The organism is Serratia sp. LTN-2 (genome assembly GCF_059740205.1).
In genome coordinates, this window is the sequence record NZ_JCAXDO010000008.1 from 57672 (window position 1) to 115342 (window position 57671).

Sequence of the window (57671 nt, forward strand, 5' to 3'; positions counted from 1 at the left end):
CGAAGATGGACGGCATTCACGCCAGCGAACTGATCCGCCAGCTGCCGCATCACAACTCCACGCCGATCGTCGCCGTTACCGCCCATGCCGCCAGCGGCGAGCGCGAGCACCTGCTGCAGGCCGGGATGGACGACTACCTGGCCAAACCGATCGACGAGAAAATGCTGACCCGCGTGCTGTCGCGCTACCACAGCGGCGACGTGGAAAACGCCATCGCCGACGACGCGCCGCTGTCGCTCGACTGGCCGCTGGCGCTGCGTCAGGCGGCCAACAAACCGGACCTGGCGCGCGATCTGCTGCAAATGCTGCTCGATTTCCTGCCGCAGGTGCGCGAACGGGTACAGGCGCTGCTCGACGGCCAGCATGACGACGAGATCCTCGATCTGGTCCATAAGCTGCACGGCAGCTGCAGCTACAGCGGCGTGCCGCGCCTCAAGCAGCTGTGTTTCTACCTCGAGCGGCAGCTGCGTCAGGGCATCACCAACGACGAACTGGAGCCGGAGTGGCTGGAGCTGTTGGATGAGATTGAACTGGTGATCCACGCGGCGCGCGCGCATCTGGCGCAACCCGCCTGAATCCTCAGGCCATAACGCAAAAAGGCACGCCGCAGCGTGCCTTTGTTTTTAACGCCTGACGCCTATCACTGCGCCAGCAGGTACAGCTGGCTCTCGCCGCGCTGAATATTCAACGCCAGTACCGACGGCTTGCTGTCGAGGATTTTACGCAGCTCACCCAGGTTCTGGATCGGCTGCTGGTTCACGCCCAGGATCACGTCGCCCTTTTTCAGGCCGATGCGCGCCGCGGCGCTGCCGGCTTTCACGCTATCGACCTTGACGCCCTTCACGTTGCCGACCTGGGTGTTGCTCAGCTCGGCGCCTTCAATACCGGTGTAGATATTGCCCGAGGCCACCTGGGTCTGCGCGCTTTGCTCCAGCGTGACGTCAATCGTTACCGGCTTGCCGTCGCGAATAATACCCAGCGACATCTTGCTGCCGACCGGCAATGTACCGATCTCCGCCCGGAACGAGGCGAAGCTGGAGATGGCCTTGCCGTTCATGGTGACGATCACGTCGCCGGCCTTGATGCCCGCCTTCGCCGCGGAAGACTTCGGCATCACCTGGCTGACGAAGGCCCCGCGCTGCGCATCGACCTTCATCGCCTTGGCCAGCTCAGAGTTCAGCTCGGTACCCATGATGCCCAGCTCGCCGCGTTTCACTTGGCCATATTCGACCATTTGCGCTGTCAGGTTTTTCACCATGTTGCTCGGAATGGCGAAGCCGATACCGATGTTGCCGCCATCCGGCGCCAGGATCGCGGTGTTGATGCCGATCAGTTCACCGTTCAGGTTAACCAGCGCCCCCCCGGAGTTACCGCGGTTGATCGCCGCATCGGTCTGGATAAAGTTTTCGTAGTTTTCGATGTTCAGGCCGCTGCGCCCCAGGGCGGAAACGATGCCCGAGGTGGCGGTCTCACCCAGCCCGTACGGGTTGCCGATCGCCACGGTGTAATCACCGACGCGCAGCTGGTCGGAATCGGCCATCTTGATCGCCGTCAGATTCTTGAAGTCTTTCAGCTGGATCAGTGCGATATCGGAACGCGGATCCTTGCCGATCACCTTGGCGTCGAAACGGCGGCCGTCGCTCAGCTGCACCTGGATCTTGTTGGCGTTGTCCACCACATGGTTATTGGTCACCACATAGCCCTTGGCGGCATCGATGACCACCCCGGCGCCCAGCGCCTGGAATTTCTGCTGCGTGCCCTGTGGCTGGCCATCCGGCCCGGGCTGTTCGCCGCCCTGGCACATCGGCGAACCCTGGAACGGCGAACCGTCCTGGCAGAACGGCGAATCTTCGCCGAAGAACTGTTGGAACTGCTGCGGCATGCGCGGCGTATTGACCGTGGTGCTGCCCTCAACGTTAATGCTCACGACGGAAGGCATCACCTTTTCCAGCATCGGCGCCAGGCTCGGCAGCTGTTGGGTGCTGGAAGAGGCGGTTTCAGCGGCGCTGGCCGTGACCGGGCCGATCGCCATACCGATGCTGAATGCCAGTGCGCTCAGAACTAATGCGGTTTTTTTCATCTGTGTGTCTCTTATAAAGTCGTTCAAAAAAGAATGGCCGTCTTGCGTGCTTATTCAGAGTTAATTAATAGCCTGAAGTTCCGGCACAGATGATTGGCAATAGTAAACAAATATTGTCCGTCTTTACAAAACTCGAGACAGCCAACCGGTTGGAATTGCTGACAATTATTCCTCAGCTTAATTATTCCGCCGCCATCAATCGACGATATTCATCATAGGCATACAGGTCGGTCATTCCGCTGATATAGTCCTGCAGTAAACGCGCGCGGAAATAATATTCCCGAATGGTTTGCTGCTCCGGCGATAAATGCTGCAGCCCTTCTACCGCCTCCACATACGCCAGCCGATGCTTGGTGGACAGCTTGTGGAACAGGCGCGTTTCGATCGGGTAAGCGCGATGACTGTCCTCGCGCACCAGCTGGCTGAAGTCCGCCAGCGACATCGCCAACAGCGGGCTGTAAATGTCCAGCAGGCCGCTGATCACCCGGTAGCCTTGCAGCTCGAGCTGCTCGACCTCGGGGTGGTTGAACACATGCTTGAACGCCACATTTTTAAATATTTTCAGCAGCCGATAGGCCGGGCTGGAATCCTCCAGCAGCGCCTGGTTGAAACTGCCCTGATAAACCGCGTCCAGATTGTCGATAAAGCGCTGCGCCGCGTGCGGCACCAGCCGCGCCACGGTAAACACCCGCAGATACATGAAGAACTGATCTTCTGCGCTGCGCCGCGCGCCGCCGCGATCTATCTTGCGAAACGCGCTGGCGACGGTCTTGTCGAACAGATCGCCCGGCACCACCTCGCCCCACTCCTGAATCAGGTGCTGATACAGCTGCTCGACGGTAAAAATGCTCTTCTCCACCGCGTCTTCCAGATCGGCCACGCAGTAAGAGATATCATCGGCGGCCTCCATAATATAGGTCAGCGGGAAACGATCGAACTCGCCCATGTGCAGCTCGCGCCGCAGCCGATCGACAAAGGCCTCTTCCGCCAGATAGTAACCGGGCTTTTTCATCAGATAGCTGTGGCTGGCGGGAATATCGCCCGCCCAATAAGCCGGGCGGGTGTATTTCAAAATGCAGCCGACCTGAGCGTAGGTCAGGTTGAGCTTCAACAGGCTGTACACCATGCGAATCGCCTGGGCGTTACCCTCGAAGTGGCTGAGATCCTGACGGATCCGGCTGCGCAGCCGGTTCAGATCGCTCTCCCCTTCATGCAGGCGCAGCGCCGCCACCTGGCAGCGATCGTGGCTGCCAGGTTCGCTGCCGCAGCTGGCGGGATCGAGGCGCTGGGCAAACCAGTCGTTGATCGCCGACTCGCCGAAGTGACCGAACGGCGGGTTGCCGATATCGTGCATCAGACAGGCCATTTCCACGATGCTTTCAAACGGATCGAGCAGCCGAGCCAGGCCGAGTTCATCGATCTTCCCTGCCTGTTTGAAGCGGTTGAGGATCTCTTTGGCGATGTGGCGCCCGACCTGCTGCACCTCCATCGAGTGCGTCAGGCGGCTGCGTACCGCCGCGTTGCGCTCGAGCGGAAACACCTGGGTTTTTTGCTGCAGACGGCGAATGGCGGCCGAGTTGACGATGCGACCGCGATCGCTCTCGAACTGCCGCACGATGTCGTACTCTTCCTCAGCCTCGATCGGTTTGCTGAAAGGCCGTTGGAAACTGATTTTTTGCTTGAAGTCGATCCCGGACATCTGTTCCTCCGCCGTTACGCCCTGCCCCGTGATAACAATTCCCGGCGGCGGATGCAACGCATTATCTCTCACACACAGCCATGATAGACTATGCCGCAATTCTCACGGCCAATCAGCGAGTGTTATTTATGAAAGTAGGCATCATCGGCGCAATGGAGCAGGAAGTCACCCTGCTGCGCGATCAAATCGAAAACCGTCAAACCATCCAACGTGCGGGCTGCGAAATCTACACCGGCCAGATCGGCGGCGTTGAAGTGGCCCTGCTGAAATCCGGCATCGGCAAAGTCTCTGCCGCCATGGGCACCACCTTGCTGCTGGAACACTGCAGCCCGGACGTGGTGATCAACACCGGCTCCGCCGGCGGCCTGGCCAGCACGCTGCGCGTGGGGGATATCGTGGTATCGGAAGAAGTGCGCTACCACGACGCCGACGTTACCGCTTTCGGTTACGAGCCGGGCCAGATGGCCGGCTGCCCGGCGGCGTTCGTCGCCGACGACGCGCTGATCGCACTGGCGGAAAGCTGCATCAAACAGCTGGATCTGCACGCGGTGCGCGGCCTGATTTGCAGCGGTGACGCCTTCATCAACGGCGCCGAGCCGCTGGCGCGCATTCGCGCTACCTTCCCGCGCGTCGCCGCGGTGGAAATGGAAGCCGCAGCGATCGCCCACGTCTGCCATCTGTTCGGCACGCCGTTCGTGGTGGTGCGCGCCATTTCCGACGTCGCCGACAGCGAGTCGCACATGAGCTTTGACGAGTTCCTGGTGGTGGCGGCCAAACAGTCTACGCTGATGGTCAACGCCATGCTGCAAACCCTGGCCAAGCGCGGTTGATGTGAGGCTGCGCTTCACCTCGGCGTTCTGGCTGCTGGCGCTCTGGCTGGCCATGCCGGCCGGCGCCGCCCAGCGGGTGATCAGCCTGGCGCCCAACGCCACCGAACTCGCCTATGCCGCCGGCATGGGCGATGTCTTGGTGGCGGCGAGCGCCTATTCCGATTATCCGCCACAGGCCGCCAGGCTGGAGCAGGTGGCCTCCTGGCAGGGCATCAATCTGGAACGGGTGCTGGCGCTGAAGCCGGACCTGATCCTCGCCTGGCGCGGCGGCAATCCGCAGCGCGTGCTGGATCAGCTCGCCGCGTTCGGCATCCCGATCTTCTATGCGGACGCCGACAATCTCGAAGGGCTCGCCGGCCTGTTGGACAAGCTGGCGCGCTACAGCCCGCACCCGGACCAGGCGCATCAGGCGGCGGATGCCCTTCGCCGCCAGTTCGCCGCTCTCAAGCAACAGTACGCCGCCAACCCGCCGCGGCGGGTGCTGCTACAGTTCGGCACCCAGCCGCTGTTCACCAGCTCCGGCGCCACGCTGCAGAGCCAGGTGCTGACGCTGTGCGGCGCGCAGAACGTCTTCGCCGACAGCCGCACCCCTTGGCCGCAGATCAGCCGCGAGCAGGTGCTGGCGCGTCAACCGCAGGCCATCGTCATCACCGGCGGCGCAAAAGAGGCCGCCAATGTGAAGGCCTTCTGGGCGCCGCAGCTGCAGGTGCCGGTGATCGCGCTGAACGAAGACTGGTTCAATCGCGGCGGGCCGCGCATCCTGTTGGCAGCGCAGCAGCTGTGCCGCCAGTTGGCGGAGATCCGCTGATGTTGGTGTTCTGGCTGGATATTCTCGGCACCGCGGTGTTCGCCGTCTCCGGCGTACTGCTGGCCGGCAAGCTGCGCATGGATCCGTTCGGCGTGCTGGTATTGGGCGTGGTCACCGCGGTCGGCGGCGGCACCATCCGCGATATGGCACTGGCCAACGGCCCGGTATTCTGGGTCAAGGATCCCACCGACCTGGTGGTGGCGATGATCACCTGCGTCTTGACGCTGCTGCTGGTACGCCAGCCGCGCCGCCTGCCGAAGTGGGTGCTGCCGGTGCTGGACGCCGTCGGGCTGGCGGTGTTCGTCGGTATCGGCGTCAACAAGGCCTTCGCGGCCGGCACCGGCCCGCTGGTAGCGATCTGCATGGGGGTGATCACCGGCGTCGGCGGCGGCATTATCCGCGACGTGCTGGCGCGCGAGATCCCGATGATTCTGCGCACCGAAATTTACGCCACCGCCTGCATCATCGGCGGCATCGTGCACGCCACGGCGTTTTATACCTTCGGTATGCCGCTGCAGCAGGCCATGATGCTGGGCATGCTCATCACCCTGGCCATTCGGCTGGCGGCCATTCGTTGGCATCTCAAACTGCCCGCCTTTATCCTCGAACGCTGAGCCGTCGTCCTTCGGGACGGCGGCCTGGTGATTTATTAGACTAAAAACGGGTTTGGTGGTATTATTTTCGCCCGAAAAATAGCGTAGTGACGATGTAAAATTCTGTAACCCTCAGGTTAAGGCTTTCCCCGCGCTGTTAAAACTTTTTAACTTTTTGCCGATAAGTCATCACAAGATTGCTTACGGATGGCTATTCCCGCAATGATGAAAAAAATTCTGCTTGCCTGCTGTGGCGCTCTGCTGAGTGGCGCCGTCTATGCCGATGCCGTCAGCGGCCAGATCGGCGTTACCCTGACCATTGAACCGCAATGCGCCGTGCGCCTCGAAGCCGCTGCGCCACAGGCCGAATGCAGCCATGCGGCGGCGCAGCCCAAGGTCATCCGCACCCCACCGACGCAGGAGAACGACGCGGAAGTGATCCTGGTGGAATGGTAGACATAAAAAAACCCGCCGGCCGGCAGGCGAGCGGGTTGATATTCTGACAGGCGAACTCAGATGCTGAACGAAGAACCGCAACCGCAGGTGGTTTTGGCATTCGGGTTGGTCACCACGAAGCGCGACCCTTCCAGCCCTTCGGTGTAGTCCACCGAACCGCCCACCAGATACTGCAGGCTCATCGGATCGACCACCAGCGCTACGCCCTGCTTCTCGATGGTCATATCGCCATCGTTGACCTTGTCGTCAAAAGTGAAGCCGTACTGGAATCCGCTGCAGCCGCCACCGGTAATGTAAACCCGCAACTTCAGGTTCGGGTTTTCTTCGTCAGCAATCAGGAACTTCACCTTGTTTGCTGCTGCCTCGGTAAATTGCAGGGGCAGTGCCGTTTCATCACTCATAGTCTTTACTCCCAACATTGTTCAGCATCAGATCGCTACTATGGCCGCCTGATTAATATTAACGATTATCCGATACCTGAGTGTTGCGTTCAAGTATTCACCGCATTTGTTGTATTTTCCTTACCTGTTTTCTCCGCCGCTTCTCGCGCCAGCTGCGCTTCCTGCTTTTGCAACGTGCGAGCCAGGATCGACGAATACAGCGGCTTGCCGCCGAGCAGTTGCGCCACCACCGTGGCGCCGAGGCAGGTGATGATCATCGGTAAAATCAGCTGGTAGTTGTCGGTCATTTCCAGCACCAGCACGATGCCGGTCAGCGGGGCGCGCACCGTCGCGGCGAACAATGCCCCCATGCCGGCAATGGCGAAGGTGCCCGCCTCGATGCCGTATTGCGGGAACAGGTGCGCCCCCGCCAGCCCGAAGGCGGTGCCGAACAGCGTGCCCAACGCCAGCATCGGCGCGAAGATGCCGCCCGGCGCGCCGGAACCGAAGCACAGCAGTGTGGTGAAGATACGGGTAATAAAGATAAACATCAGCATGCCGACGCTGTAATTGCCCGCCGCGGCGATCGGGATCAGCCCAAAGCCGCCGCCCGCCGCCTCCGGCTGAATCAGCCCCAGAATGCCGCACACGCCGCCGAGTAGCCCACCCATCAGCAAGACATTGCGCATTCTGCCGCCGTGCAGGCTCGCAAACATGTCCTGGGTGCGGAAGATCAACGCGTTGAATCCCACGCCCACCGCGCCGAAGATCGCCCCCAGCACCAGATAGAGCCACAGGGTATTGATGGGCGCCGAAGAAAGCTTGCCGACTTCGATCACCGATCCCTGGCCGTTAAACAGCTGGAACACCACGCTCGACATGATAACGCCGATGAATACCGCTTTAATCGAGATCAGGTTGTAGCGAAACTGCGGCCGCATCTCTTCGATGATGAACAGGATGCCGGCCAGCGGCGCGTTGAACGCGGCGGACAAGCCGGCGGCGGCCCCGGTCGCCAGCAGCGAATGGCGCGCCTCGGCGCCGCGAATGCGCAGCACGTCCAATACCATGCGCCCGACGTTGCCGCCCATCTGCACCGTGGGCCCTTCGCGCCCCAGCACCATGCCCGCCCCCAGCGTGCCCATGCCGCCGATGAATTTCACCGGGATCACGCGCCACCAGCGCACCGGCCGCAGCTCCTCCAGCGCACCTTCGATCTCCGGAATGCCCGAGCCGCCCGCTTCCGGCGCAAAGCGGCGCACCAGGTAATAACCCAGCGCCGCCAGCGCGGCGGACAGGATAAACGCCAGCGGCCACACCAGGAGCCAGGAATCGGCGACCTGCGCCAGTGAAGCCAGCCGCTGCTGCTGCACCCACTCCACCGCTTTATCGAAGGCCACGCCGAGCAAGCCGGCCAGCGTTCCCACCAGCGCGGCCATCAACAGGATCGCCACCGGCGTTTTATCGCGGCGGATAAACTGGCGCACCGCATCGCTGCGGCTAAGACGCGGGCTCAATGCCCCTGCAGGCTGTGATTGTGATTCAGTCATCGCGAGTGATTCGTCAGGTAATTTGTAATACAAATAGGCAAGGCGGTTATTCTACCCCAAGCCGGCGGCGGGCGCTGCCGTTAATGGTATCTGACTGTGATCGTTTCATAACGCGGCGCTCTCCTCTAGAATAGCGCGGTCAAATCATTCAAAAGAGAATCCAGGAGCCGATTTATGAGCCTACACAGCAAGTCCGAAAGTCTGTACGCCCAGGCGCAACAGTTGATCCCCGGCGGGGTGAACTCTCCGGTGCGTGCATTCACCGGCGTGGGCGGTGTGCCGCTGTTTATCGAGCGGGCAGACGGGGCTTACCTGTTCGATGCCGACGGCAAGGCCTATATCGACTATGTCGGTTCCTGGGGGCCGATGGTGCTGGGGCACAACCACCCGGCGATCCGCGACGCGGTAATCGAAGCGGCACAGCGCGGCCTGAGCTTTGGCGCGCCGACCGAGATGGAAGTCAAAATGGCGCAGTTGGTCACCGAACTGGTGCCGACCATGGATATGGTGCGCATGGTGAACTCGGGCACCGAAGCCACCATGAGCGCCATTCGTCTGGCGCGCGGCTACACCAACCGGGATAAAATCATCAAGTTCGAAGGCTGCTACCACGGCCACGCCGATTGCCTGCTGGTGAAAGCCGGTTCCGGCGCACTGACCCTCGGCCAGCCGAACTCACCGGGCGTGCCGGCCGATTTCGCCAAGCACACCCTGACCTGCACCTATAACGATCTGGACTCGGTGCGCGCTGCCTTCGAGCAATACCCATCCGAGATCGCCTGCATCATCGTCGAGCCGGTCGCCGGCAACATGAACTGCGTGCCGCCGCTGCCGGAATTCCTGCCGGGCCTGCGCGCCCTGTGCGACAAATACGGCGCGCTGCTGATCATCGACGAAGTGATGACCGGCTTCCGCGTGGCGCTGGCCGGCGCGCAATCCTATTACGGCGTTGAGCCGGATCTGACCTGTCTCGGCAAAATCATCGGCGGCGGCATGCCGGTGGGCGCCTTCGGCGGCCGTCGCGAGGTGATGGACGCGCTGGCGCCGACCGGCCCGGTCTACCAGGCGGGCACCCTGTCCGGCAACCCGATCGCCATGGCGGCGGGCTACGCTTGCCTGACCGAAGTGTCGCAGGTCGGCGTGCACCAGACGCTGACCGAACTGACCGAAATGCTGGCCGCGGGCCTGCTGCACGCGGCGCAGGAAGAGAACATCCCGTTGGTGGTCAACAACGTCGGCGGCATGTTCGGCCTGTTCTTCACCGACGCGCCAGCGGTCACCTGCTACCAGGACGTCATGCAGTGCGACGTGGAGCGCTTCAAGCGCTTCTTCCACCTGATGCTGGAAGAAGGGGTGTATCTGGCGCCGTCCGCCTTCGAAGCGGGCTTTATGTCCGTGGCGCACAGCAAGGAAGACATCCAGCGCACCATCGACGCCGCGCGTCGCTGTTTCGCCAAGCTCTAATCCCGGCCGAATGGCCAAAAAAATGGGCGCCTCGGCGCCCGTTTTGCTTTTCGCAGCGGCTTAAAGCAGCGTGCCGTAAATGGTCAGCAGCGCCACTACCACCACGATGATCATCGTCACCTTGCGCGCCAGCGTCACCGCCGCCCGCGGCGTTTGCACCGGATCCATATGCGGATCGCGCGCCAGCGAGAACTGCGCCAGCCGCGTTAACACCTGATACGACGACGAGTGCAGATCCCCCAACGAAGCGAACCAGGCCGGCAGCGCGCGCTCGCCGTGGCCGAACAGCGCATAGGCAGCCCCGGCTAAACGCACCGGGATCCAGTCTAGCCAGTTCAACAGGTGATCGATGCCCGACTGCGAACGCTCCAGCGGCGTATTGTGGCGCGCCAGCCAGGTTTGATAGGCGCGCAGGAAAGCATAACCCGCCAGCGCTATCGGCCCATAAGGCCCAAACACCACAAACCAGAACAGCGGCGCCAGGTAATAACGGAAGTTGATCCACAGCAGCGCATTTTGCAGCTCGCGCAGGCGCAGCTCTTCGCTGCAGTCCACCGGCAAGCCGTGGATCAACGCCAGCTCTTCCGCCATCTGATCGCTGGCGTGAGTATCCCCCTGCCGCGCCGCTTTCAGATAAGCCCGGTAGTGTTTACGCTTGATGCCGGCGCCGACGCACAGCAGATCGATAACGATCCACAGCAGCAGCGTCACCACGCCGAAGAATAACCCGTGCGACAACCACAGAATGCCCCAGACGATCACCATCCAGGCGGCCGTCATCGCCAGCGTCTGCGCCAGCGAAACCCGATGCAGCCGCTGAAACACCACTTCGAGACGGTGATCCAGCTGCCAGTGTTCACCCAGCTTAAACAGGCGCTCCCAGGCCAAAACCAGCAACAGCGTAAACAGCGTCATTAGCGATTCCTCTCCCTTTTTCTTGTCTCAAGCATAGCGTCGTCGGGCACGCCGCGTTGTTCCAGAGATGCCAGATAGCGATCCCAATCGAACGCCGGCCCGGGATCGGTCTTGCGGCCGGGGGCGATATCGCAATGCCCGGCGATATTTTCCGCCAGCGGCGGGTAATGTTCGGCCAGCAGCGCGGTGACCGCCTGCAGCGCGCGATATTGCGCCTCGGTGTAGGGCAGCCAATCGGTGCCTTCCAGCTCGATGCCGATGGAGAAATCGTTGCACCGATCGCGCCCCTGATACAGGGACACGCCCGCGTGCCAGGCGCGCTGGTCGAAGGGCACATACTGCACGATCGCCCCGTCGCGGCGGATCAGACAGTGCGCCGACACCCGCAGCTGATGGATTTCAGCGAAATAAGGATGCTGCGCGGGATCGAGCGTGCCGGTGAACAGCTGGTCGATATAGGGGCCGCCGAACTCGCCGGGCGGCAGGCTGATATTGTGGATGACCAGCAGCGAGGGGAGCTCGTCATCCGGGCGACGATCGCAGTGCGGCGAGACCACTCGCGTCGCCCCGACAATCCAGCCATTTTCCAACTGCATCAGACACCTCTCTGCGGTGGTACTTATTCCTGCAACAGAGTAGCATGTTCCCCTACGATCTAACCGTCCATTTCGGAGTTTTCCATGCCGACACGCCGCTACAGTGCCGACAGTCGCCGCACCGAGCTTCTTGAACGAATTGAAAGTGATATTCCCTATGCCGTCGCCCAGGCGCTGCGCGAAGACCTGGGGGGTGAAGTCGACGCCGGGCGCGATATTACCGCGCAATTGTTACCGGCTGACAAGCAGGCCGAAGCCACCGTCATCACCCGCGAAGCCGGTGTGTTCTGCGGCCGCCGTTGGCTGAATGAGGTCTTTATTCAACTGGGCAATCAGGTGCAGGTGGAGTGGCTGGTGGCGGACGGCGATCGTCTGGCACCGAACCAGCCGCTTTGCCGGCTGCGCGGCCCCGCGCGAGTGATGCTGACCGGCGAGCGCACCGCGCTGAACTTCGTGCAGACGCTCTCCGGCGTGGCAACCGAAGTCAGCCGCTATGTGGCCCTGCTGGAAGGCACCCGGACTCGCCTGCTCGATACCCGCAAGACCCTGCCCGGCCTGCGCACCGCGCTGAAATACGCCGTGCTGTGCGGTGGCGGCAGCAACCACCGGCTCGGGCTCTCCGACGCCTTCCTGATCAAGGAAAACCACATCATCGCCTCCGGTTCTATCAAGAACGCGGTGGAAAAAGCCTTCTGGCTGCACGCCGATGTGCCGGTGGAAGTGGAGGTCGAATCGCTCGATGAACTGCAGCAGGCGCTGGATGCCGGCGCCGACATCATCATGCTGGACAACTTCAGCGTCGAGATGATGCGTCAGGCGGTCGCCCAGACCCAGGGACGCGCCCAGCTGGAAGTGTCCGGCAACGTCACCAGCGAGACGCTGCGCACCTTCGCCGAAACCGGCGTGGATTACATTTCGGTCGGCGCGCTGACCAAGCATGTGACCGCGCTCGATCTGTCGATGCGCTTCAAGTGATCCCCCTCGCCCCCGGCCGCTGTCGGGGGCGTTACCGTAAAATTGCGAACCCCCTCGCACTGTTTTATTTACCGCTGCAAACAACGTCATTACTGATGGAAGCGCGCCGAGAAACGCGCAAAAGCCCCTCGCCGTGCCCCCAAGCAAGCCGCTACCGTTGCCTTCCACACCCCAATGGAGGAAACAACGTATGGAAACGCAACGCGGCTTTACCCTGATAGAACTGATGGTGGTGATCGCCATCATCGCCATCCTCAGCGCCATCGGCATTCCCGCCTACCAGCGCTACATTCAAAAAGCGGCGATGACCGACATGTTGCAAACCATGGCGCCGTATAAGCTGGCGGTTGAGCTGTGCGTGCTGGATGAAGGCGCCCCCGCCGGCTGCGAGGCCGGCAGCAAAGGCATTCCCACCGGCGGCACATCGCGTTACGTCAGCGGAGTGAAGGTCGTCAAAGGCGTGATCACGCTGACCGGCGCTCAGACGCTGCAGGGGCTGGCGGTGGCGTTAACCCCCACAGCGAACGCCGAAGGGCTGACCCGCTGGAGCCGGCTGTGCAGCAGCGAAAACGCCACGCTGGTTGAGGTGTGCCAGGAAGTCTTCCGCTTCGATAACGCAGCGGAGTAACGGCGATGAGCGTACAAATCAGCGAGGAGGTTCACGCCCTGTGCCGGCGCTATCAGGCGCTGGCGCTGAACGAAGACCCGACCACCCTGACGGTCGCGCTCAGCGAAGAAGCGCCGCAAGGATTGCTGGCGGCGCTGCGCTTCGCTACCGGCAAACGCATCCACCTGGAACAGTGGCCGGCGGCCAGGCTTGAGCTGGCGCTGAACCAACGCCACGAGCCGCTCGCGGCGCCGCTGGCGGCCGAAGAGGACGCCGCCGACATCGCCTACGCCGACGACGGCGATGCACCGGTAGTGCAGTTCATCAACCAGACGCTGCGCCTGGCCATCCAACGCCGCGCTTCGGACATCCACTTCGAACCCTTTCGGCAGCATTTTCGCCTGCGCCTGCGCATCGACGGCGTGCTGCAAACCTTCGCCTCACCGCCGCCGCAGCTGACCGCGCGCCTTATCGCCCGGCTGAAGATCCTCGGCCAGTTGGATATCGCCGAACGCCGGCAGCCTCAGGACGGGCAGCTCAGCCTGACGCTGGACGGTGCGCGCTATGCCATGCGCATCGCCACCCTGCCGACGTTGCATGGCGAGAAGGTGGTGCTGCGCGTTCAACAGGGAGAGCAACAGGATCTGCCGCTGGATCAACTGGGCATGAGTCGGGCGGATCTGGCGCGCTACGCGGCGGCGTTAGCCTGCCCGCAAGGTTTGATCCTGGTGACCGGCCCAACCGGCAGCGGCAAGACGGTAACGCTGTACAGCGGGCTGCGCCAGTTGAACGATGCGCAAAGCAACCTGTGCAGCGTCGAAGATCCGGTCGAGATCCCGCTGTTCGGCGTCAATCAGACCCAGATCAACGCCAAAACCGATCTGAACTTCGCTAGGGTGCTGCGCGCCCTGCTGCGCCAGGATCCGGATGTCATCATGATCGGCGAGATCCGCGATGCGGAAACTGCCGAGATCGCAGTCAAGGCCGCACAAACCGGCCACCTGGTACTGTCGACGCTGCATACCAACTCCACGGCTGAAACCCTGACGCGGCTGATGCATATGGGGATCCCCGGCTACCTGCTCGCCGGCTGCCTGAAGCTGGTCGTCGCGCAGCGGCTGGTACGCAGGCTGTGTCGCCACTGTCGCTACCCGCACAGCCAGCCGGCGCATTTTCCCGCCTCGATCTGGCCGGAACCGCTGACCGCCTGGCGCGCCGATGGCTGTGAGCACTGCTTCGGCGGTTACTATGGTCGCATCGGCGTGTATGAGCTGCTGGCCATTACGCCGGAAATACAGGCGGCCTTGCTGGCGAACGCCCCCCCTCTTCTGCTGGCGGATATCGCCCGCGAGCAGGGGCAGCTTTCGCTGCTGCAGGCGGGTCTGGCGCTGGCCACCGAAGGCACGACTTCACTGGAAGAACTGTACCGCGTGATCGACGTCGTCCAGCCCGGCACAATCGCGCCATGAAAGCGCGTCGGCTGTTCCTTTGGCAGGCTCTCGACGCTCAGGGCGCCTTACGCCGTGGCGAACTGATGAGTGATGAAAAACGCCAGGTGAGCCAGTGGCTGATCGAACAAGGCCTGCAACCCTGGCGGATTGGGTACGGCAAACGCGTCCCGCCCGGCCAGTGGCGCGGAGAGCCCTTAATCCACTTCACCCGCCAACTCGCCACCCTGTTGCAGGCCGGGTTGCCGCTGGTCAATACGTTGCAGCTGCTGGCGGCAGAGCACCCTTCGGCAGCCTGGCGTTGCCTGTTGCGCCAGTTGGCAGAACAGGTGCGCGAAGGGCAGCCGCTCTCCGAAACCCTTGCCGCGCAGCCAGGCGTTTTTCCACTTATCTATCGCCAACTGATCGCCATCGGCGAACTGACCGGCAACCTCGATCGCTGCTGCCTGCAGCTGGCACAACAACAGGAAGCCCAGCTGATGCTGCGCCGCAAAGTGACCAAAGCGCTGCGGTATCCCCTCTTCATCTGTGCGGTGGCGCTGCTGGTCAGCGTGCTGATGCTGGTGATGGTGCTGCCGGAATTCGCCAAGGTTTATCAGTCATTCGATGCGCCGCTGCCCTGGTTTACCCAAGGGTTATTGAGGGTGTCCGCGCTGCTGATCGCCGTTGGCCCCTATTTGGCGCTGCTGCTCGGCGCATTGCTGCTCGGCTATTGCCGCTGGCTGCATCCACGCCCGCCATGGCGCCGACGTGAACAGGCAGCCTTGCTGCGCCTGCCGCTGATCGCCCGGCTGGTGAGCGGCGGCGCGCTGAGCCAAACCTTTCGTATTCTGACCATGACCCAACGCGCGGGGCTGACGCTGGTGGAAGGGTTGAACGCGGCGGCGCTGGCGGCGGATCATCTGCTGTACCGACAGGCGCTGGAGCAGGTGCAGCGGCAGATCGCCGAAGGCGAGGCGTTTCATCATGCCCTGGGCCTGCAACCGCTGTTTCCGCCGCTGTGCCGGCAGCTGGTGCGGGTGGGCGAAGAATCCGGTTCGCTGGACGCCTTGCTGGATAAATTGGCGCAGTGGTACGAACGGCAGACGCACGAGCTGGCCGATACGCTGGCGCAAACGCTGGAGCCGCTGCTGATGCTGGTGGTGGGCGGGATTGTCGGTGCTTTGGTGATCGCCATGTACCTGCCTATTTTTCAACTGGGCAGCGTGCTGGGATAGAGAGAAGATAGCGGGCGCCGCTGTGCGCTGCGCCCGAATGCAAGGTGCGGCTTATTTGCTGCCGAAGACGCGGTTTTCCTGCTCCGCCACGCGGATAAAGGTGGTGCGCTTGGTCAACTCTTTCAGGCGCTCGGCACCGACGTAGGTGCAGGCGGAGCGCAGGCCGCCGAGGATATCGCGCACGGTAAATTCCACCTCGCCACGCAGCGGCAGCTTGACGGTTTTGCCTTCGGCCGCGCGATACTCCGCCACGCCGCCGACGTGGCGCTTCATCGCCGACTCGGAGCTCATGCCGTAGAACAGCATGAACTTCTCGCCGTTCTCTTCCACCACGGTACCTTCGCACTCGTCGTGGCCGGCCAGCATGCCACCCAGCATCACGAAGTCAGCACCGCCGCCGAAGGCTTTGGCAACGTCGCCCGGCACCGAGCAGCCGCCGTCGCTGACGATTTGGCCGCCCAGCCCGTGGGCCGCATCGGCGCATTCGATCACCGCCGACAGCTGCGGGTAGCCCACGCCGGTCTTCACGCGGGTGGTACAGACTGAACCCGGGCCGATGCCGACCTTAACGATGTCGGCGCCGGAGAGGATAAGCTCCTCCACCATCTCGCCGGTCACTACGTTGCCGGCGCAGATCACGTGATTCGGGCAGGCTTCGCGCGCTTTCTGCAGGAAGGCGACGAAATGTTCAGAGTAGCCGTTGGCCACGTCGATGCAGATGAATTTGAGCGCCGGAGACAAGGCCAGGATCTGCTGCATTTTGGCGAAGTCGGCTTCGGAGGTGCCGGTGGACACCATGACGTGGCGCAGCACCGATTCCGGCATGCGCTGCACGAAGTCAGCCCATTGCTCGACGCTGTAATGTTTGTGTACGGCGGTGAGAACGTCGAAAGAAGCCAGGGCCTCGGCCATGCGGAAGGTGCCCACCGTGTCCATGTTGGCGGCGATAATCGGCACGCCGGACCAGCTGCAACCTGAATGCTTGAAGGTAAACTGACGTTCCAGTTCAACCTCGGAGCGGCTTTTCAGCGTGGAGCGCTTAGGGCGGATCAACACGTCTTTAAAGCCCAACTTCAAATCTTCTTCAATACGCATGACTTATGATTTCCTGGTTAATGGCGACGGATCGCAAGGAGGATATTCGAACCTCTGCCCGACGGCTTTCCAGTGGCGCAAAAAGACGGCGGCGAGATTAATGCCAGTTCCAGTGACGTTATAATACGCGCTAATAATCGCCGAACAAGACTGCGAATTCGCCTTTATTTACGCTACAATCCGACAAATTTACCTGCATAACCGCAGTGTGATTGCCCGCTCATTTTTGCCGTGCCGCTGCGCTTTTTCTCGCCGCCCTGGCAGGCCCGCCGCCTGTCGACTTGCACTTCTGCGCGATCGCTTTATGATTCGTCTATTATTTTTTTATGAACATCGGATGCACCTAACACCATGGCCTACATTGTTGCGTTGACCGGGGGCATAGGCAGCGGCAAAACGACCGTCGCAAACGCCTTCGCGCGCCACGGCGCAACCATCGTCGATGCCGACGTGATCGCCCGTCAGGTCGTCGAGCCGGGCACCCCTGCTTTGGCCGCGATCGCCGAACGATTTGGTAATGAAATGTTGCTGCCCGACGGCGCATTGAACCGCGCTGCGCTGCGCCAGCGCATTTTCAGCCACCCCGATGACAAAGCCTGGCTGAACCAACTGCTGCATCCGCTGATACACCGCGAAACCCAGCGCCAGCTGGCGCAGTCCGCCAGCCCTTACGCGCTGTGGGTAGTGCCGCTGCTGGTGGAAAACGGCCTGCAGGATCGCGCCGATCGCGTACTGGTGATCGACGTCGATGCCGAAACCCAGTTGGCTCGCACCATCGCGCGCGACGGCGTCAGCCGTGAGCAAGCGCAAAGCATTCTCGCCGCCCAGGCCACGCGCCAGCAGCGCCTCGCCGTGGCGGATGACATTATTGACAACAGCGGCGCCGCTCAGGGGATAGAGCCACGGGTCGCCGCACTGCATCGTCGCTACCTTGAACTGGCGGCAACAGCGCCCCAACAGGATTAAACTGCATGAGTGATGTTTCCCCAACCGTTCTCTTTGAACACCCGCTGAACGAGAAGATGCGCACCTGGCTGCGCATCGAATTTTTGCTGCAACAGCTGCACGGCCAACGTGCCCTGAGTGAAACAGCTATCGCCCTCACCTTTTTCCGCACCGTCTCCGATTTGCTGGACGTACTGGAGCGTGGCGAGGTGCGCACCGAACTGCTCAAGGAGCTGGAACGTCAGCAGCAGAAATTGTTGGCTTGGGCCGATGTGCCGGGCGTGGATATGGCGCTGATCGATCAGCTGCGCGGCCAGCTGAAGTCGCGTTCATCAGCGCTGATGGCGGCGCCTCGCCTCGGTCAGGCGCTGCGTGAAGATCGGCTGATCGCCCTGGTGCGCCAGCGGCTGAACATCCCTGGCGGCTGCTGCAGCTTCGATCTGCCGACCCTGCACATGTGGATGCACGCGCCGCAGCAGGATCGCGACGCCGACGTCGCCGCCTGGCTGCAATCGCTGGAGCCGCTGAATCAAGCGTTGATCATGGTGTTGGATCTGATCCGTCAATCCGGGCCGTTCCGCAATCAAATCAGCCTGAACGGCTTTTTCCAGGACAACGCCGAAGGGGCGGATCTGCTGCGTCTGCGTCTCCATCTGGCGCCGCAGCTTTATCCGCAGATTTCCGGCCACAAGACGCGTTACGCCATCCGTTTCCTGCCGCTCGACAGTGAAAACGGCGTGGTGCCTGAACGCCTGACGTTCGAACTGGCCTGTTGTTGAACCCGTGAAAGAAAGCCTTCTCAGCACTGTCAGAAGGCGTAAGGAACCGTTATGACGACCGTAGTGAAATGCCCAACCTGTGGCACCGGCGTGGTTTGGGGCGATGTCAGCCCGTTCCGGCCGTTTTGCAGCAAGCGCTGCCAGCTGATCGATCTTGGCGAATGGGCCGATGAAGAGAAGCGTATTCCGAGCAACAGCGATCTGTCGGAAAGCGAAGACTGGAGCGAACTCGACGACCGCTAGTCGCCGGTTGAAGGCCTGGCGCCCGCCAGGCCAATCTTGTTATTGCGCGGCGTTCGCCTGTGCCACCAGCAGTTGGATAATACCGGCGTTGGCTTCCGGGAACTCTTCTTCTTGCAGCTCCGCCTGTTTGACCCAGCGCATCGGTTGCCCCTCGCGGCCAAACGGCTCGCCCGCCCAACGCTCAACCAGATAAAAATTCAGCGTCACGATGCGATCGCTGAAGCGATGCTCCACCACCTCCAGCAGTTCGGCGCGCTCGGCTTCGATACCGGTCTCTTCACGCAGCTCACGGCTCAGCGCCTGTTCAGGCGTTTCACCCTGTTCGATCTTGCCGCCGGGAAACTCCCAAAAACCGGCCATGTGCGCATTGGCGGCGCGGCGGGTAATAAAGATCTCCTGTTGAGCATTGCGGATAATGCCCACGGCGATATTCAGATGTTTCATCTCACCCTCCTGATGGGTGCCAAAAAACAGGGGCTCAGCAAGCTGAACCCCTGGGTGTTATCGGTTAACCGCGGCCGGCATTACTGCAGGCGGCCGTGGCACTGCTTGAACTTCTTGCCGGAGCCACATGGGCAAGGATCGTTGCGGCCCACTTTACGCTCGGCGATCGCCGGGGCATTCGGATCTTCGGTCACCAGCGCGTTTTCGTCGTGGTGGCTCAGCTGTTGGTGCTGCGCCAGGCGCTCAGCCTCTTCACGACGCTGCTGTTCCAGCGCCTCCACCTCTTCCGGCATCCGCACCTGTACCTTGCTCAGCACGCTGATCACTTCGTATTTCAGCGATTCCAGCATGGTGGCGAACATGTTGAAGGATTCACGCTTGTACTCCTGCTTCGGATCCTTCTGCGCATAGCCACGCAGGTGGATGCCCTGACGCAGGTAGTCCATCGCCGCCAGGTGCTCTTTCCACAGGGAGTCCAGCGTCTGCAGCATCACGCCCTTCTCGAAATTGCGCATCATTTCGCTGCCGACCACTTCTTCCTTACGCTGGTACTGCTCTTTGGCGTTCTCCAGAATGCGTTCGCGCAGCGTTTCTTCGTGCAGCTCCGGCTCTTTGTCCAGCCATTGTGCGATCGGCATCTCCAGATCGAAGTCGTTCTTCAGGCGCTCTTCCAGCCCCTGAATATCCCACTCTTCTTCCAGCGATTGCGGTGTGATGTAGTTGTCGATGGTGCTCTTGAACACGTCCTCGCGGATGCTGGCGATGGTTTCGCTCACATCGGACACGTCCAGCAATTCGTTACGCTGGCTGTAGATGGCGCGACGCTGATCGTTGGCGACGTCGTCGTACTCCAGCAGTTGCTTACGGATGTCGAAGTTGCGGCTCTCCACCTTGCGCTGGGCGTTGGCGATCGCCTTGGTCACCCACGGGTGCTCAATCGCTTCGCCTTCTTTCATACCCAGTTTACGCATCATGCCGGACACGCGATCCGAGGCGAAGATGCGCATCAGGGCATCTTCCATCGACAGGTAGAAGCGGGATGAACCGGCGTCGCCCTGACGACCGGAACGGCCGCGCAGCTGGTTATCGATACGGCGCGATTCATGGCGCTCGGTACCGATGATATGCAGGCCGCCCGCCGCCAGCACCGCGTCATGGCGCACTTTCCAGGCGGCTTTGATGGCTTCGATCTGCTCTTCGGTCGGCGCTTCCAGCAGCGCCACTTCGGCCTGCCAGCTGCCGCCCAGCACGATATCGGTACCACGGCCCGCCATGTTGGTGGCGATGGTCACCGCGCCGCTCTGGCCGGCCTGGGCGACGATGTCCGCTTCCATGGCGTGGAATTTGGCGTTCAGCACCTTGTGCTCGATGCCCGCTTTGGTCAGCTCATGGGAAACCACTTCGGATTTCTCGATTGAGATGGTGCCCACCAGCACCGGCTGGCCTTTGGCGGTGCGCTCGCGGATGTCTTCGATGATGGCGCCGATCTTCTCTTTCTCGGTCATGTACACCAGATCCGGCATGTCCTTACGGATCATCGGACGGTTGGTGGGTACCACGATGGTGTCCAGCTTGTAGATCGAGCTGAATTCGAAGGCTTCGGTATCGGCGGTACCGGTCATGCCGGCCAGCTTCTCGTACAGACGGAAGTAGTTCTGGAAGGTGATCGAAGCCAGCGTCTGGTTCTCGTTCTGGATCTCCACGCCTTCTTTGGCTTCCACCGCCTGGTGCAGACCGTCGGACCAACGGCGGCCCTGCATGGTACGGCCGGTGTGTTCGTCAACGATGATCACTTCGCCGTCTTTCACGATGTAATCGACGTCGCGGGTGAACAGCACGTGGGCGCGCAGCGCGGCGGTCACGTGGTGCATCAGCATGATGTTGGTCGGTGAGTACAGCGACTCGCCTTCATCCATGATGCCGGCTTCCACCAGCATCTCTTCGATCAGGATCAGGCCGCGTTCGGTCAGGTGCACCTGACGCGCCTTTTCATCCACCGAGAAGTGCCCTTCACCCTTGAAGGTGTCGGAGTCTTCTTTTTCCTGGCGGATCAGTTTAGGGATCAGCTTGTTGACCTTGATGTACATCTCGGAGCTGTCTTCGGCCGGGCCGGAGATGATCAGCGGCGTACGCGCTTCATCGATCAGGATGGAGTCCACCTCATCCACCAGCGCATAGTGCAGTTTGCGCTGCACGCGCTCTTCCGGGCTGAACGCCATGTTGTCGCGCAGGTAGTCGAAGCCGTATTCGTTGTTGGTGCCGTAGGTGATGTCGGCGGCGTAAGCTTCGCGCTTAGCCGGCGCCGGCATGCCCGGCAGGTTGATGCCGATGCTCAGGCCGAGGAACTCGAACAGCGGACGGTTGTTTTCGGCGTCGCGCTGCGCCAGGTAGTCGTTGACGGTCACGACGTGCACGCCGCGGCCGCTCAGGGCGTTCAGATAAGCCGGCAGCGTCGCGGTCAGGGTTTTACCTTCACCGGTGCGCATCTCGGCGATGCAGCGGTCGTTCAGCACCATGCCGCCCAGCAGCTGCACGTCGAAGTGGCGCATGCCGAACACGCGCTTGCTCGCCTCACGCACCACGGCGAAGGCTTCGGGGATCAGGCTTTCCAGCGACTCGCCCTTTTCCAGGCGCGCGCGGAACTCGTTGGTTTTCGCTTTCAGCTCGTCATCGGACAGTTTTTCCATGTCCGGTTCCATGCGGTTGATCTGCTCAACCACTTTGCGCATGCGGCGCAGGGTACGATCGTTACGGCTACCAAAAACTTTGGTTAATAATTTCACTAACATGATGTTTGATATCTCTGTCATGACGGCCGAATACGGCAGTCAACTTGCTATTATTTATGGTTTTTGTGCCCTAAGGGCGGAGTCAGACGAGCGCGGCAGGCCCGGCACGAATGCCCTGTACCTGCGCCACCCACAGGCCGGTCTGGTGCCGCGCCAGCGTTGGCAGCACCTCAAGGTGTGTGTGACGAATGATGGTCGGCGGCTTCGGCTCGTGCGTCAGCAGCGCGTTGAGAGTAGAAAGCAGCGCCAGTTGCGCCACCTGCAAAGGGGGTTCCGCTTCGGCTTCGCTCTCCTGCACCCGCGCATAAACCGCCTGCGGCGCCAGCGCGAAAGAGAGGTGACGAATGACGGTGCGCAGCGCATGCTGCTGCCAGTAATCTACGCTGAAGGTAGGGCGGCGGTGCGCGTCCTGCAGCAGGGCCAGGCTGTTGAAAGCGCCGTTGGCCGAATTTTGCCGGTTAAGGCTGGACGATGTGCTCGGCAGTGCGGCCTGATCGGGAGCGCCGGACAAATTGGAAGACGCGCCAAGCGTGGCCGCAACCATCCCTAACAGGAGATGGGGCCAGAAATAACGTCTGCCAAATTGTCGCCAACGATTTAGAATACCGATCACGAGTTTATAATCCGCCGGAGCCCATTATGCGCGATAGCCGTCCACAATTATTAGATGTCCTGTTCGACGACGCGTCTGCCGGCAGCAAAGGGCCGCTGCATAACGTCCAGCAACGCGCGGTGGCGCTGCTCAAGCTTAACCGTGCAGTGAAGGGCCTGTTGCCCGCTCCCCTGCATCCCTGGTGCCGCGTCGCGAATTTCCGACAGGGTATTTTAGTGCTCGAAACGGCAAATGCCAGTTGGATGATGCGCTTGCGCTACGAACAACCCGCTTTGCTGTCTGCACTACGAGCGCAAATTCTACCATCATTGTCGTCGATCGACATCAGGATTAATCCGGCCTTGATGGCGAAAGGCAGCAACCAGGTACAAAGCGCCGAAAAAGCGCCGGAAAAACCCGTGCCGATGCGCCATTTGAGTCTGGAAAGTGCAGAAGAGCTGAGGGGATTGGCGAGCCGTAGCCCGGAGAAACTGCGCAAGATATTGGAACGGCTGGCTGCATTGGCCGGAGAGGGTACCAACACAACCAGTCGTGATAAGTAATCAGCGACACAACTGCAAAACATCGGGCAGCCGACATCACACCCTCGTGAGCCTGAATGCTCAGGCTCTCAGGGGATGCGCCTGCCGTTACTCGCAGGCGAGGAATTCAGACCTTACGCCAATACGGTAGACGGCGCCTTGAATGCCAATGGCATTTCGGCTTCGTCCTGGAAGGTCACGTATTCCCACGCTTCCTGCTTGGCCAGCACGGCCTGCAGCAGTTTGTTGTTCAACGCGTGGCCAGACTTGTACGCGGTGAACGCGCCAATGATGTTGTGGCCGCACATGAACAGGTCGCCGATGGCGTCCAGCATTTTGTGACGTACGAACTCGTCTTCGAAACGCAGACCGTCTTCGTTCAGCACGCGGTAATCATCCACCACGATGGCGCAATCGAAGCTGCCGCCCAGGGCCAGGCCGCGGGACTGCAGGTATTCGATGTCACGCATGAACCCGAAGGTACGCGCGCGGCTGATTTGACGCACGAACGACTCAGCCGAGAAATCGAGACGATAGCGCTGAGAGCTGGCGTCGATAGCCGGGTGGTTGAAGTCGATGGTGAAGTCCAGGCGGAACCCGTTATACGGGGACAGCTCGGCCCACTTGTCGCCATCTTCAACGCGCACGGTCTCTTTCAGACGCAGGAATTTCTTCGCCGAGTTCAGTTCTTCGATGCCGGCATCCAGCAGCAAGAACACGAACGGACTGGCGCTGCCGTCCATGATTGGGATTTCAGCGGCGTCGACTTCAATGACGATGTTGTCGATGCCCAGCCCAGCCAGCGCGGCGTTGAGGTGCTCAACGGTCGAAATACGCACGTCATGCTCATTCACCAGGCAAGTACAGAGCATGGTATCACGCACGGATTTTGCATCAGCCGGAAAATCAACCGGTGGATTCAAGTCAGTGCGACGATAGATGACCCCGGTATTAGCCGGCGCTGGGCGCATTGTCAGCGTGACTTTCTTGCCGGTATGCAAACCGACACCAGTCGCCTGAACAATACGTTTTAATGTCCTTTGTTTGATCATCGTTTTATCTCGCAATGTTATCCATCCTACCAGCCAAGCATACAGCAAGGCTGGCGGGACAGTTTAGCACAAAGAGCGGAGATTCCAAATTCTCAGGATATTCTTAGTCTGCCTGTTTACGCAGGAAGGCTGGAATATCAAGATAGTCGGGCTCTTTATTCGGCTGCGCAGCTTGGTCGTTGACCACCTTGGCGGCAGGTTTCACTTCCTGCGGCAGAGGCGACATACCGTGCTGCTGGTAACGGTGATCCATCACCGGCTGGCTGGCCTGCTTATTGGTCACCAGGGTGATTTCAGGACGCTTGTCCATGCCGATACCGGTCGCCACCACGGTGACGCGCAGTTCGTCGTTCATTTCCGGATCCAGCGAGGTACCGATAACCACGGTCGCGTTGTCGGAGGCGAACGCGCGGATGGTGTTACCCACGGTTTCGAACTCATCCAGACGCAGGTCGAAGCCGGCGGTGATGTTGACCAACACGCCGCGCGCGCCAGACAGATCGATGTCTTCCAGCAGCGGGCTGGAGATCGCCATTTCGGCCGCTTCTTCGGCGCGGTCTTCACCGCAAGCGACGCCGGAACCCATCATCGCGTAGCCCATTTCGGACATCACGGTGCGCACGTCGGCGAAGTCGACGTTCATCAGGCCCGGACGGGTGATCAGCTCGGCGATACCCTGCACCGCGCCTTTCAGCACGTCGTTGGCCGCGCCGAACGCGTCCAGCAGAGAGATGCCACGACCCAGAACTTTCAACAGTTTGTCGTTCGGGATGGTGATCAGCGAGTCCACGTGTTTGGACAGTTCAGCGATACCCTGCTCCGCGAATGCCATGCGCTTTTTGCCTTCGAAGTTGAAAGGCTTGGTCACCACGGCCACGGTCAGAATACCCAAATCTTTAGCCACTTCAGCCACCACTGGCGCCGCACCGGTACCGGTACCGCCGCCCATGCCGGCCGCGATGAAGACCATGTCTGCGCCGTCCAGCGCTGCGCGCAGGGCTTCGCGGTCTTCTTCCGCTGAATTGCGACCCACTTCAGGGTTCGCGCCCGCACCCAGACCTTTGGTAATACCGCTACCAATCTGGATGGTTTGGCCAACCGCCGTTTTGCGGAGCGCCTGGGCGTCCGTGTTCACAGCGAAGAATTCAACACCTTCGATGCGCTCGCGCACCATGTGTTCAACGGCGTTGCCACCGCCGCCGCCGACGCCGATGACTTTAATCACCGCGTCATTGGTTAGTTCCATTGGTTCAAACATAGTTTCTCTCCGTTTTGTGCCTGTCGCTGCGAGATCATAAAAAGATTACTCAGCATGATCTCTTTGTTGAAACATTAAAACTCTTTTCTCAGCCAGCTATTGATGCGTTTAAACCAATTGCCCACCGAGGCGCGTTTTTCTACTTCTGTCTCACCGCTCAGGTGAGACTCTTTTCCATAGTGCAGCAGACCTACCGCCGTTGAGTAGTAAGGCTCCTGCGCATAATCCGTCAGACCCGTGATGTTCAAGGGTTGGCCGATGCGTACCTGAGTGTGGAACACCCGTTGCGCACAGGCTGCCAGGCCATCAATCTGGGCGGCACCACCGGTCAGCACGATACCTGCCGCCAGATGATGCTTCACCCCTTGCTGACGCAGTTGCTCCTGCAATTGCAAAATTTCATCGTTAACCAGATTCAACAGTTCGGTGTAGCGTGGCTCAATGACTTCAGCCAGCGTCTGTCTTTGCAGACTGCGCGGAGGACGTCCCCCGACGCTAGGCACCTCTACATTCTCATCCTTGCTAACAATCGACCCAAGCGCACAGCCGTGTCGAACTTTAATCGCTTCCGCGTCGGTCGGCGGCGTGCCGAAGGCGTAAGCGATATCGCTGGTGACCACGTTCCCGGCGTAAGGGATCACTTTGGTGTGGCGCAGCGCACCGCCGGTGTACACCGCCATATCCATGGTGCCGCCGCCGATATCCACCACGCAAACGCCGAGTTCGCGTTCATCTTCGGTCAGCACCGCGTAACTCGCGGCCAGACCGGCAAAAATAAGTTGGTCAACTTTCAGGCCGCAACGTTCCACGGCCTTGACGATGTTCTTCGCCATATCGTTATGGCAGGTAATCAGATGCACCTTGGCCTGCATGCGCACGCCGGACAGCCCAACCGGGTTTTTGATGCCTTCCTGATAATCGATGGCGTATTCCTGAGGAATCACGTGCAGGATACGGTGTTCGTCGCGCACGCGCACCGATTTGGCGGTGTGCACCACGTTCTCCACGTCGTCCTGCGTCACTTCCTCTTCCGAAATAGGCACCATGCCGATTTCGTTCTGGCAGCTGATGTGTTTGCCCGACAACGCCAGGTACACCGAAGAGATCTGGCAGTCCGCCATCAGCTCGGCCTGATCGATGGCGCGCTGCACGCACTTCACCACCGACTCCAGGTCGTTTACGCCGCCCTTATCCATGCCGCGAGACGGGCAGCTGCCCACCCCGATAATGTTGACCATGCCATCGGGCAGAACTTCCCCTACCAACGCGGAGACTTTTGCAGTACCGATCTCCAGTCCAACTACCAGTTTTCTGTCCGTCGACTTGATCATTGTTGTTTTGCCTGTGCCTGATTCTGTTGCTGATTACTGTTTTGCTGACCGCCAAGCGCCTGCGGATCGACCAACACCGGAGCCCACCCTACCGAAGCGCCGGACTCGTAGCGCAGATCGACATAGCTGACACGCTTGCTCTCCGCCTGGCCCTGCTGCTGCAATACCGGGTAAAGCTCGATAAACCGCTGCAAACGCCCGTTGCGGTCATCGCGCCCCAGCTCAAGCCGGACATCGTTGTCCAGCGCCAGCTGCCAGGAATGGCGCGCGGTCATCGCCGCCATTTTCAGCGTATATTTGCTGGCCGCCAACGTGGCGCTCATCGCCCGATAGCCGTCCAGCACATCCTGCTCGCTCCCTTCCGGCCCGTAGAGCAGCGGCAACTTCTGTTTGCCTGCCCGCTCCGCCGGCACGCTGAACGCTTTGCCTTCGGCGTCCACCATGTGCAAATCGTTCCAGCGCGCCACCGGGACGTACTCCACCAGATGGATCTTCAGCTCATCCGGCCATTGTTTGCGCACGCTGGCCTGCTTGATCCACGGCAGACGTTCGATCTGCTGCTGGATAACGTCCACATCCTGCGTCATGAAGGTGCCGGGCGCGCCCAGCGCCAGGATCGCCTGACGAATATCATCGTTGGTGGTGTAATGGCGTTCACCGGTCACCACCAGCCTTGAGAGCGGCAGGCGACTGGCGTCTTTCATCCAGCCAAGCACCGCCCAACCGCTCCACACGACCGTTCCCAACACCATCAGCAGGAAAATCATCCCCGCCAACTGGGTTCCATTGCTGCGGCGCGGGCCGTTATCCACCTCGCGATCGCGCGCATTCAGGGCAGCTTGCGACATATCAGTCGGCCAACTCCAAAATTCTCGCCACCAACTGCGAGAAGCTTAATCCAAACTGGCGCGCCGCCATCGGCACCAGGCTATGACTGGTCATGCCCGGAGAGGTGTTCACCTCAAGCAGATAGAAGCGGCCATCGCTGTCTTGCATCACGTCGACGCGGCCCCAGCCGCTGCAGTCCAGACCGCGGTAAGCGCGCAGCGCCAACGCTGCCATCTCGGCTTCCTGCTCGGCGCTCAAACCGCTCGGGCAGAAGTACTGCGTGTCGTCCGAAATATACTTGGCCTGGTAGTCGTAAAACACGCCGGCCGGCTGGATGCGGATCGACGGCAGCACCTGGTCGCCCAGAATCGCTACGGTGTATTCCGGGCCGCTCAGCCACTTCTCCACCAGCACGTCGTCGTCATGGCGGAAGGCCTCTTCCAACGCGGCTTCCAACGCGGCGCTCTCGGTGACCTTGCTCATGCCGACGCTCGAGCCTTCGCGGCTCGGCTTGACGATCAGCGGCAGGCCGAGATCCGCCACGCGCGCCAGCAGCGCCGCTTTATCGGCGCCGAGGTACTGCTGGCGATTCAACGCCACGTAAGGCGCCACCGGTAAGCCCATCGACTGCCACACCATCTTGGTGCGCCATTTGTCCATGGTCAGCGCCGAGGCCATTACGCCGCTGCCGGTATAAGGCAGCTCGAGGAACTCCAGCAGCCCTTGCAGGGTGCCGTCCTCGCCGCCGCGGCCGTGCAACGCGATAAACACTTTGGTGAATCCCTGCTCTTTCAGCTGGGTCACCGGGAAATCGCGGGTATCGACGCCGTGCGCATCGATACCGGCTTCGCGCAACCCGGCCAGCACGGCGGCGCCGGATTGCAGGGAAACGTCACGCTCAGCGGAGGTGCCGCCCAGCAGAACTGCAACTTTATCAGCCATGGTGCTCCTCCTCTTTCTTCGGCGGCTGCAGCTTCAGCTCAGCCAGTTTACGGGCGATTTTGCCCACGTTGCCGGCGCCTTGCACCAGCACCAAATCGTCATCCTGCAGCAGCTGCGCCAGCGTTTCCGGCACGGTGTCGGCATCGGAAACCAGAATCGGATCCAGCTTGCCACGGCTGCGGATGGTGCGGCACAGCGAACGGCTGTCCGCGCCAGGGATCGGCGCTTCGCCGGCGGCGTACACGTCGAGCATCAGCAGCACATCCACCTGCGACAGCACGTTGGCGAAATCGTCATACAGGTCGCGGGTACGCGTATAGCGGTGCGGCTGGAAGATCATCACCAGACGCTTGTCCGGCCAACCGGCGCGCGCCGCTTTCAACGTGGCGTCCACTTCGGTCGGATGGTGGCCGTAATCGTCTACCAGCATCGCGCTGCCCGCTTTGCCGTTGACCGGCTCCAGCGGGAACTCGCCGAGGAAGTCGAAGCGGCGCCCGGTGCCCTGGAACCCCGCCAGCGCGCGCAGAATATCTTCGTCGTCGATGCCTTCTTCGGTCGCTACCGCCACCGCCGCCGCCGCGTTCAACGCATTGTGGCGGCCCGGCGCGTTCAGCGTTACCGTCAGCAACGGCTTGTCCTGACGGCTCAGGGTAAAGTGCCCCTGCGGCCCAATCTGCCGGTAGTCTTCGATGCGCACATCGGCATCTTCACTGAAGCCGTAGGTGGTGATATGGCGACCCACGCGCGGCAACAGCTCACGCACTACCGGATCGTCGATGCACATCACCGCGCGGCCGTAGAACGGCAGGTTGTGCAAGAAATTGATAAACGTCTGTTTCAGGTTCTCGAAGTCGCCCTGGTAGGTGTCCATGTGGTCGGCTTCGATGTTGGTGACCACGGCCACCATCGGCTGCAGATGCAGGAACGACGCATCGCTCTCATCCGCTTCCGCGATCAGATAACGGCTGGACCCCAGTCGCGCGTGGGTGCCCGCCGCCTTCACCAGCCCGCCGTTGACGAAGGTCGGGTCCAGGCGAGCTTCGGCATAAATGCTCGAGACCATCGCCGTGGTGGTGGTTTTGCCATGCGTGCCGGCAATAGCGATGCCGTGACGAAAACGCATCAGCTCCGCCAGCATTTCAGCGCGGCGGATCACCGGGATGCGCGCTTCACGAGCGGCGACGATCTCCGGGTTGTCGGCAGAGATGGCGGTAGAAACCACCACCACGCTCGCATCCAGCACGTTTTCCGGGCGGTGATTGAAGTAAATCGTCGCCCCGAGCGCGCTCAGCTGTTGGGTCACCGGATTCGGCGCCAGGTCGGAGCCGCTAATCTGATACCCTTCGTTTGCCAACACTTCGGCGATACCACCCATGCCGGCGCCACCGATGCCGACAAAGTGAATGTGCCGGACGCGACGCATCTCGGGCACGATAGTACGTAGTTTCGCCAGTTGTTGTGTATTCATCACTCTCTCTAATCCGGACCCGGTATCCCGGCCCTACATCACATTGCTTTTATTCAGGTTCGGCGCACCGAACCCCTGCACTCGTTACTTGGCAAGCCGCACCAGCTCCGCCGCCACGCGCTCGGTGGCGTCAGGAATGGCGACCGCGCGCGCTTTCTCGGCCATGGCCAGCAGCGTCTTGCGATCCCAGCTCGCCAGCAGTTCGGCCACCACATCGGCGTTGAACTGCGGCTGTTCGATAATCTTCGCCGCGCCGGCTTGTTCCAGCGGACGCGCGTTCCAGTACTGCTGACGATCTTTATGCATGAACGGCACGAAGATCGCCGGCAGCCCCGCCGCCGCGATTTCGCTGACGGTCAACGCGCCGGAGCGGCAGACCACCACGTCGGCCCAGGCATAGGCGGCGGCCATATCGTCGATGAACTCGGTCACCTTGTGCTGCGTCTGCCCTACCCTTTCGTAGTCACGCTGCACCGTTTCCAGCGCGCCCTTGCCCACCTGATGCCAGAGCGTAATTCTATCGCCCAAACGCGCCGCGACTTCAGGAACTGTCTGATTCAGCACGCGCGCGCCCTGACTTCCGCCAATGACCAGCACGCGGATCGGGCCTTCGCGCCCTTGCAACCGCTCCGCCGGCAACGGCAGCGCCAGCACGTCGGTACGCACCGGGTTGCCCACCACCTCGGCGTTCGGGAACGCGCCGGGGAAGGCCTGCATCACTTTGGCGGCGATGCGCGCCAACCAGCGGTTGGTCAGGCCGGCAATGCCGTTCTGCTCGTGCAATACCACCGGGATACCACACTGCCAGGCCGCCAGGCCGCCGGGGCCGGAAACGTAACCGCCCATCCCCAGCACCACATCCGGCTGATAGCTGCGCATGATGGCTTTCGCCTGGCGCACCGCCTGCCAGATGCGCAATGGCGCGGTCAGCTGGGCCTTCAGGCCTTTGCCGCGCAGGCCGGAGATGCGGATAAAATCAATCTCGATCCCGTGCTTCGGCACCAGATCGGCTTCCATTCGGTCTGCGGTTCCGAGCCAGCGCACCTGCCAGCCCTGCGCCATCAGATGATGCGCGACCGCCAGCCCCGGGAACACGTGCCCGCCGGTACCGCCTGCCATCACCATTAAACGCTTAGGTTTCCCGCTCATCCCTTACCTCTTCACAAACGCCTGAGCCTTGGTCAGGCGCGTTTCATAATCAATTCGCAGCAACAGCACGATGGCCGTCGACATAATCAGCAGGCTCGAACCGCCGTAACTGATCAGCGGCAGCGTCAGACCTTTGGTCGGCAGCATACCCGCGGCGGCGCCGACGTTAACCAGCGCCTGGAAGCTGAACCATACGCCGATCGCACAGGCCAGGAAGCCGGAGAAGCGCTGGTCGATCTCCAACGCGCGGCGCCCGATGGACATCGCGCGAAAAGCGACGAAGAATACCATTAACAGGGCTAAAACCACACCGATATAGCCCAGTTCTTCCCCCAAAATGGAGAAGATGAAGTCGGTGTGCGCTTCCGGCAAATACTCCAGTTTCTGCACCGAGTTGCCGAGCCCCTGTCCCCAGAACTCGCCGCGGCCAAACGCCATCAGCGACTGGGTCAGCTGGTAGCCGCTGCCGAACGGGTCGGCCCACGGGTTCCAGAACGAGGTCACGCGGCGCATACGGTACGGTTCCGCGATGATCAGCAGCACCACGGCGAACACGCCGGAACCGATGATCGCCAGGAACTGCCACATTTTCGCGCCGGCCAGGAACAGCATCGCCAGCGTGGTGATGAACAGCACCACCACGGTGCCGAGATCCGGTTGCGCCAGCAGCAGCACCGCCAACACCACCATCACGCCCATCGGCTTACAGAAGCCCCAGAAGTTGCTGCGCACCTCTTCCACCTTGCGCACCAGGTAGCTTGCCAGGTAGCAGAACAGCGACAGCTTGGACAGCTCCGCCGGCTGAATACGCAACGGACCGAGCGCAATCCAGCGCGATGCCCCGTTCACCGAGCTCCCCACCACCAGTACGATCAGCAGCATCACTATCGACATCAGCAACATAATGTTGCTGTAGCGCTGCCAAACTTCCATCGGGACGCGCAGCGTCACCAGCGACAGGCCGAACGCCAGGCCGAGATACAGCGCATCACGTTTGGCGAACAGGAACGGATCGTCCGCCAGGCGTTGGCCGATCGGCATCGACGCCGAGGTCACCATCACGAAGCCGATGATCGCCAACCCGAAGGTCAGCCACAGCAGGGTGCGGTCGTACAGCACCATGTTGACCGCGTCGTTGTCGCGCGCGCCAGTCACCCAGTCTTTCAGCCGTTCAGTCAGCCCGAAGTTCGGCAAGCGTAGTTTCATCCGCCAAGCTCCTGCGCCAGGCGGGCGAACTCGTCGCCGCGCACTTCAAAATTACGGAACTGATCGAGGCTGGCGCAGGCCGGCGACAGCAACACCATATCGCCGGGCTGTACGTGGCCGGCGATGGCGCGCATCGCCTGCTCCATAGTCTCGGTCAGCGTCGCCACTTCCGGCCGCAGCTGCGCCAGCTGGGCGCCGTCGCGGCCAAAGCAGTACAGACGCACGTTGTCGCCCTGCAGATAACGCGCCAGCGGCGAGAAATCGGCGGACTTGCCGTCGCCACCCAGCAGCAGATGCAGCGTACCGTCCACCTGCAGGCCGTTCAGCGCCGCTTCGGTGCTGCCGACGTTGGTGGCTTTGGAATCGTTGATCCAACGCACGCCGTTGTGCTCCCAGGCCAGCTGGAAGCGGTGCGCCAGGCCGGTGAAGGTGGTCAGCGCCTTCAGGCTGGACGCGCGCGGAATGTTGACCGCATCCGCCAGCGCCAGCGCCGCCAGAGCGTTGGTGTAATTGTGGCGGCCGGTCAGCTTCATCTCGCGCGTATTCAACACCTTCTCACCGCGCACCCGCAGCCAGGTTTCCCCCTGCTGACGGTTCAGGTGATAGTCGCCCACATCCGCGCCGAAGCTCACGCAGCGCTCGTCGGCGCCGCGCACCGGCATGGTCAGCGCGTCGTCCGCGTTCACCACGCACACTGCGGCGTTTTCATAAACGCGCAGCTTGGCGCCGCGGTACTGCTGCAGGCCGAACGGATAGCGATCCATATGGTCTTCGGTCACGTTCAGAATGGTCGCCGCCGCCGCCCGCAGGCTATACGTCGTTTCCAGCTGGAAGCTGGACAGCTCCAGCACATACAGCTGGCATTCCTGGCGCAACAGGCTCAGCGCCGGCAGGCCGATATTGCCGCCCACGCCTACCGCCCAACCGGCGGCCTTCGCCATCTCGCCCACCAGGGTGGTGACGGTGCTTTTGCCGTTCGAGCCGGTGATCGCCACGATCGGCGCCTGCGCCTCACGGCAGAACAGCTCGACGTCGCCGACGATCTCCACGCCGGCATCTGCCGCAGCGCTCAATGCCGGAGTCGCCAACGCGACGCCCGGGCTGGCGACGATCAGATCCGCCGCCAGCAGCCAGTCCTGATTCAGATCGCCCAGATGGCGCTCCACGCTTTCAGGCAGTTTGTCCAACCCTGGCGGCGCGATACGGGTATCCATCACGCGCGGCGTCACGCCGCGCGCCATGAAGAAATCGACACAGGACAGGCCGGTGAGGCCCAACCCGATGATGACGACTTTTCTACCCTGATAGTCTGCCATGATTAACGCACCTTCAGCGTTGCCAGGCCAATCAGCACCAGCATCAGCGAAATGATCCAGAAGCGCACGATCACGCGCGGTTCCGGCCAGCCTTTCAATTCATAGTGGTGGTGAATCGGCGCCATGCGGAAAATGCGTTGCCCGCGCAGCTTGAACGATCCCACCTGCAGGATCACCGACAGCGTCTCTACCACGAACACGCCGCCCATGATCACCAACAAGAACTCCTGGCGCAGCAGCACCGCAATGGTGCCCAGCGCGCCGCCCAGCGCCAGCGAACCGACGTCGCCCATAAACACCTGGGCCGGGTAAGTGTTGAACCACAGGAACCCGAGGCCGGCGCCGACGATGGCGGTACACACGATCACCAATTCACCGGCATGACGCAGATACGGGATATGCAGGTAGTTGGCGAAGTTCATGTTGCCGGTCGCCCAAGCCACCAGCGCGAAACCGGCCGCCACAAATACCGTCGGCATGATCGCCAGGCCGTCCAGACCGTCGGTCAGGTTGACCGCGTTGCTGGTGCCGACGATGACGAAATAGGCCAGCAGGATGTACAGCAGGCCCAGCTGCGGCATCACGTCCTTAAAGAACGGCACAACCAGCTCGGTGGCTGGCGTGTCTTTTCCTACGGCGTACATGGCGAATGCGACGATCAGCGCAATCACCGACTGCCAGAAATACTTCCAACGGGCGATCAGCCCCTTGGTGTCCTTACGTACCACCTTGCGGTAGTCGTCGACGAAACCGACGATGCCGTAACCCACCAGCACGAACAGTACGCACCAGACATAGGGGTTGGACGGGTAAGCCCACATCAGCACCGAAATGGTGATGGAGGTCAGGATCATGATGCCGCCCATGGTCGGCGTGCCGCGCTTGCTGAAGTGCGACTCGGGGCCGTCGTTGCGCACCACCTGGCCGAAGGACATTTCTTGCAGACGCTTGATCACCCGCGGGCCCATCCACAGCGACAGGAACAGCGCGGTCAGCAGGCTGACAATGGCTCGGAACGTCAGGTAAGAAAAGACGTTGAAGCCTGAGTAATATTTGACCAAATGCTCGGCCAGCCAAACTAACATGGTGCTTTCTCCTGTAACGCGCGTACTACCTGCTCCATTGCGGCACTACGTGAACCTTTGATTAACACGGTGATGACCGCATGTTCCGACAGTAATTCCGCCACGCGCGCGATCACTGCTGTCTTGTCCTGATAATGTTCGCCGTTGCCGGAGGCTTCGCTCAGTACGCGGCTCAAACCGCCGACGCTGATGACTTTGTCGACCCCGGCCAGACGGGCGGCTTCACCCACCTGACGGTGGCACTCTTCCGCTTCTGCGCCCAGCTCGGCCATATCGCCGACCACCATCACGCGGTAGCCCGGCATTTCCGCCAGCACCTGCGCCGCCGCGGTCATCGACCCGACGTTGGCGTTATAGCTGTCGTCCAGCAGCAGCTTGCCTTCGGCCAGCGCCACCGGGAACAAACGTCCCGGCACCGCCTGCAATTGTTTTAACCCCTGACGCACCGCTTCCAGGGTGGCGCCTACCGACATCGCCAGCGCCGTGGCCGCCAACGCGTTGGCCACGTTGTGGCGCCCCGGCAGCGGCAGTGCGATCTCGGCGCTGCCGAACGGGCTGTGCAGCGTGAACTGCGTGCCTGCGCCGTTCACCCGCACCTCGTCCGCGAAGAAGTCCACGCCTTCGGCGGCCTGCGGTGAGAAGCGCCAGACGGTTTTGCCGCCCAGCATGCTCTGCCAGTGCGGCCAGTCATTGTTATCGGCGTTGATGATCGCCACGCCGTCGGCCGGCAGGCCGGTAAAGATTTCACCTTTCGCCTGGGCGACGCCGGCCAGCGAGCCGAAGCCTTCCAGGTGCGCAGCCGCCAGGTTGTTCACCAAAGCGGTCTGCGGACGCGTCAATGCGGTGGTGTAAGCAATTTCGCCAATGTGGTTAGCGCCCAGCTCTATCACGGCAAAATCATGCTGCGGCTCCAGACGCAACAGCGTCAGCGGCACGCCGATATCGTTATTGAAGTTGCCGGCGGTATGCAGCACTTCGCCGCATTCACGCAGAATGGCGGCGGTCATTTCTTTCACCGACGTCTTGCCCGAGGAACCGGTCAGCGCTACCACGCGCGCCGGCACCTGCTGACGCACCCAGGCGCCAAGCTGCCCCAGCGCCAGACGGGTGTCTTGCACCACCAGCTGCGGCGCGTCCACTGATAAGCGCTTACTGACCAGCAGCGCTCCGGCGCCTGCGGCTACGGCATCCGCCGCGAAGTCGTGAGCGTCGAAACGCTCGCCTTTCAGCGCCACAAACAGGCAACCGGCGGTCACCTTGCGGGTGTCTGTCGTCACCTCGACAATTTGGCAATCGGCGCCAATCAGTTCAGCGCTCAATACCTCAGCCAGTGTCTGAAGAGAGACAGGGATCATGCCAGCACCCCCAGCAGTCGGGCGACCGTCGTGCGGTCGGAGTAATCCAGGCGGCGGTTGCCCACCAGCTGATAATCTTCGTGGCCTTTGCCCGCCACCAACACCACATCCTGCTCCTGCGCCTGCATGATGGCGCTGGTCACCGCTTCGGCGCGGCCGTGGATCACCAACGCCTGCCCGGCGTCCAGCAATCCGGTCAGGATGTCGTTGATGATCGCGCGCGGCTCTTCGGTGCGCGGGTTGTCATCGGTGATCACCACGCGATCCGCGAACTGCTCGGCGATGCCGCCCATCAGCGGGCGCTTGCCCTTGTCGCGATCGCCGCCGCAACCGAAGACGCACCACAATTGCCCCTGGCAGTGCAGGCGCGCGGCTTCCAACGCTTTCTCCAGCGCATCCGGCGTGTGGGCGTAATCCACCACTACCGTCGGTTTGCCCGGCGCGTTGAACACTTCCATGCGGCCGCAGACCGGCTGCAGACGGTTGCCGGCTTCCACCAGCGCCGCCAGCGGATAGCCCAGCGACAGCAACGTCGCCAGCGCCAACAGCAGGTTGCTGACGTTGAAAGCGCCCATCAGGCGGCTTTCAATCTCGCCGTCGCCCCAGCTGGAGCTGAAACGAATAGTGGCGCCGTTGTCGTGATAGTCGACCGCCGTGGTTTTCAGCCAGCGGCCGTGGCAGCCCGGCAGCAGGTTGTCCTGCATCGTCACCGCTACCGCATCCGGCAATTTGCCCAGCCAGCGCTGACCGACTTCATCGTCGGCGTTGATGATCGCCTGCCCCACGTTGTGGGCGGCGAACAGCGACCATTTGGCCGCTTCGTAATTGGCCATATCACCGTGGTAATCCAGGTGATCGCGGCTCAGATTGGTGAAGACCGCCGCAGCGAACGGCAGCGCCGCCACCCGGTGTTGCACCAAACCGTGGGAAGAAACTTCCATGGCGGCGAAGGTCGCGCCCTGTTCAGCCAAATCGTTTAATACGTGTTGAACATCCACCGCAGAACCGGTGGTATTCTCGGTCGGACACACCTGGCCCAGCAGGCCGTTGCCGACGGTGCCCATCACCGCGCTGGTTTCGCCCAGCAGTTGGCTCCACTGCGCCAGCAGCTGCGTGGTGGTGGTTTTGCCGTTGGTGCCGGTCACGCCGACCAGGCGCAAGCGCTCGCCCGGCTGGTGGTAAAAACGCCCGGCCAGCGCGGAAAGACGCTGGTTCAATTGGCTCAGGTAGATCACCGGCACGCCATGCATCTCAACGATGGCGCCGTCTTCGGCCTGACCGTCAGCCTCGGCGATCACAGCGGCGACGCCCTGCGCGATGGCCTGCGGAATATAGCGGCGCCCATCCGTTTGATGGCCGACAACGGCGACAAACAGATCCCCGGCAGCCGCCACACGGCTGTCTAATGTCATTTCCCGCAGCGCGCGCCCGGGTGCCGTCGGCACCCACGGGGCGAGTAAGTCGCGCAAATTACGATCTGCCACCTGAACCCTCTTTCTTGTTAATCACTAATTCGCTTTTGTCACCGGTAGGCAACGCGTCAGGCTCGACGTTCATGGTGCGCAATACGCCGCCCATGATCGCGCCGAACACCGGCGCGGAGATTGCGCCACCATAGTACTTCCCACCCTGCGGGTCGTTGATGACGACCACCAGGGCAAAACGGGGGTTACTTGCCGGCGCGACGCCGGCGGTATAAGCGATGTATCGGTTGACGTATTTGCCGTCCGGGCCCACTTTTTTCGCGGTACCGGTCTTGATGGCGATACGGTATCCCTTGATGGCGGCTTTCACGCCGCCGCCGCCCGGCAAGGCCACGCTTTCCATCATGTGCACCACGGTGCGCACCAGAGGTTCAGGGAAAACGCGTTCGCCGGCGACCGGAGGGTCAACCTTGGTGATCGACAATGGGCGATACACGCCCAGGCTGCCGATCGTTGCATAGACTCGCGCCAACTGTAACGGAGTTACCATCAGCCCGTAGCCGAAAGAGAAGGTGGCCCTCTCTATGTCAGACCACCGTTGTTTTTTTGGGTATATGCCACTGCTTTCTCCGACCAGCCCCAAATTGGTCGCTTTTCCCAGCCCAAAGCGAGAGTAAGTATCTACTAACGCTGAGGACGGCATCGCTAACGCCAGCTTTGAAACACCGACGTTACTCGACTTCTGCAAGATCCCGGTCAATGACAGCTCCGAGTACCGCGCCACGTCTTTGATTTCGTGGCCCTGAATGCGGTACGGGATGGTGTTCAGCACGCTGTTTTCTCGCACCACGCCGTTTTGCAGCGCGGTCATCACCACCATCGGCTTCACGGTTGAACCGGGTTCAAAAATATCGGTGATAGCGCGGTTACGCATGGTCTCTTTCGGCGTACCGGCCATGTTGTTCGGGTTGTAAGACGGGCTGTTGGCCATCGCCAGCACTTCGCCGGTGTTCACATCGATCAGCACTGCGGTGCCCGATTCGGCCTTGTTGAACGCCACGGCATTGTTCAGCTCGCGATACACCAGCGCCTGCAGGCGCTCATCGACGCTCAGCACCAGGTTGTGCGCCGCCTGGCTGTCGACGGAGGAGATATCTTCGATCACGCGGCCGAAGCGGTCCTTGCGCACCGTTCTCTCGCCCGGTTGCCCGGTCAGCCAGCGGTCGAAGCTCTTCTCGACGCCTTCAATGCCTTGTCCGTCGATGTTGGTCACGCCGATGATGTGCGACGTCACCTGCCCCGCCGGGTAGTAACGGCGCGATTCCTGCCGCAGGTAGATGCCCGGCAGCTTGAGTTTGTGGATGTAGTCGCCGATCGCCGGGTTAACCTGGCGAGCCAGATAAACGAAGCGCCCTTTCGGGTTGGCGTTGATACGGTTGGAGAGTTGGTCCAGCGGGATGTTCAGCGCATCGGAAAGCGCTTTCCAACGGCTGTCCAGCGTGATGCCGCCGCGCTCGTTCAGCTCTTTCGGATCGGCCCACACCGCATTGACCGGCACGCTGACCGCCAACGGGCGGCCGGCGCGATCGCTGATCATGCCGCGCGCGGTCGGCACTTCCTGCACGCGCAGCGAACGCATGTCGCCTTCTTTCACCAAGCGATCGGGATTGATGACCTGCAGGTAAGCGACGCGCAGCATCAGACCGACCATCGCCAGCAAAATACAGCCGCACAGCAACGCAAAACGCCAGCTGACAAAGCTGGCCTGATCTTCCTGGCGTCTCATCTTACCGGGGCGCGCTGCTTTCATGCGTTTCCTTTCTACTCCGTGTCATTATTCCGGTTAAACCATTCATTGTTTAACGATGATATTTTCCTGCGATGGATCAACATGTTGCATCTGCAGTTTTTCTGTCGCGATACGTTCAACCCGGCTGTGATCGCCGAGGGCGTTCTCTTCTAAAATCAGGTTGCGCCACTCGATGTCCAACGCATCGCGCTCCAATACCAGCTGCTCGCGCTCGGCGGTCAGCAGGCGGGTGCGGTGCGCGGTGGTCACCACGAAAATCGCGGAGACCAGTGACGCAATCAGTAAAATCAGAGGGATCTTGGCGTTGCGCAGCAGATCGCCGCCAATGACCCCAACCAGACCGTGACGTTCGTTGCCGATCACGCGGGCATCCTCTCAGCAATACGCAGCACCGAGCTGCGCGCACGCGGGTTGTCCGCCACTTCCGCTTCCGACGGCATCATTTTGCCCAGCGCTTTCAGCGTCCGGCCGCCCATGCCGCGCAGCTGTTCTTCGGTCAACGGAATGCCGGCCGGCACCTGAGCGCCGCGGCTATGGTGACGCATAAAGCGTTTGACGATGCGGTCTTCCAGCGAGTGGAAGCTGATGATCGACAAACGGCCCTGTGGGGCCAGTACTTCCAGCGCGCCGTCGAGCGCACGCTCGATCTCTTCCAGCTCGCTGTTGATATAGATGCGGATCGCCTGGAAGCTGCGCGTCGCCGGGTGCTTATGCTTTTCCCGGAACGGACTGGCATCGGCGATCAGATCCGCCAGCTCTTTAGTGCGCGTCATCGGCTCCACGCGGTTTCTTTCCACGATGGCGCGCGCGATGCGCTTGGCGAAACGCTCTTCGCCAAAGGTTTTCAGCACCCAGGCGATGTCGTCCGCTTCAGCCTTCATCAGCCATTCTGCGGCAGACAGGCCGGTGGACGGATCCATGCGCATGTCCAACGGACCGTCGCGCATAAAGGAGAACCCGCGCTCTGCGTCGTCAAGCTGCGGCGAGGAAACGCCCAGATCGAGCAGAACGCCGTCGATCTTGCCCACCAGTTCGCGTTCCCGCACATAGTGCGACAACTCGGAGAATGGGCCGTGTACGATGGTAAAACGAGGATCTTCAATAGATTTGGCGGCTGCAATCGCCTGAGGGTCACGGTCAATCGCCAGCAAGCGCCCTTCCGGCCCCAGCTGGGACAGAATCAGACGAGAATGGCCACCGCGACCAAAAGTACCGTCGATATATATGCCGTTGCTGCGGATATTGAGGCCGTTGACGGCTTCGTCCAGCAGGACGGTGGTGTGTTTATAGTTTTCCAACATGCTTATAGCGACAAGTCCTGTAGCCGCTCAGACAACGGTTCCTGAGTCGACTGTTCAGCGTCAATATCATCCTTGACTTGTTGATACCAGGTCTGTTCATCCCACAGTTCAAACTTGTTGAACTGACCGACCAGCATCACTTCTTTCGTGAGCCCGGCGTGTTGCCGCAGCGTATTGGCGAGCAGCAAACGACCGGCACTATCCATCTGACACTCACTGGCATGCCCCAGCAGCAGGCGCTGAACGCGGCGCTCGGCGGGATTCATGCTCGACAGACGTGATAATTTTTGTTCAATAATTTCCCATTCGGGCAAAGGATAAAGCAGCAGGCAGGGCTGATGGAGGTCAATGGTACAGACCATTTGGCCTTGCGATTCCTCGTTGAGCAATTCCCGATATCGGGTAGGTACGGCGAGCCGCCCTTTGCTGTCGAGGTTGACCATCGTCGCTCCACGGAACATTCCTGAGCTACCCCTTAGTGACCGTTTTCACCACTTTACCCCACAAATTCCCACACAATGGAGTTTACGGAGGGTATGAAAACCTTGTCAAGCCAGAGCGGCAGCGCTTTGGCAATATTTCTCTGGTCATTTTGGGAGCTGACTCGCGAAAGAAACTCTGATTATTCGACGATTAAAAATTAACACCATGATAAACGGAGAGAATTTTCTAAGCGGAAAGAATCTGATTAAAAACCTGGCGAACTGGCGATTAATTAACTCATTACTTCCTTCTGCAAGCCATGTCTCATTTTTCAGCTCGGCAATCTCAGGGCTGTAACCGCTGGCGAGCCGCGCCCGCCAAGGCTCGGCGTTTGGCGAACCGTTCGCGGAATAAGGCCATAACTCCTTGAGTTAATAACGCTCAATCGTTATTCACCGTCAAACCGCGCGCTATTTTACTTCAATTCACGCACCAATGATGAGGCCGCGACAAAAATAAATGGCTCGGATATTACGAGCAGAAGCAATTTCTATTTAAATCAATTTGGTAAGATTATTCCCAAAATACCTGTTTACAATTATGGTTTCATTTTCTTACACCTTTATTTCCACAATTTTTTCCGGAAAAAATCCCTACCTGGCCAAAAAAAACCACAACACTATGTTTTTAATGAATTTATTCAAAAACACCGATTTTAATCTCTCCGCCCCATCCTGCCACCCGGTTCTGCGGGACAAAAACCGAACAAATGTTAAAAATAAAAATATAAAACTAGTTAAAAAACACAATGCAGATTAGTAAACTACTAAAAAATCAAAAACCAAGAATTAACAACCAAAAAATAACAATTTAACAGTATCTTAACCAATAAAAGGAGCCACTCATGCTTTCGCCCGCCGCCCACTGGCGCAGTGCCGCCGCCGATACGTTCGCGTTGGTGGTGTACTGCTTTATCGCCGGCATGGCGATCGAGGTGTTGATCTCCGGCATGAGCTTCCAGCAATCCCTCTCTTCCCGCCTGCTGTCGATCCCGGTCAACATCCTGATCGCCTGGCCTTACGGCCGCTATCGCGATCTGTTTATTCGCACGGCGCGCCGCAGCCCGCGCGGCCAGTTCCTGCTGCGCAATCTCGCCGATTTGCTGGCCTATGTCAGCTTTCAGTCGCCGGTTTATGCCGCCATTCTGTGGAGCGTCGGTGCCGACGGCCAGCAAATGCTGGCGGCAGTAACCAGCAATGCGCTGGTCTCCATGGCGATGGGTGTGGTGTATGGCTACTTCCTGGAGTATTGCCGGCGGCTGTTTCGGGTGACGGGTTACGTCTAAGACAGGAGCCCGGTCATGCGGACCCCTGCTCGACGGCGAACTATTTGCGGCTCAGGCTGCCGCGGCGGAACAGATTGCGACGAATGCGCGTCAGCCCCGGTTTAGGTTTACGCGGTTCGTCCAGGCTGGCCAGCACCAGCTCCAGCACGCGCTCGGCCACGTCGCGATGGCGCTGCGCCACCGCAAGCACCGGGCACTCGAGGAAATCCAACAGTTCATGATCGCCGAAGGTGGCGATCGCCAGATCGGTCGGCAAACGGCCGCGTTGCTTCAACGTCACGTCCATCACGCCCTGCAGCAAAGAGAACGAGGTGGTGAACAACGCCTGCGGCATCGGGTGAGTTTTCAGCCATTCGGCAAACAGCGCTCCGGCGGCTTCACGCTCGTAGCTGTTGGCGTACAGGTAATCGACGTGGCGGGGGTCCTCTTGCCAGGCCTGGCGGAAGCCCTGCTCGCGCAGGAAGCTGACCGATAGCTCCGGCAAGGCGCCCAGATACAGCACCGATTCCGCCGGGAAGGTGCGCAGCTCTTGCGCCAGCGCAAAGGCGTCTTCCTGATCGGCGCCCACGACGCTGATGAAATGCTCGCGATCCAACGCGCGGTCCAGCGCGATGATCGGCAGCGGATCGTTGGCCCAGCGTTGGTAGAAAGGGTGCTCCGGCGGCAACGCGGTGGAAACGATGATGGCGTCCACCTGGCGCTGCAGTAGGTGTTCAATGCAGCGCATTTCGTTGTCCGGCTGATCTTCGGAACAGGCGATCAGCAATTGGTAGCCGCGCTGGCGCGCCTGACGCTCCAGGTAGTTGGCGATGCGGGTATAGCTGGTATTTTCCAGATCCGGGATCACCAGACCGATAGAACGGGTACGCCCGGCGCGCAGCCCCGCCGCGACGGCATTCGGGTGATAGTTATGCTCCCTGACCACGGCCATCACTTTCTCGACGGTTTTATCGCTGACACGATACTGCTTCGCCTTGCCGTTGATGACGTAACTGGCCGTCGTGCGCGAAACGCCCGCGAGACGCGCGATTTCATCCAGTTTCACATTAACCCCTTAATGACGCTGAAAATAGAAGTGAAGGCTGTGCTCGGATTAACCATGACATCCCGTGCGGTTATTCAATCCAGCCTCTGCGATCTAACAGCAGAAAACACTGCCTAGCAACCGCTTTTGCCGAAAGGTGCCAGCAATCGGGCAAAAAATACCGAAAAACAAAGGGCGCAGCCACGCCGCGCCCCGATTATTCGCCAGCAGACCGCGCTCAGCGCATGATTTTGTCGCCGCGCGACACGCCGACCACGCCGGAGCGCGCCACTTCCACGATTTCCGCCACGTCACGCACCGCACTCAGGAAGGCGTCCAGCTTGTCGCTGGTGCCGGCCAATTGCACCGTGTATAGCGTTGCCGTCACATCGACGATCTGCCCGCGGAAGATGTCGGCGCAGCGTTTCACCTCTTCACGGCCATAGCCGCTGGCCTGCAGCTTCACCAGCATGATCTCGCGCTCGACGTGAGCGCCCTGCACCAGTTCGCTGACGCGCAGCACGTCCACCAGCTTGTGCAATTGCTTTTCGATCTGCTCCAGCACTTTCTCGTCGCCGACGGTCTGGATCGTCATGCGCGACAGCGTCGGATCGTCGGTCGGCGCCACCGTCAGGCTTTCGATGTTATAACCGCGCTGGGAGAACAGCCCGACCACGCGCGACAAGGCGCCGGATTCGTTTTCCAGCAAGACAGATAAAATACGGCGCATGATCAGGTCCTCTCCGTTTTGCTAAGCCACATTTCGTCCATGCTTCCGCCGCGGATCTGCATCGGGTAAACATGTTCGGTTTCATCGACGGTCACGTCGACGAACACCAGCCGCTCTTTTTCCGCCAGCGCCTGCGCCAGCTTGCTTTCCAGCTCATCCGGCGTGCGAATGGCGATGCCGACATGGCCATAGGCCTCGGCCAGCTTGACGAAGTCCGGCAGCGAATCCATGTAAGACTGCGAGTGGCGGCCGGAATAAATCATGTCCTGCCACTGCTTCACCATGCCCAGATAACGGTTGTTGAGGTTCACCACCACCACCGGCAGGTTATATTGCAGCGCGGTGGACAGCTCCTGAATGTTCATCTGGATGCTGCCGTCGCCGGTAACGCACACCACGGTTTCCTCCGGCAGCGCCAGCTTGACGCCCAATGCCGCCGGCAGGCCGAAGCCCATGGTGCCGAGGCCGCCGGAGTTGATCCAACGGCGCGGTTTATCGAACGGATAATAAAGCGCGGCGAACATCTGGTGCTGCCCCACGTCCGAGGTCACATAGGCGTCGCCTTTGGTCAGACGATGCAGGGTTTCGATCACCGCCTGCGGCTTGATGGTGCCGCTGTTTTTGTCGTACCCCAAACAGTCGCGGGCACGCCACTGTTCGATAGACTGCCACCAGTCGCGCAACGCATCGTGATCCTGCGCCTTGTCATCCTGCGCCAACAGCTCCAGCATCTGCACCAACACCTGTTTGGCGTCGCCAACGATCGGGATATCGGCATCCACCGTTTTGGAGATCGAGGTCGGATCGATATCGATATGCAGCACGGTGGCATCCGGGCAGTATTTGGCGAGATTATTGGTGGTACGATCGTCGAAACGCACGCCGACGGCGAAGATCACATCGGCATGGTGCATGGTTTTATTGGCTTCATAGGTACCGTGCATGCCAAGCATGCCGATGCTCTGACGATGAGTGCCGGGGAAGGCCCCCAACCCCATCAGGCTGCTGGTTACCGGCAGATTCAATTGCTCCGCCAACGACAGCAGTTCGGCTTCGCAACCGGCGTTAATCGCGCCGCCGCCGACATACATCACCGGCTTTTTGGCCGCCAGAATGGTTTGCAACGCACGTTTGATCTGCCCGCGGTGGCCCTGCACCGTCGGGTTGTAGGAACGCATGCTCACGTCCTGCGGGTAGGCATAAGGCATCCGCACCGCCGGGCCGACGATGTCTTTCGGCAGGTCGATCACCACCGGGCCGGGCCGGCCGCTGGAAGCCAGGTAAAATGCCTTCTTCAACACCGCCGGGATGTCTTCGGTGCGTTTCACCAGGAAGCTGTGTTTCACCACCGGCCGTGAAATGCCCACCATATCGCACTCCTGGAAGGCGTCGTAGCCAATCAGCGAGCTGGGCACTTGCCCTGACAGCACCACCATCGGGATAGAATCCATATAGGCGGTGGCGATGCCGGTAATGGCGTTGGTGGCGCCCGGGCCGGACGTCACCAGCACCACGCCCACCTCGCCGGTGGCGCGCGCGTAGCCGTCGGCCATGTGCACCGCCCCTTGCTCGTGACGCACCAGAATATGATCGATTCCGCCGACCGTATGCAGGGCGTCGTAGATATCGAGCACCGCCCCACCGGGGTAGCCGAATACATGTTTAACGCCCTGATCGATCAACGATCGGACGACCATCTCGGCTCCTGACAACATCTCCATGGGTTTGCCTCCAGGCTTGCTTATTCTTCTCTGGCGCTGGAACGTAGCGCCTACTGCGGGGCAATGCCCCAAAATTTTTATGGGTTGTCGCTATCGAATTAACATAACGTCAGAATATGGGGCAGGCAAACGGCAAAATGGCTTAACCGCAGCGGGGTTATTGCCAAGCGGCTGGAGATCGCGGCTTTATAAAAACAATGCGCTAGCCCTGGGGTTGTCAGGCTAGGCATTGTTTCGAACAGAGGGGAAATTACAGAACTAAATCAGGCGAAGAATATGCCGATTTTTTCGCCGGGCTCGCGGCCTGGCATCGGCCTCAGGCCTGTTCCCGGTACATCGAGTCGATTTCGCTCTGATAGCGCTGCAGGATCACTTTGCGACGCAGCTTAAGCGTTGGCGTCAGCTCTCCCAGCTCCATGGAAAAGGCCGCCGGCAGCAAAGTGAACTTCTTCACCTGCTCGAAACGCGCCAGCTCCTTTTGCATCTCGCGCAGGCGCTTCTCGAACATCTCAAGGATCTCACCGTTGCGCAGCAGCTCCAGGCGATCCTGGTATTTCAGGTTGACTGACTTCGCGTACTCTTCCAGCGACTCAAAGCACGGTACGATCAGCGCGGAAACGAACTTGCGCGCATCGGCGATGATCGCCACCTGCTCGATAAAGCGATCTTGCGCCAGCGTGCCTTCCAGCATCTGCGGCGCGATATATTTGCCGCCGGAGGTTTTCATCAAATCCTTCAGGCGCTCGGTGATGAACAGATTGCCCTCTTCATCGATCGCCCCGGCGTCGCCGGTTTTCAGCCAGCCGTCTTGGGTAAAGGTCGCGGCGGTTTCCAACGGCTTGTTGAAATAGCCGCGCATCACGATCGGCCCGCGCACCTGGATTTCATTTTCCTCGCCGATGCGCACCTCAACCTCCGGCAGCGGCTTGCCGATAGAGCCGAAGCGAAAATGCCCCTCTTCCCAGCAAGACACGGTCGCACAGGTTTCGGTCATGCCGTAGCCGTACTTGATGTTGACGCCCATCGCCTGGAAAAACAGGATCACATTGTCATCCAGTTTGGCACCCGCTGCCGGCAAGAAGCGCACCCGGCCGCCGAGAATGCCGCGCAGCTTGCTCAACACCAGCTTGTCGGCCCAGCGGTGGGAGAGTTCGAACAGTTTGCCCAACGGTTTGCCGGCGCGCTCCTGCAGGAACTTGCGTTCGCCGCAGACGATCGCCCAGTGGAACAGCGCGCGGCGCAGCCAAGGGGCGCGCGCCACTTTCTCATGCACCGCGCTGAAAATCTTCTCGTAGAATCGCGGCACCGCGCACATCAGCGTCGGGCGCACCTGGCCCATCGCTTCCCGCACCCAGTCGGTGTTCGGCAGGAAGACGTTCTGCGCGCCGGAATGCATGACAAAGAAGCTCCAGGCTCGCTCGAATACGTGCGACAACGGCAGGAAGCTGAGCGACACATCCTCTTCGCCGACCGTCAGTCGTTCATCATGCAGGTAGAGCTGCGCCGCCAGGTTGCGGTAGTCCAGCATGACCCCTTTCGGTTCGCCGGTGGTGCCCGAGGTATAGATCAGGGTAAAGAGATCCTGCAGGTCGCACTCTTCAATGCGCTGCTGACGTTGAGCGGTAAAAGCCGCCGGATCGGCAGCGCGCTCGAAGGCGCTCAGATGTTGTGCGATCTCGCAGCCACGCAGATCGGCGCCCTCGTCGAACACGATGATATGACTCAGCTGCGGGCAGACGCCGCGCAACGCGATGGCGGCATCCAGCTGCGCCTGCTCGCCGACGAACAGGATGCGGATGTCGGCGTCATTGATGACGAACGCCGCCTGCGCCGGCGTATTGGTGGAATAGAGCGGTACGCTGACGCCGCGCAGATGCAGGATCGCGAGATCGGCCAGCGACCAGGCCATGGTGTTGTTGGCGAAAATGCCGATGCGCTCTTGCACTTCGGCCCCCAGGGCCAGCAGCCCAGCGGCAATGCGATCAATACGGGCAGCGGCCTCTCCCCAGGTCAGTTGAAGCTCACCGTTGGGCGACCATTGGCGAAACGCTGTGCGATCCTCGCGGTGGGTAATTTGATGCTGTATACGATGGATCAAATGGTATTGCAGCAGATTATTGATCATAGTGCTCTAAGCCTGAAATGAATCAAACAGTTAAGCCAGAACGACGCCTTGCGGTTCTCATCTCAGCTTACACGTGTTTACTTTTTTCTGCGCAGTCTACCTACTCTCAGACAGAGGGAAAAGCGATTTCAGCGTAGAAGTGTGAGCTAAAACACGGGCTAACTTCGTCGCTTTCATCGCCAGGACAAAACGGCGGGGAAAAGAGGGGGTGATGCCGATAAAATGCGGTCCATTCGGACCGCCGCATCAGATTAGTTTAAAATTCCAGTCGGAAAGACAAAATCAGAATATAAATTTATATTAATTATTTTTGGCAAACGAACCAACTCACCCTGAAAATAAGTTATTTAATCGCCGTAAAACCAAGAAACATCTTAATAAAAACACAGATAGTTCTTAGTTTTCATCATGAGAAAAATCGCTCGGTTAAATATTATCTTTATATAATCCCGGTTTTTTATCGCGTTACTTTTGGCTTCCCGCCTCAATCAGAACAGATTTCATCCACTGGTGCCCTTTATCCCGTTCGGAAGATTCATGCCAGGAAAGATAGCAAGTGGCTTTATTGTCATTGCCGCATAAAGGAACCGCCTTTATTTTCAACGTTTCCGTCTGTTGCCGCACCAACCAGGCGGGCGCAATCGCCACCATGTCCGTTTGCGACACCATATTCAGTACGCTATAGAGATCGGTGCACTGTTGCGTCACGGCGCGCAGCATCGGCTCCTCGGAATAAAAAGGTTTACTGAACGATCCAAAACTTTCCAGGGAAACCGCGGCATGCTGTTCGGCCAGCATGAGTTCCGACGTCGTCTCTTCTCCCATTCTCGGGTGCGCCTGCGCGGCCACCAGCACTAATTCGTCGTCGAACATCGCCAGGCTGCGGAACTCCGCCGATTCGAAACGGCTGTAGCCAATGACAAATTCAACATCCTGATAGCGTAATTGGTGTTCAATATTATTGTTAATATATGACTTTACTTGCAGATTAAGCTGCGGCGCGATCTGTTTGACGTGATTGATTATCCCGGCCCCCAGACGCAAATCGAGCGGACTGCACAAAGACAGCGAGAACGCCCGCGTGCTGGTCAACGGCTCAAACTCTGCGCCCGGCAGCTCATTCTGTACCAGCTGCAGGGCTTGCCGCACCGGGCCAAACAGCTGCCTGGCCCGCATGGTGGGCTGGATCCCGCGCCCGCAGCGCACGAACAGCTCGTCGTTGAACATCACCTTCAGGCGCGCCACCGCGTTGCTCACCGCCGGCTGCGACATGCCTAACGAATTAGCGGCTCGCGTAATATTTTGCATTTGCATTACGGCGTCAAACACCGTCAGCAAATTAAGATCGACACTGCGCAAATGGATGTCCGCCGGCTCTTTGACCATGGCGATTTCTGAATCATATTCAGCCATATTTCACTCCACTAAATCCTGTGTAGATAATCTAATCCTTATGCTCGACAAACAATGAAACTCCGCATTGTCTTATCTTTGCACGAAAAATCCTGCCATTACCGCCATCAGCCGATAAAAAACCTCGTGTTACCGACACGATATAAGTCGTATATGGAATGCATGTCAGCAGCTTCTACCGCCAGAGGAAGAATGCTACCTGGGTGGTACTAATAATTAGGTATCAACAATGATTAATACAATTAAACAACGTAACCGTGCCGTGTGAGACAAACTATAAAAACACATCGCAAGCCATCAAACCATCTAAAAACATCGCTCACTTTGTGTTAAATCGCATTATTTTGTTATTTTAAGGCCAAAACAATCAATTAATCATATGAATTCAACGCAAACCATTTGTATTAAAAATGTTATTTTATTGCCCTCCGTGATTAACCCGCTTATTTTTTCATCATGAATTTTAACTCAACGAAATCCAGAAGCAATTAGTGCAGTATATATTCGATTCGTTTATGCTAAGCAACGCGCAAACTGCCCTTCGTTTTTTCTCTGGCGCACTGCTTTTTTGCCGAAGGATCCTCTGTCCGGCAGATTAACCGGCGCATTGTCCCCGCATTCAATCAGGTGTTGACATCGCCAGACCAATCACGTATCAAATTAGGCAGACACCCAATTTAAGAGAAGCTGAACCATTATGATCCGTACTCACCGTCTACTAGGCCTACTACTCAACGCATCTTGCTTGCGCGGTATGCCTGTGGACGACGTTCGGAGCTGACTCAGCCGATCACCCATAAGAAACCCGCGCTACTGCGCGGGTTTTTTTTTGCCCGCTTAGCGTGAAATCAACACGATAAGGAATGCACCGATGAGCCAACAAGTCATTATTTTCGATACCACGCTGCGTGATGGCGAGCAGGCGCTGCAGGCCAGCCTGAGCGTAAAAGAGAAGATTCAGATTGCGCTGGCGCTGGAAAGAATGGGCGTAGACGTGATGGAAGTCGGCTTCCCGGTCTCTTCACCGGGCGACTTCGAATCGGTGCAAACCATCGCTCGCCAAATCAAAAACAGTCGTGTCTGCGGCCTGGCCCGCTGCGTGGACAAAGACATCGACGTGGCCGCCGAAGCGCTGCGCGTCGCCGAAGCTTTCCGTATCCACGTGTTCCTGGCGACCTCAACCCTGCACATCGAATCGAAGCTGAAACGCTCATTCGATGAAGTGCTGGAGATGGCGGTGCGCTCGGTAAAACGCGCCCGCAACTACACCGACGACGTGGAATTCTCCTGTGAAGACGCCGGCCGCACGCCGATCGACAATCTGTGTCGCGTGGTTGAAGCCGCCATCAACGCCGGCGCCACCACCATCAATATCCCGGACACCGTCGGTTACACCACCCCGAACCAGTTCGGCGGCATCATCACTACCCTGTATGACCGCGTGCCGAACATCGACAAAGCCATCATCTCCGTGCACTGCCACGATGATTTGGGCATGGCGGTCGGCAACTCCATCGCCGCAGTGCAGGCCGGTGCCCGCCAGGTGGAAGGCACCCTGAACGGCATTGGTGAACGCGCCGGCAACTGTTCGCTGGAAGAAGTGATCATGGCGATTAAAGTGCGCCAGGACATCATGAATGTGCACACCAACATCAATCACCAGGAAATTTTCCGCACCAGTCAGATCGTCAGCCAGCTGTGCAACATGCCGATCCCGGCCAACAAGGCGATCGTCGGCTCCAACGCCTTCGCCCACTCCTCCGGCATTCACCAGGACGGCGTGCTGAAGAACCGCGAAAACTACGAAATCATGACCCCGCAGTCGATCGGCCTGAAGGATGTGCAGTTGAACCTGACCTCCCGCTCCGGCCGCGCGGCGGTGAAGCACCGCATGGAAGAGATGGGCTACCAGGAGCAGGATTACAACCTGGATACCCTGTACGCCGCCTTCCTGAAGCTGGCCGACAAAAAGGGCCAGGTGTTCGACTACGATCTGGAGGCCTTGGCCTTCATCAACAAACAACAGGAAGAGCCTGAGCACTTCAGCCTGGGTTACTTCAGCGTGCAATCCGGCAGCAGCATCATGGCCACCGCCTCGGTGAAACTGATCTGCGGCGGCGAAGAGAAAGCCGAAGCCGCCACCGGCAACGGCCCGGTCGATGCGGTCTATCAGGCGATCAATCGCATCACCGATTACCCGATCGAGCTGGTGAAGTACCAGTTGACCGCCAAAGGCCATGGCCGCGATGCGCTGGGCCAGGTGGATATCGTGGTCTCTTACAATGGCCGCCGCTTCCACGGCGTGGGGTTGGCGACCGACATCGTCGAATCCTCCGCCAAGGCGATGGTGCACGTGTTGAACAATATTTGGCGCTCACAGCAGGTAGAAAAAGAAAAGCAGCGCCTGCAGCAAAACAAACATCAAAATAATCAGGAAACGGTGTGAACATGACGAAGACTTATCACATTGCCGTCTTGCCCGGAGACGGCATCGGCCCGGAAGTAATGGCTCAGGCGCGCAAAGTGTTGGACGCAGTGCGTCAACGCTTTGACATTCGCATCACCACCGCCGAGTACGACGTCGGCGGTATCGCCATCGATCGCCACGGCAGCCCGTTGCCGGCGGCGACCGTCGCCGGCTGCGAGCAGGCCGACGCCATCCTGTTCGGCTCGGTGGGCGGCCCGAAATGGGAACATCTGCCGCCGGCCGAGCAACCGGAACGCGGCGCGCTGTTGCCGCTGCGCAAACACTTCAAACTGTTCAGCAACCTGCGCCCGGCGCGCCTGTATCAAGGGCTGGAGGCGTTCTGCCCGCTGCGCGCCGACATCGCCGCCCGCGGCTTCGACATTCTGTGCGTGCGCGAATTGACCGGCGGCATCTACTTCGGCCAGCCGAAGGGCCGTGAAGGCCAGGGCATGCAGGAGCGCGCCTTCGACACCGAGGTGTACCACCGTTTCGAGATTGAGCGCATCGCGCGCATCGCCTTCGAGTCCGCCCGCAAGCGTCGCCACAAGGTGACGTCGATCGATAAGGCCAACGTGCTGCAAAGCTCCATCCTGTGGCGTGAAGTAGTCAATCAGGTCGCCAAGGATTACCCGGACGTGTCGCTGTCGCACATGTATATCGACAACGCCACCATGCAGCTGATCAAAGATCCGTCCCAGTTCGACGTGCTGCTGTGCTCCAACCTGTTCGGCGACATCCTGTCCGACGAATGCGCGATGATCACCGGCTCGATGGGCATGCTGCCATCCGCCAGCCTGAACGAACAAGGTTTCGGCCTGTACGAACCGGCGGGCGGTTCCGCGCCGGATATTGCAGGCAAAGGCATCGCCAACCCGATTGCGCAAATCCTGTCCGCCACCCTGCTGCTGCGTTACAGCCTGGGCGCCGATGAAGCGGCCGACGCCGTAGAACGCGCCATCAACCAGGCGTTGGAACAGGGCTACCGCACCGCCGATCTGGCCGGTGACGGCAAAGCCGTCAGCACCGATGAAATGGGCGACATCATCGCTCGCTTTGTAGCTCAGGGGGCATAACATGGCCAAGACCTTATACCAGAAGCTGTACGACGCCCACGTGGTGCACGAAGCGCCGAACGAAACGCCGTTGCTGTATATCGACCGGCACCTGGTGCACGAAGTCACCTCGCCGCAGGCGTTCGACGGCCTGCGCGCCATGGGCCGCAAGGTACGCCAGCCCGGCAAAACCTTCGCCACCATGGATCACAACGTGTCGACCCAGACCAAAGACATCAACGCCAGCGGCGAAATGGCGCGTATCCAGATGCAGGAGCTGATCAAGAACTGCGCGGAATTCGGCGTTTCGCTGTATGACCTGAACCACCCGTTCCAGGGCATCGTGCACGTGATTGGGCCTGAACAAGGCATGACGCTGCCGGGCATGACCATCGTCTGCGGCGACTCGCACACCGCCACCCACGGCGCTTTCGGCTCTCTGGCGTTCGGCATCGGCACCTCGGAAGTGGAGCATGTGCTGGCGACCCAGACCCTGAAGCAGGGCCGCGCCAAAACCATGAAGATTGAAGTGACCGGCGACGCCGCCGAGGGCATTACCGCCAAAGACATCGTGCTGGCGGTGATCGGCAAAACCGGCAGCGCCGGCGGCACCGGCCACGTGGTGGAATTCTGCGGCAAGGCGATCGAAGCGTTGAGCATGGAAGGCCGCATGACCCTGTGCAACATGGCGATCGAAATGGGCGCCAAAGCCGGATTAGTGGCGCCGGACGACACCACCTTCGCCTACCTGAAGGGGCGCCAGTTTGCGCCAACCGGCGAAAACTGGGAGCAGGCGGTCGCTTACTGGCGCACGCTGAAGTCCGACGCCGACGCCCAATTCGATACCGTAGTGACGCTGCACGCCGAAGAGATCGCGCCGCAGGTCACCTGGGGCACCAACCCCGGCCAGGTGATCGCCGTCAATCAGGCGATCCCGGCGCCGGAATCGTTCAGCGATCCGGTCGAGCGCGCCTCCGCCGAGAAAGCGTTGGCCTACATGGATTTGAAACCGGGCATCAAATTGACCGAGGTGCCGATCGACAAAGTGTTCATCGGCTCCTGCACCAACTCACGCATCGAAGATCTGCGCGCGGCGGCGGCTATCGCCAAGGGGCGCAAGGTCGCCAGCGGCGTGCAGGCTATCGTAGTGCCTGGCTCCGGCCCGGTGAAGGCCCAGGCGGAAGCCGAAGGGTTGGACAAAATCTTTATCGAAGCCGGTTTCGAATGGCGTTTGCCGGGTTGCTCGATGTGCCTGGCGATGAACAACGACCGCCTGAATCCGGGCGAGCGCTGCGCATCCACCAGCAACCGTAACTTTGAAGGGCGTCAGGGCCGCGGTGGGCGCACCCACCTGGTCAGCCCGGCGATGGCCGCCGCGGCCGCCGTCGCCGGTCACTTCGCCGACATCCGTGATATTCACTAAGGGGCTAACGTGGCTAAATTTACTCAACATACCGGCTTAGTGGTGCCTTTGGATGCGGCCAACGTCGACACCGACGCCATTATTCCCAAGCAGTTTTTACAGAAGGTCACCCGCACCGGTTTCGGCCAGCACCTGTTCAACGACTGGCGCTTCCTCGACGACGCCGGCCAGCAACCGAACCCGGAGTTCGTGCTGAACAAACCGCGCTATAAAGGCGCCAGCATCCTGTTGGCGCGCGAAAACTTCGGCTGCGGCTCCTCGCGCGAACACGCCCCCTGGGCGCTGACCGACTACGGTTTCAAAGTGGTGATCGCGCCGAGCTTCGCCGATATCTTCTACGGCAACTCGTTCAACAACCAGCTGTTGCCGGTGACGCTGAGCGAGCAGCAGGTGGACGAGCTGTTCAAACTGGTGGACGCCAACGAGGGAACAGAGTTCGTGGTGGATCTGGAGAACCAGACGGTCAACGCCGGCGGCAAAAGCTATCCGTTCGAAATCGACAGCTTCCGCCGCCACTGCATGATCAACGGACTGGACAGCATCGGCCTGACGCTGCAGCACGAAGCGGACATCTCCCGCTACGAAGCGCAGCAGCCGGCATTTCTGAACTGATCCCTTTCACCCGCCGCCCGGCGGGTGAATTTTTCCCTCACCAGTAGCCCAGCAGCTTCCACCATGCCCCGCCGATCAGCATCCAGATCAGCAGGTTAACCACGCTCATCACCCATCCCGCTTTCCACCACTCCCCCAACGTCACATAGCCGGAGCCGAAGATGATCGGCGCGGTGCCGGTGCCGTAATGGGTCAGCGACATCATCAGCGAAGAAGAGAACGCCAGGATCAGGCCCAGCAACGCCGGCGGCGCCCCGAGCGCGATGCCGGCGGCGAAGAAGGCGGCGAACATCGCCGTCACGTGCGCGGTGGTGCTGGCGAAGAAATAGTGAGAATACAAATAGATAATGGTCAGCAAGATCGTGCCGCCCACCCAACTCATGCCCATATGGTCGATGCCGTTGCCCACGGTTTGCGACAGCCAGCCTATTAGCCCCAGCTTGCCGAGGAAACTGGCCATCATCACCAGCGCCGAGAACCACACCACGGTATCCCAGGCGCCTTTATGTTTCAGCACGTCTTCCCAGCTCAGCACCCCGGTGGCCAGCAGCACCGCCAGGCCGATCAGCGCCGCCGTGGTGGGATTAACCGCCAACGCCGGGCCGAAGATCATCGCCGGGATGCCGGCCCATAGCACCAGCAGCAGCGCGAACACCCCGAGGGTGATTTTTTCCGGCAGCGTCACCGGCCCCAGCGCCTGCAGTTTTTCGCGCGCGAAGCGCGGCGCGTCCGGCGTACTTTTCACCTCGGGCGGATACAGCAGGTAAATAACCAGCGGCATCACGATCAGCGAACACAGCCCCGGCACCAGGGCGGCGACCGCCCACATCGACCAGGACAGTTCGAAGTTACCGTGGGTGCCCTTGGCGATCAGGCTGACGATCAGCGGGTTAGGCGCCGTGGCGGTGATAAACATCGCCGAGGTGACCGGGTTGATGTTGTAGTTCACCAGCGACAGATAGCGGCCAATCTTGCCGGAGGTATTAAGTTCGGGTTTAGAGCCGAAGCTGTCGGCGATCGACTTCATGATCGGGTGAATGATGCCGCCGCCGCGCGCGGTATTGCTCGGCGTCACCGGCGCCAGCGTGGTTTCCGCCAGCGTCAGCGCGTAGGCGATGCCCAGCGTTTTCTTGCCGAACAGCGAGATGAAATAGTAGCCGATGCGCGCGCCCAGTCCGGTTTTGTTCAGGCTGAGGGAGATCATGATCGAAAAGCCGATCAGCCAGATCAGCTGGTTGGAGAAGCCGCTGAGGGCGTCGTCCAGCGCCGCGCCCGGCTTGCCGGGGTTGGTGACGCCGGTCACCGCCACCAGAGCGATGGCGATCACCGAGACCGCACCGATCGGCATCGCCTTGCCTATGATGGCGATGATGGTACCGATAAACAGCGCCAGCAGCTGCCAGGCGTTGGGCGCAACGCCTTCGGGGACGGGAATGAGGAACCAGATGATCAGCGTGGCGGCGAGCGCGCACAGGGAAGGAAGCGGTTTGAGCGGTGTGAGTTTATCCATAACGTTCCCACTGTTCTAAACAACGAGGCGGCGTCTCAATAGCGAGACGGGCGTGGACGCAACGATCGCGCTCCATATGCCTTCAGCTTGGGCGTCCGGTTTAGCATTCTCAATGACTTGCATCAAGAATGCCGCCGTTTGACCTCACACTTCACGCACTTTGGCGCTCATCCAGAGCGCCGCCAGCGCCAGCAGCGCCGCCAGCCAGTACACCGAGTAGTGACCGAGGTTCTCCACCAGTGCGCCCTGCAGCACCCCGGCCAGGATCACCCCGGTGGAGATGCAGTTGGTGAACAGCGTGGTGGCGACGCCCGGTCGGCCCGGCATCAAATCTTGAAAATAGAGCATGCCGATACCGGCGACAATGCCGATAAACACCGCGTTGAGCAGCTGCAGAGCGAGCAGCGCCGGCTTGGTCGCCAACATCGTCAGCCCAAGGTAGAACAGCACGCCCGCCGTCACCGCCAACAGCATCATATTGCGTTTGCCGAAGCGCTTGACGTAGTAACCAGCCAGCAGCATCGCTGGGATTTCCAACCCGGCGGCGGTGCCCATCAACACGCCGGCCAGCCCTTCCGGCAGCCCGAGATCGGCGGTGATATACAGCGGCATGTCGATGATGTACAGGGTGTTGCAGGTCCACATCAGCATCGAAGCGATGAACAGCAGCCGCACGTCGCGATTGCGCCAGGCGCCGGCGGGCGCGATCGGCGCAGAGGCACCGCCATGCAGCTCATTGCGCTCCGCCGCGCGCGGCACCGATGGCAACGTGAACCACACCAGCAGCGCGCAAATCACGAAGGTGGCGGCGGCGATCAGAAACATCACGGTGAACCCATAATTCAGCGCCAACGCAAACGACAGCGGCGGGCCAATCACCCACGCCAGCGAAAGCTGGGCACGCATGACCGAACTGAACATCGCCACTTCACGCGCCTCGCTGTCGGCGTATTCACGCGCCAACGCGAAAATCTGCGGCATGCCGGTGTTGGCGATCGCCGACAGCAACACCCCGGCGGTGATCAGCGTCAGATAATCGCGATTGAAAGCGAACAACAGACAGTTGCCGACCGCCATCAGGCAGCACAGCAGGATCAATCGGCGTCGATCGCCGCGGGTGTCGGAGCGCTTGGCCAGCAGGAAGCTGACCAGGATGCCGGCCACCGCATTGGCGGTATAAAACAGCCCGACCCACAACGGCCGCACTTTCACCTCGGTGGTCAGAAACAGGCTGAGCGTCGGCGTCAGCAACGC

At 60.4% G+C, this 57671-nt stretch carries 52 protein-coding genes and 1 pseudogene (2 of these 53 cut by a window edge); 19 read left to right on the plus strand and 34 right to left on the minus strand.

The annotated features are described in order from the left end of the window. Positions 1 to 575, plus strand: partial view of a two-component sensor histidine kinase BarA gene (gene barA / locus AC6BYQ_RS16345; RefSeq protein ID WP_498057218.1) — the final stretch only. It extends 2152 nt beyond the left edge of the window; 575 of the gene's 2727 nt are visible here — the last part of the coding sequence; its start codon lies off the left edge, out of view; it ends in the stop codon at positions 573 to 575. Positions 576 to 640: 65 nt separating this feature from the next. Here barA and degP read toward each other — a convergent pair whose 3' ends face one another. Both degP and dgt read right to left on the minus strand, forming a co-directional pair. Beyond that, on the minus strand, positions 641 to 2080 hold the full coding sequence (gene degP, locus AC6BYQ_RS16350) for a serine endoprotease DegP (RefSeq protein WP_498057219.1): 1440 nt from the start codon (positions 2078 to 2080) through the stop codon (positions 641 to 643). 181 nt (positions 2081 to 2261) lie between these two features. After that, positions 2262 to 3779, minus strand: a complete 1518-nt coding sequence (dgt, locus tag AC6BYQ_RS16355) for a dGTPase (RefSeq protein ID WP_154747099.1) — start codon at positions 3777 to 3779, stop codon at positions 2262 to 2264. A 128-nt stretch (positions 3780 to 3907) separates the two neighbouring features. Between dgt and mtnN the strand changes: the two genes are divergently transcribed. The 4 genes from mtnN (at position 3908) to AC6BYQ_RS16375 (ending at position 6466) form a co-directional block, all read left to right on the plus strand. Next, positions 3908 to 4609 carry a 5'-methylthioadenosine/S-adenosylhomocysteine nucleosidase gene (gene mtnN / locus AC6BYQ_RS16360; protein ID WP_019455094.1) on the plus strand — a complete coding sequence of 234 codons (702 nt, stop codon included), beginning with the start codon at positions 3908 to 3910 and terminating at the stop codon, positions 4607 to 4609. Between the two features lie 52 nt (positions 4610 to 4661). Next, complete coding sequence (gene btuF / locus AC6BYQ_RS16365; RefSeq protein WP_498057255.1) at positions 4662 to 5417, plus strand: vitamin B12 ABC transporter substrate-binding protein BtuF; 756 nt, start codon at positions 4662 to 4664, stop codon at positions 5415 to 5417. Beyond that, entirely contained in the window at positions 5417 to 6031 is a 615-nt protein-coding gene (locus AC6BYQ_RS16370) for a TRIC cation channel family protein (RefSeq protein WP_019455092.1), read from the plus strand. The genes btuF and AC6BYQ_RS16370 overlap by 1 nt, the downstream gene beginning before the upstream one ends. 201 nt (positions 6032 to 6232) lie before the next feature. After that, positions 6233 to 6466 carry a hypothetical protein gene (locus tag AC6BYQ_RS16375; RefSeq protein WP_498057220.1) on the plus strand — a complete coding sequence of 78 codons (234 nt, stop codon included), beginning with the start codon at positions 6233 to 6235 and terminating at the stop codon, positions 6464 to 6466. Between the two features lie 56 nt (positions 6467 to 6522). Here AC6BYQ_RS16375 and erpA read toward each other — a convergent pair whose 3' ends face one another. Beyond that, entirely contained in the window at positions 6523 to 6867 is a 345-nt protein-coding gene (gene erpA, locus AC6BYQ_RS16380) for an iron-sulfur cluster insertion protein ErpA (protein ID WP_019455090.1), read from the minus strand. Positions 6868 to 6956: 89 nt separating this feature from the next. Further along, positions 6957 to 8396, minus strand: a complete 1440-nt coding sequence (gene clcA / locus AC6BYQ_RS16385) for a H(+)/Cl(-) exchange transporter ClcA (RefSeq protein ID WP_498057221.1) — start codon at positions 8394 to 8396, stop codon at positions 6957 to 6959. Positions 8397 to 8570: 174 nt separating this feature from the next. Between clcA and hemL the strand changes: the two genes are divergently transcribed. Beyond that, positions 8571 to 9860, plus strand: a complete 1290-nt coding sequence (gene hemL, locus AC6BYQ_RS16390) for a glutamate-1-semialdehyde 2,1-aminomutase (RefSeq protein WP_015376661.1) — start codon at positions 8571 to 8573, stop codon at positions 9858 to 9860. 60 nt (positions 9861 to 9920) lie between these two features. Here the strand turns inward: hemL and ampE are convergent, their stop codons facing one another. Together ampE and ampD are read right to left on the minus strand one after the other, a co-directional pair. Continuing rightward, a complete protein-coding gene (gene ampE, locus AC6BYQ_RS16395; protein ID WP_063918164.1) occupies positions 9921 to 10775 on the minus strand; it encodes a beta-lactamase regulator AmpE in 855 nt (284 codons plus the stop codon). Next, positions 10775 to 11371, minus strand: a complete 597-nt coding sequence (gene ampD / locus AC6BYQ_RS16400; RefSeq protein ID WP_498057222.1) for a 1,6-anhydro-N-acetylmuramyl-L-alanine amidase AmpD — start codon at positions 11369 to 11371, stop codon at positions 10775 to 10777. The genes ampE and ampD overlap by 1 nt, the downstream gene beginning before the upstream one ends. Positions 11372 to 11455: 84 nt before the next feature. Between ampD and nadC the strand changes: the two genes are divergently transcribed. The 4 genes from nadC (at position 11456) to hofC (ending at position 15618) form a co-directional block, all read left to right on the plus strand. Next, on the plus strand, positions 11456 to 12346 hold the full coding sequence (gene nadC, locus AC6BYQ_RS16405; RefSeq protein WP_074055940.1) for a carboxylating nicotinate-nucleotide diphosphorylase: 891 nt from the start codon (positions 11456 to 11458) through the stop codon (positions 12344 to 12346). A gap of 190 nt (positions 12347 to 12536) precedes the next feature. Next, positions 12537 to 12974: a prepilin peptidase-dependent pilin gene (gene ppdD, locus AC6BYQ_RS16410; protein WP_063918162.1), complete on the plus strand. Its 438-nt coding sequence runs from the start codon at positions 12537 to 12539 to the stop codon at positions 12972 to 12974. Between the two features lie 5 nt (positions 12975 to 12979). Continuing rightward, complete coding sequence (gene gspE, locus AC6BYQ_RS16415) at positions 12980 to 14422, plus strand: type II secretion system protein GspE (protein ID WP_498057223.1); 1443 nt, start codon at positions 12980 to 12982, stop codon at positions 14420 to 14422. Then, complete coding sequence (gene hofC / locus AC6BYQ_RS16420; protein WP_498057224.1) at positions 14419 to 15618, plus strand: protein transport protein HofC; 1200 nt, start codon at positions 14419 to 14421, stop codon at positions 15616 to 15618. The genes gspE and hofC overlap by 4 nt, the downstream gene beginning before the upstream one ends. Positions 15619 to 15669: 51 nt before the next feature. Here hofC and AC6BYQ_RS16425 read toward each other — a convergent pair whose 3' ends face one another. Beyond that, positions 15670 to 16713: a GMP reductase gene (locus tag AC6BYQ_RS16425; RefSeq protein ID WP_015376656.1), complete on the minus strand. Its 1044-nt coding sequence runs from the start codon at positions 16711 to 16713 to the stop codon at positions 15670 to 15672. Between the two features lie 351 nt (positions 16714 to 17064). Here AC6BYQ_RS16425 and coaE point away from each other — a divergent pair, with 351 nt between their 5' ends. Then, positions 17065 to 17679, plus strand: coding sequence for a dephospho-CoA kinase (coaE, locus tag AC6BYQ_RS16430; RefSeq protein WP_498057225.1), 615 nt, complete (start codon positions 17065 to 17067; stop codon positions 17677 to 17679). Here the strand turns inward: coaE and AC6BYQ_RS16435 are convergent. Continuing rightward, complete coding sequence (locus tag AC6BYQ_RS16435; RefSeq protein ID WP_227414610.1) at positions 17579 to 17809, minus strand: hypothetical protein; 231 nt, start codon at positions 17807 to 17809, stop codon at positions 17579 to 17581. The genes coaE and AC6BYQ_RS16435 overlap by 101 nt on opposite strands. Between AC6BYQ_RS16435 and zapD the strand changes: the two are divergent. Both zapD and yacG read left to right on the plus strand, forming a co-directional pair. Then, a pseudogene (zapD, locus tag AC6BYQ_RS16440) lies at positions 17697 to 18437 on the plus strand (cell division protein ZapD); the annotation flags it as partial. The gene AC6BYQ_RS16435 and the pseudogene zapD sit on opposite strands and share 113 nt — an antisense overlap. 51 nt (positions 18438 to 18488) lie before the next feature. Beyond that, complete coding sequence (gene yacG, locus AC6BYQ_RS16445; protein WP_019455080.1) at positions 18489 to 18680, plus strand: DNA gyrase inhibitor YacG; 192 nt, start codon at positions 18489 to 18491, stop codon at positions 18678 to 18680. A 39-nt stretch (positions 18681 to 18719) separates the two neighbouring features. Here the strand turns inward: yacG and mutT are convergent, their stop codons facing one another. The 3 genes from mutT to secM all read right to left on the minus strand — a co-directional run bounded on the left by mutT (position 18720) and on the right by secM (position 22526). Next, on the minus strand, positions 18720 to 19124 hold the full coding sequence (gene mutT / locus AC6BYQ_RS16450; protein WP_435981594.1) for an 8-oxo-dGTP diphosphatase MutT: 405 nt from the start codon (positions 19122 to 19124) through the stop codon (positions 18720 to 18722). 80 nt (positions 19125 to 19204) lie between these two features. Further along, positions 19205 to 21913, minus strand: coding sequence for a preprotein translocase subunit SecA (secA, locus tag AC6BYQ_RS16455; RefSeq protein ID WP_025159645.1), 2709 nt, complete (start codon positions 21911 to 21913; stop codon positions 19205 to 19207). 82 nt (positions 21914 to 21995) lie between these two features. Next, entirely contained in the window at positions 21996 to 22526 is a 531-nt protein-coding gene (gene secM, locus AC6BYQ_RS16460; protein ID WP_043128869.1) for a secA translation cis-regulator SecM, read from the minus strand. Between the two features lie 26 nt (positions 22527 to 22552). On the opposite strand from secM, the gene AC6BYQ_RS16465 reads away from it, so the two are divergent. Further along, positions 22553 to 23068 carry a DUF721 domain-containing protein gene (locus tag AC6BYQ_RS16465; protein ID WP_019455076.1) on the plus strand — a complete coding sequence of 172 codons (516 nt, stop codon included), beginning with the start codon at positions 22553 to 22555 and terminating at the stop codon, positions 23066 to 23068. 113 nt (positions 23069 to 23181) lie between these two features. Here AC6BYQ_RS16465 and lpxC read toward each other — a convergent pair whose 3' ends face one another. From lpxC to mraZ, 16 genes are all read right to left on the minus strand, one after another. Beyond that, positions 23182 to 24099 carry a UDP-3-O-acyl-N-acetylglucosamine deacetylase gene (gene lpxC, locus AC6BYQ_RS16470; RefSeq protein ID WP_498057227.1) on the minus strand — a complete coding sequence of 306 codons (918 nt, stop codon included), beginning with the start codon at positions 24097 to 24099 and terminating at the stop codon, positions 23182 to 23184. A 103-nt stretch (positions 24100 to 24202) separates the two neighbouring features. Continuing rightward, positions 24203 to 25357, minus strand: coding sequence for a cell division protein FtsZ (gene ftsZ / locus AC6BYQ_RS16475; RefSeq protein WP_004932757.1), 1155 nt, complete (start codon positions 25355 to 25357; stop codon positions 24203 to 24205). A gap of 74 nt (positions 25358 to 25431) precedes the next feature. Then, complete coding sequence (ftsA, locus tag AC6BYQ_RS16480; protein ID WP_004932758.1) at positions 25432 to 26688, minus strand: cell division protein FtsA; 1257 nt, start codon at positions 26686 to 26688, stop codon at positions 25432 to 25434. Further along, complete coding sequence (ftsQ, locus tag AC6BYQ_RS16485) at positions 26685 to 27536, minus strand: cell division protein FtsQ (RefSeq protein WP_019455074.1); 852 nt, start codon at positions 27534 to 27536, stop codon at positions 26685 to 26687. Before ftsQ ends, ftsA begins: the two co-directional genes overlap by 4 nt. Position 27537: 1 nt before the next feature. Continuing rightward, a complete protein-coding gene (locus AC6BYQ_RS16490) occupies positions 27538 to 28458 on the minus strand; it encodes a D-alanine--D-alanine ligase (protein ID WP_498057228.1) in 921 nt (306 codons plus the stop codon). Next, positions 28451 to 29926 (minus strand): UDP-N-acetylmuramate--L-alanine ligase, encoded by a 1476-nt coding sequence (murC, locus tag AC6BYQ_RS16495; protein ID WP_074055947.1) that lies wholly within the window; start codon positions 29924 to 29926, stop codon positions 28451 to 28453. The genes AC6BYQ_RS16490 and murC overlap by 8 nt, the downstream gene beginning before the upstream one ends. A gap of 84 nt (positions 29927 to 30010) precedes the next feature. Then, a complete protein-coding gene (gene murG, locus AC6BYQ_RS16500) occupies positions 30011 to 31075 on the minus strand; it encodes an undecaprenyldiphospho-muramoylpentapeptide beta-N-acetylglucosaminyltransferase (protein WP_025159642.1) in 1065 nt (354 codons plus the stop codon). 3 nt (positions 31076 to 31078) lie between these two features. Further along, the gene (gene ftsW, locus AC6BYQ_RS16505; RefSeq protein ID WP_063918156.1) at positions 31079 to 32281 is read right to left on the minus strand and encodes a cell division protein FtsW; all 1203 of its coding nucleotides are present in this window, start codon (positions 32279 to 32281) and stop codon (positions 31079 to 31081) included. Beyond that, the gene (gene murD, locus AC6BYQ_RS16510; protein WP_025159641.1) at positions 32278 to 33597 is read right to left on the minus strand and encodes a UDP-N-acetylmuramoyl-L-alanine--D-glutamate ligase; all 1320 of its coding nucleotides are present in this window, start codon (positions 33595 to 33597) and stop codon (positions 32278 to 32280) included. Before murD ends, ftsW begins: the two co-directional genes overlap by 4 nt. A gap of 2 nt (positions 33598 to 33599) precedes the next feature. Further along, on the minus strand, positions 33600 to 34682 hold the full coding sequence (gene mraY / locus AC6BYQ_RS16515) for a phospho-N-acetylmuramoyl-pentapeptide-transferase (protein ID WP_004932782.1): 1083 nt from the start codon (positions 34680 to 34682) through the stop codon (positions 33600 to 33602). Continuing rightward, positions 34676 to 36037 (minus strand): UDP-N-acetylmuramoyl-tripeptide--D-alanyl-D-alanine ligase, encoded by a 1362-nt coding sequence (gene murF, locus AC6BYQ_RS16520; RefSeq protein WP_498057229.1) that lies wholly within the window; start codon positions 36035 to 36037, stop codon positions 34676 to 34678. The genes mraY and murF overlap by 7 nt, the downstream gene beginning before the upstream one ends. Then, positions 36034 to 37521, minus strand: coding sequence for a UDP-N-acetylmuramoyl-L-alanyl-D-glutamate--2,6-diaminopimelate ligase (murE, locus tag AC6BYQ_RS16525; protein WP_498057230.1), 1488 nt, complete (start codon positions 37519 to 37521; stop codon positions 36034 to 36036). The genes murF and murE overlap by 4 nt, the downstream gene beginning before the upstream one ends. Further along, on the minus strand, positions 37508 to 39271 hold the full coding sequence (locus tag AC6BYQ_RS16530; RefSeq protein WP_019455066.1) for a peptidoglycan glycosyltransferase FtsI: 1764 nt from the start codon (positions 39269 to 39271) through the stop codon (positions 37508 to 37510). The genes murE and AC6BYQ_RS16530 overlap by 14 nt, the downstream gene beginning before the upstream one ends. A gap of 42 nt (positions 39272 to 39313) precedes the next feature. Further along, positions 39314 to 39634, minus strand: a complete 321-nt coding sequence (gene ftsL, locus AC6BYQ_RS16535; protein WP_015376645.1) for a cell division protein FtsL — start codon at positions 39632 to 39634, stop codon at positions 39314 to 39316. Next, a complete protein-coding gene (gene rsmH / locus AC6BYQ_RS16540) occupies positions 39631 to 40572 on the minus strand; it encodes a 16S rRNA (cytosine(1402)-N(4))-methyltransferase RsmH (protein ID WP_004932794.1) in 942 nt (313 codons plus the stop codon). The genes ftsL and rsmH overlap by 4 nt, the downstream gene beginning before the upstream one ends. A 2-nt stretch (positions 40573 to 40574) precedes the next feature. After that, complete coding sequence (gene mraZ / locus AC6BYQ_RS16545; protein ID WP_025159638.1) at positions 40575 to 41033, minus strand: division/cell wall cluster transcriptional repressor MraZ; 459 nt, start codon at positions 41031 to 41033, stop codon at positions 40575 to 40577. A gap of 866 nt (positions 41034 to 41899) precedes the next feature. Here mraZ and AC6BYQ_RS16550 point away from each other — a divergent pair. Continuing rightward, positions 41900 to 42340, plus strand: coding sequence for an L-alanine exporter AlaE (locus AC6BYQ_RS16550; RefSeq protein WP_019455064.1), 441 nt, complete (start codon positions 41900 to 41902; stop codon positions 42338 to 42340). Positions 42341 to 42380: 40 nt separating this feature from the next. Here the strand turns inward: AC6BYQ_RS16550 and cra are convergent, their stop codons facing one another. From cra to leuO, 5 genes are all read right to left on the minus strand, one after another. After that, on the minus strand, positions 42381 to 43385 hold the full coding sequence (cra, locus tag AC6BYQ_RS16555) for a catabolite repressor/activator (protein WP_004932801.1): 1005 nt from the start codon (positions 43383 to 43385) through the stop codon (positions 42381 to 42383). 217 nt (positions 43386 to 43602) lie between these two features. Further along, positions 43603 to 44094 carry an acetolactate synthase small subunit gene (ilvN, locus tag AC6BYQ_RS16560; RefSeq protein WP_025159637.1) on the minus strand — a complete coding sequence of 164 codons (492 nt, stop codon included), beginning with the start codon at positions 44092 to 44094 and terminating at the stop codon, positions 43603 to 43605. A gap of 2 nt (positions 44095 to 44096) precedes the next feature. Then, entirely contained in the window at positions 44097 to 45815 is a 1719-nt protein-coding gene (ilvI, locus tag AC6BYQ_RS16565) for an acetolactate synthase 3 large subunit (protein ID WP_025159636.1), read from the minus strand. Between the two features lie 316 nt (positions 45816 to 46131). Then, the gene (locus tag AC6BYQ_RS16570; RefSeq protein ID WP_498057231.1) at positions 46132 to 47940 is read right to left on the minus strand and encodes an AMP-dependent synthetase/ligase; all 1809 of its coding nucleotides are present in this window, start codon (positions 47938 to 47940) and stop codon (positions 46132 to 46134) included. A 465-nt stretch (positions 47941 to 48405) separates the two neighbouring features. Further along, positions 48406 to 49353, minus strand: a complete 948-nt coding sequence (gene leuO, locus AC6BYQ_RS16575; protein ID WP_154747112.1) for a transcriptional regulator LeuO — start codon at positions 49351 to 49353, stop codon at positions 48406 to 48408. An 871-nt stretch (positions 49354 to 50224) separates the two neighbouring features. Here leuO and leuA point away from each other — a divergent pair. From leuA to leuD, 4 genes are read left to right on the plus strand one after another with little or no spacing between them, the layout of a single operon-like run. Next, a complete protein-coding gene (leuA, locus tag AC6BYQ_RS16580) occupies positions 50225 to 51799 on the plus strand; it encodes a 2-isopropylmalate synthase (protein ID WP_004932820.1) in 1575 nt (524 codons plus the stop codon). Between the two features lie 2 nt (positions 51800 to 51801). After that, a complete protein-coding gene (gene leuB, locus AC6BYQ_RS16585; protein ID WP_025159635.1) occupies positions 51802 to 52893 on the plus strand; it encodes a 3-isopropylmalate dehydrogenase in 1092 nt (363 codons plus the stop codon). A gap of 1 nt (position 52894) precedes the next feature. Beyond that, entirely contained in the window at positions 52895 to 54295 is a 1401-nt protein-coding gene (gene leuC, locus AC6BYQ_RS16590; RefSeq protein ID WP_044029698.1) for a 3-isopropylmalate dehydratase large subunit, read from the plus strand. Between the two features lie 9 nt (positions 54296 to 54304). After that, positions 54305 to 54907: a 3-isopropylmalate dehydratase small subunit gene (gene leuD / locus AC6BYQ_RS16595; RefSeq protein WP_025159634.1), complete on the plus strand. Its 603-nt coding sequence runs from the start codon at positions 54305 to 54307 to the stop codon at positions 54905 to 54907. Between the two features lie 37 nt (positions 54908 to 54944). On the opposite strand, the gene AC6BYQ_RS16600 is transcribed toward leuD, so the two are convergent. Both AC6BYQ_RS16600 and AC6BYQ_RS16605 read right to left on the minus strand, forming a co-directional pair. After that, positions 54945 to 56417 (minus strand): DASS family sodium-coupled anion symporter, encoded by a 1473-nt coding sequence (locus AC6BYQ_RS16600; protein ID WP_063918151.1) that lies wholly within the window; start codon positions 56415 to 56417, stop codon positions 54945 to 54947. A gap of 144 nt (positions 56418 to 56561) precedes the next feature. Further along, a protein-coding gene (locus tag AC6BYQ_RS16605; RefSeq protein WP_498057232.1) for a sugar efflux transporter crosses the window boundary here: on the minus strand, positions 56562 to 57671 show its 3' portion. 87 nt of this gene lie beyond the right edge of the window; 1110 of the gene's 1197 nt are visible here — the last part of the coding sequence; the start codon falls outside the window, past its right edge — the gene reads right to left on this strand; it ends in the stop codon at positions 56562 to 56564.

Bases quoted from the DNA above. Each gene is read 5' to 3' on its own strand.
- degP (WP_498057219.1), bottom strand. From the start codon at position 2,080: ATGAAAAAAACCGCATTAGTTCTGAGCGCACTGGCATTCAGCATCGGT.
- dgt (WP_154747099.1), bottom strand. From the start codon at position 3,779: ATGTCCGGGATCGACTTCAAGCAAAAAATCAGTTTCCAACGGCCTTTC.
- mtnN (WP_019455094.1), top strand. From the start codon at position 3,908: ATGAAAGTAGGCATCATCGGCGCAATGGAGCAGGAAGTCACCCTGCTG.
- btuF (WP_498057255.1), top strand. From the start codon at position 4,662: ATGCCGGCCGGCGCCGCCCAGCGGGTGATCAGCCTGGCGCCCAACGCC.
- AC6BYQ_RS16370 (WP_019455092.1), top strand. From the start codon at position 5,417: ATGTTGGTGTTCTGGCTGGATATTCTCGGCACCGCGGTGTTCGCCGTC.
- AC6BYQ_RS16375 (WP_498057220.1), top strand. From the start codon at position 6,233: ATGATGAAAAAAATTCTGCTTGCCTGCTGTGGCGCTCTGCTGAGTGGC.
- erpA (WP_019455090.1), bottom strand. From the start codon at position 6,867: ATGAGTGATGAAACGGCACTGCCCCTGCAATTTACCGAGGCAGCAGCA.
- clcA (WP_498057221.1), bottom strand. From the start codon at position 8,396: ATGACTGAATCACAATCACAGCCTGCAGGGGCATTGAGCCCGCGTCTT.
- hemL (WP_015376661.1), top strand. From the start codon at position 8,571: ATGAGCCTACACAGCAAGTCCGAAAGTCTGTACGCCCAGGCGCAACAG.
- ampE (WP_063918164.1), bottom strand. From the start codon at position 10,775: ATGACGCTGTTTACGCTGTTGCTGGTTTTGGCCTGGGAGCGCCTGTTT.
- ampD (WP_498057222.1), bottom strand. From the start codon at position 11,371: ATGCAGTTGGAAAATGGCTGGATTGTCGGGGCGACGCGAGTGGTCTCG.
- nadC (WP_074055940.1), top strand. From the start codon at position 11,456: ATGCCGACACGCCGCTACAGTGCCGACAGTCGCCGCACCGAGCTTCTT.
- ppdD (WP_063918162.1), top strand. From the start codon at position 12,537: ATGGAAACGCAACGCGGCTTTACCCTGATAGAACTGATGGTGGTGATC.
- gspE (WP_498057223.1), top strand. From the start codon at position 12,980: ATGAGCGTACAAATCAGCGAGGAGGTTCACGCCCTGTGCCGGCGCTAT.
- hofC (WP_498057224.1), top strand. From the start codon at position 14,419: ATGAAAGCGCGTCGGCTGTTCCTTTGGCAGGCTCTCGACGCTCAGGGC.
- AC6BYQ_RS16425 (WP_015376656.1), bottom strand. From the start codon at position 16,713: ATGCGTATTGAAGAAGATTTGAAGTTGGGCTTTAAAGACGTGTTGATC.
- coaE (WP_498057225.1), top strand. From the start codon at position 17,065: ATGGCCTACATTGTTGCGTTGACCGGGGGCATAGGCAGCGGCAAAACG.
- yacG (WP_019455080.1), top strand. From the start codon at position 18,489: ATGACGACCGTAGTGAAATGCCCAACCTGTGGCACCGGCGTGGTTTGG.
- mutT (WP_435981594.1), bottom strand. From the start codon at position 19,124: ATGAAACATCTGAATATCGCCGTGGGCATTATCCGCAATGCTCAACAG.
- secA (WP_025159645.1), bottom strand. From the start codon at position 21,913: ATGTTAGTGAAATTATTAACCAAAGTTTTTGGTAGCCGTAACGATCGT.
- AC6BYQ_RS16465 (WP_019455076.1), top strand. From the start codon at position 22,553: ATGCGCGATAGCCGTCCACAATTATTAGATGTCCTGTTCGACGACGCG.
- lpxC (WP_498057227.1), bottom strand. From the start codon at position 24,099: ATGATCAAACAAAGGACATTAAAACGTATTGTTCAGGCGACTGGTGTC.
- ftsZ (WP_004932757.1), bottom strand. From the start codon at position 25,357: ATGTTTGAACCAATGGAACTAACCAATGACGCGGTGATTAAAGTCATC.
- ftsA (WP_004932758.1), bottom strand. From the start codon at position 26,688: ATGATCAAGTCGACGGACAGAAAACTGGTAGTTGGACTGGAGATCGGT.
- ftsQ (WP_019455074.1), bottom strand. From the start codon at position 27,536: ATGTCGCAAGCTGCCCTGAATGCGCGCGATCGCGAGGTGGATAACGGC.
- AC6BYQ_RS16490 (WP_498057228.1), bottom strand. From the start codon at position 28,458: ATGGCTGATAAAGTTGCAGTTCTGCTGGGCGGCACCTCCGCTGAGCGT.
- murC (WP_074055947.1), bottom strand. From the start codon at position 29,926: ATGAATACACAACAACTGGCGAAACTACGTACTATCGTGCCCGAGATG.
- murG (WP_025159642.1), bottom strand. From the start codon at position 31,075: ATGAGCGGGAAACCTAAGCGTTTAATGGTGATGGCAGGCGGTACCGGC.
- ftsW (WP_063918156.1), bottom strand. From the start codon at position 32,281: ATGAAACTACGCTTGCCGAACTTCGGGCTGACTGAACGGCTGAAAGAC.
- murD (WP_025159641.1), bottom strand. From the start codon at position 33,597: ATGGCAGACTATCAGGGTAGAAAAGTCGTCATCATCGGGTTGGGCCTC.
- mraY (WP_004932782.1), bottom strand. From the start codon at position 34,682: ATGTTAGTTTGGCTGGCCGAGCATTTGGTCAAATATTACTCAGGCTTC.
- murF (WP_498057229.1), bottom strand. From the start codon at position 36,037: ATGATCCCTGTCTCTCTTCAGACACTGGCTGAGGTATTGAGCGCTGAA.
- AC6BYQ_RS16530 (WP_019455066.1), bottom strand. From the start codon at position 39,271: ATGAAAGCAGCGCGCCCCGGTAAGATGAGACGCCAGGAAGATCAGGCC.
- rsmH (WP_004932794.1), bottom strand. From the start codon at position 40,572: ATGTTGGAAAACTATAAACACACCACCGTCCTGCTGGACGAAGCCGTC.
- mraZ (WP_025159638.1), bottom strand. From the start codon at position 41,033: ATGTTCCGTGGAGCGACGATGGTCAACCTCGACAGCAAAGGGCGGCTC.
- AC6BYQ_RS16550 (WP_019455064.1), top strand. From the start codon at position 41,900: ATGCTTTCGCCCGCCGCCCACTGGCGCAGTGCCGCCGCCGATACGTTC.
- ilvN (WP_025159637.1), bottom strand. From the start codon at position 44,094: ATGCGCCGTATTTTATCTGTCTTGCTGGAAAACGAATCCGGCGCCTTG.
- ilvI (WP_025159636.1), bottom strand. From the start codon at position 45,815: ATGGAGATGTTGTCAGGAGCCGAGATGGTCGTCCGATCGTTGATCGAT.
- AC6BYQ_RS16570 (WP_498057231.1), bottom strand. From the start codon at position 47,940: ATGATCAATAATCTGCTGCAATACCATTTGATCCATCGTATACAGCAT.
- leuO (WP_154747112.1), bottom strand. From the start codon at position 49,353: ATGGCTGAATATGATTCAGAAATCGCCATGGTCAAAGAGCCGGCGGAC.
- leuA (WP_004932820.1), top strand. From the start codon at position 50,225: ATGAGCCAACAAGTCATTATTTTCGATACCACGCTGCGTGATGGCGAG.
- leuB (WP_025159635.1), top strand. From the start codon at position 51,802: ATGACGAAGACTTATCACATTGCCGTCTTGCCCGGAGACGGCATCGGC.
- leuC (WP_044029698.1), top strand. From the start codon at position 52,895: ATGGCCAAGACCTTATACCAGAAGCTGTACGACGCCCACGTGGTGCAC.
- AC6BYQ_RS16600 (WP_063918151.1), bottom strand. From the start codon at position 56,417: ATGGATAAACTCACACCGCTCAAACCGCTTCCTTCCCTGTGCGCGCTC.